56 protein-coding genes (2 of these 56 running past the window's edge) are annotated in these 57671 nt (G+C 45.6%); 41 read left to right on the forward strand and 15 right to left on the reverse strand.

Annotated features, from left to right (window positions below):
* Positions 1-459 carry the 5' portion of a 3-ketoacyl-ACP reductase gene (locus N6H06_RS01940; protein WP_263705493.1) on the reverse strand. Its footprint begins 258 nt before the window's first position, so 459 of the gene's 717 nt are visible here — the first part of the coding sequence; its start codon is at positions 457-459; its stop codon lies off the left edge, out of view.
* Positions 460-649: 190 nt separating this feature from the next.
* Here N6H06_RS01940 and N6H06_RS01945 point away from each other — a divergent pair, with 190 nt between their 5' ends.
* The 3 genes from N6H06_RS01945 (at position 650) to N6H06_RS01955 (ending at position 4086) form a co-directional block, all read left to right on the forward strand.
* Positions 650-823, forward strand: coding sequence for a response regulator transcription factor (locus N6H06_RS01945; RefSeq protein ID WP_404830330.1), 174 nt, complete (start codon positions 650-652; stop codon positions 821-823).
* Between the two features lie 85 nt (positions 824-908).
* Complete coding sequence (locus tag N6H06_RS01950; protein WP_062745210.1) at positions 909-1676, forward strand: SDR family NAD(P)-dependent oxidoreductase; 768 nt, start codon at positions 909-911, stop codon at positions 1674-1676.
* A gap of 658 nt (positions 1677-2334) precedes the next feature.
* The gene (locus N6H06_RS01955) at positions 2335-4086 is read left to right on the forward strand and encodes a glycoside hydrolase family 2 protein (protein WP_263705494.1); all 1752 of its coding nucleotides are present in this window, start codon (positions 2335-2337) and stop codon (positions 4084-4086) included.
* Positions 4087-4186: 100 nt separating this feature from the next.
* On the opposite strand, the gene N6H06_RS01960 is transcribed toward N6H06_RS01955, so the two are convergent.
* Positions 4187-4645: an ASCH domain-containing protein gene (locus N6H06_RS01960; RefSeq protein ID WP_263705495.1), complete on the reverse strand. Its 459-nt coding sequence runs from the start codon at positions 4643-4645 to the stop codon at positions 4187-4189.
* Positions 4646-4975: 330 nt separating this feature from the next.
* On the opposite strand from N6H06_RS01960, the gene N6H06_RS01965 reads away from it, so the two are divergent.
* Together N6H06_RS01965 and fhuB are read left to right on the forward strand one after the other, a co-directional pair.
* A complete protein-coding gene (locus N6H06_RS01965) occupies positions 4976-5968 on the forward strand; it encodes an ABC transporter substrate-binding protein (protein WP_062745217.1) in 993 nt (330 codons plus the stop codon).
* A 3-nt stretch (positions 5969-5971) separates the two neighbouring features.
* Complete coding sequence (gene fhuB, locus N6H06_RS01970) at positions 5972-7960, forward strand: Fe(3+)-hydroxamate ABC transporter permease FhuB (RefSeq protein WP_263705496.1); 1989 nt, start codon at positions 5972-5974, stop codon at positions 7958-7960.
* Between the two features lie 93 nt (positions 7961-8053).
* Here the strand turns inward: fhuB and N6H06_RS01975 are convergent, their stop codons facing one another.
* The 3 genes from N6H06_RS01975 to N6H06_RS01985 form a co-directional block, all read right to left on the reverse strand.
* A complete protein-coding gene (locus N6H06_RS01975; RefSeq protein WP_263705497.1) occupies positions 8054-9229 on the reverse strand; it encodes an MFS transporter in 1176 nt (391 codons plus the stop codon).
* Positions 9230-9456: 227 nt separating this feature from the next.
* A complete protein-coding gene (locus tag N6H06_RS01980; protein ID WP_263705498.1) occupies positions 9457-10701 on the reverse strand; it encodes a pyridoxal-phosphate-dependent aminotransferase family protein in 1245 nt (414 codons plus the stop codon).
* 40 nt (positions 10702-10741) lie between these two features.
* Positions 10742-11980: a hydantoinase/carbamoylase family amidase gene (locus tag N6H06_RS01985; RefSeq protein ID WP_212954526.1), complete on the reverse strand. Its 1239-nt coding sequence runs from the start codon at positions 11978-11980 to the stop codon at positions 10742-10744.
* Positions 11981-12144: 164 nt separating this feature from the next.
* Here N6H06_RS01985 and N6H06_RS01990 point away from each other — a divergent pair, with 164 nt between their 5' ends.
* The 5 genes from N6H06_RS01990 (at position 12145) to N6H06_RS02010 (ending at position 19100) form a co-directional block, all read left to right on the forward strand.
* Positions 12145-13785, forward strand: coding sequence for a PucR family transcriptional regulator (locus tag N6H06_RS01990; protein WP_212954525.1), 1641 nt, complete (start codon positions 12145-12147; stop codon positions 13783-13785).
* A 327-nt stretch (positions 13786-14112) separates the two neighbouring features.
* Positions 14113-15564 carry a YfcC family protein gene (locus tag N6H06_RS01995; protein ID WP_263705499.1) on the forward strand — a complete coding sequence of 484 codons (1452 nt, stop codon included), beginning with the start codon at positions 14113-14115 and terminating at the stop codon, positions 15562-15564.
* Positions 15565-15586: 22 nt separating this feature from the next.
* A complete protein-coding gene (gene allB / locus N6H06_RS02000; protein WP_263705500.1) occupies positions 15587-16933 on the forward strand; it encodes an allantoinase AllB in 1347 nt (448 codons plus the stop codon).
* Between the two features lie 15 nt (positions 16934-16948).
* Complete coding sequence (locus N6H06_RS02005; protein WP_263705501.1) at positions 16949-18109, forward strand: amidase; 1161 nt, start codon at positions 16949-16951, stop codon at positions 18107-18109.
* A 244-nt stretch (positions 18110-18353) separates the two neighbouring features.
* A complete protein-coding gene (locus N6H06_RS02010) occupies positions 18354-19100 on the forward strand; it encodes a YqjF family protein (protein ID WP_212954521.1) in 747 nt (248 codons plus the stop codon).
* A gap of 25 nt (positions 19101-19125) precedes the next feature.
* On the opposite strand, the gene N6H06_RS02015 is transcribed toward N6H06_RS02010, so the two are convergent.
* Both N6H06_RS02015 and N6H06_RS02020 read right to left on the reverse strand, forming a co-directional pair.
* A complete protein-coding gene (locus N6H06_RS02015) occupies positions 19126-19503 on the reverse strand; it encodes a DUF2512 family protein (protein ID WP_062745228.1) in 378 nt (125 codons plus the stop codon).
* 54 nt (positions 19504-19557) lie between these two features.
* Positions 19558-20073: a DUF3231 family protein gene (locus N6H06_RS02020; RefSeq protein ID WP_212954520.1), complete on the reverse strand. Its 516-nt coding sequence runs from the start codon at positions 20071-20073 to the stop codon at positions 19558-19560.
* 337 nt (positions 20074-20410) lie between these two features.
* On the opposite strand from N6H06_RS02020, the gene N6H06_RS02025 reads away from it, so the two are divergent.
* The 9 genes from N6H06_RS02025 (at position 20411) to alsE (ending at position 32060) form a co-directional block, all read left to right on the forward strand.
* Positions 20411-21616, forward strand: coding sequence for a prolyl oligopeptidase family serine peptidase (locus N6H06_RS02025; protein WP_263705502.1), 1206 nt, complete (start codon positions 20411-20413; stop codon positions 21614-21616).
* A 184-nt stretch (positions 21617-21800) separates the two neighbouring features.
* Positions 21801-23744: an elongation factor G gene (locus tag N6H06_RS02030; protein ID WP_263705503.1), complete on the forward strand. Its 1944-nt coding sequence runs from the start codon at positions 21801-21803 to the stop codon at positions 23742-23744.
* Positions 23745-24864: 1120 nt separating this feature from the next.
* Positions 24865-25638, forward strand: a complete 774-nt coding sequence (locus tag N6H06_RS02035) for an alpha/beta fold hydrolase (protein WP_263705504.1) — start codon at positions 24865-24867, stop codon at positions 25636-25638.
* A gap of 137 nt (positions 25639-25775) precedes the next feature.
* A complete protein-coding gene (locus tag N6H06_RS02040) occupies positions 25776-26288 on the forward strand; it encodes a GNAT family N-acetyltransferase (RefSeq protein WP_062745238.1) in 513 nt (170 codons plus the stop codon).
* 207 nt (positions 26289-26495) lie between these two features.
* On the forward strand, positions 26496-27323 hold the full coding sequence (locus tag N6H06_RS02045; protein ID WP_263705505.1) for a purine-nucleoside phosphorylase: 828 nt from the start codon (positions 26496-26498) through the stop codon (positions 27321-27323).
* A gap of 373 nt (positions 27324-27696) precedes the next feature.
* Positions 27697-29772, forward strand: a complete 2076-nt coding sequence (locus tag N6H06_RS02050; RefSeq protein WP_263705506.1) for a BglG family transcription antiterminator — start codon at positions 27697-27699, stop codon at positions 29770-29772.
* Between the two features lie 15 nt (positions 29773-29787).
* The gene (locus tag N6H06_RS02055) at positions 29788-30054 is read left to right on the forward strand and encodes a PTS sugar transporter subunit IIB (RefSeq protein ID WP_094424899.1); all 267 of its coding nucleotides are present in this window, start codon (positions 29788-29790) and stop codon (positions 30052-30054) included.
* Between the two features lie 18 nt (positions 30055-30072).
* Complete coding sequence (locus N6H06_RS02060) at positions 30073-31332, forward strand: PTS ascorbate transporter subunit IIC (protein ID WP_263705507.1); 1260 nt, start codon at positions 30073-30075, stop codon at positions 31330-31332.
* Positions 31333-31370: 38 nt separating this feature from the next.
* Positions 31371-32060 carry a D-allulose 6-phosphate 3-epimerase gene (gene alsE, locus N6H06_RS02065; RefSeq protein ID WP_263705508.1) on the forward strand — a complete coding sequence of 230 codons (690 nt, stop codon included), beginning with the start codon at positions 31371-31373 and terminating at the stop codon, positions 32058-32060.
* 78 nt (positions 32061-32138) lie between these two features.
* Here alsE and N6H06_RS02070 read toward each other — a convergent pair whose 3' ends face one another.
* From N6H06_RS02070 to N6H06_RS02085, 4 genes are read right to left on the reverse strand one after another with little or no spacing between them, the layout of a single operon-like run.
* On the reverse strand, positions 32139-32882 hold the full coding sequence (locus tag N6H06_RS02070) for an ATP-binding cassette domain-containing protein (protein ID WP_212954515.1): 744 nt from the start codon (positions 32880-32882) through the stop codon (positions 32139-32141).
* A gap of 12 nt (positions 32883-32894) precedes the next feature.
* Positions 32895-33662: an ABC transporter permease subunit gene (locus tag N6H06_RS02075; RefSeq protein WP_263705509.1), complete on the reverse strand. Its 768-nt coding sequence runs from the start codon at positions 33660-33662 to the stop codon at positions 32895-32897.
* 15 nt (positions 33663-33677) lie between these two features.
* On the reverse strand, positions 33678-34676 hold the full coding sequence (locus tag N6H06_RS02080; RefSeq protein ID WP_062745251.1) for an aliphatic sulfonate ABC transporter substrate-binding protein: 999 nt from the start codon (positions 34674-34676) through the stop codon (positions 33678-33680).
* A complete protein-coding gene (locus N6H06_RS02085) occupies positions 34669-35502 on the reverse strand; it encodes a VOC family protein (RefSeq protein WP_212954513.1) in 834 nt (277 codons plus the stop codon). Before N6H06_RS02085 ends, N6H06_RS02080 begins: the two co-directional genes overlap by 8 nt.
* Positions 35503-35650: 148 nt before the next feature.
* Here N6H06_RS02085 and N6H06_RS02090 point away from each other — a divergent pair, with 148 nt between their 5' ends.
* Positions 35651-35878 carry a hypothetical protein gene (locus N6H06_RS02090; RefSeq protein WP_263705510.1) on the forward strand — a complete coding sequence of 76 codons (228 nt, stop codon included), beginning with the start codon at positions 35651-35653 and terminating at the stop codon, positions 35876-35878.
* Between the two features lie 47 nt (positions 35879-35925).
* Positions 35926-36747: an isocitrate lyase/PEP mutase family protein gene (locus tag N6H06_RS02095; protein WP_263705511.1), complete on the forward strand. Its 822-nt coding sequence runs from the start codon at positions 35926-35928 to the stop codon at positions 36745-36747.
* A gap of 23 nt (positions 36748-36770) precedes the next feature.
* On the opposite strand, the gene N6H06_RS02100 is transcribed toward N6H06_RS02095, so the two are convergent.
* From N6H06_RS02100 to N6H06_RS02110, 3 genes are all read right to left on the reverse strand, one after another.
* Complete coding sequence (locus N6H06_RS02100) at positions 36771-37409, reverse strand: SdpI family protein (RefSeq protein WP_062745257.1); 639 nt, start codon at positions 37407-37409, stop codon at positions 36771-36773.
* Complete coding sequence (locus tag N6H06_RS02105) at positions 37406-37678, reverse strand: autorepressor SdpR family transcription factor (protein WP_062745258.1); 273 nt, start codon at positions 37676-37678, stop codon at positions 37406-37408. The genes N6H06_RS02100 and N6H06_RS02105 overlap by 4 nt, the downstream gene beginning before the upstream one ends.
* Before the next feature lie 157 nt (positions 37679-37835).
* Complete coding sequence (locus tag N6H06_RS02110) at positions 37836-38738, reverse strand: LysR family transcriptional regulator (protein ID WP_263705512.1); 903 nt, start codon at positions 38736-38738, stop codon at positions 37836-37838.
* A 119-nt stretch (positions 38739-38857) separates the two neighbouring features.
* Here N6H06_RS02110 and N6H06_RS02115 point away from each other — a divergent pair, with 119 nt between their 5' ends.
* The 9 genes from N6H06_RS02115 to N6H06_RS23140 all read left to right on the forward strand — a co-directional run bounded on the left by N6H06_RS02115 (position 38858) and on the right by N6H06_RS23140 (position 47034).
* A complete protein-coding gene (locus tag N6H06_RS02115) occupies positions 38858-39520 on the forward strand; it encodes an O-methyltransferase (protein WP_404830323.1) in 663 nt (220 codons plus the stop codon).
* A 296-nt stretch (positions 39521-39816) separates the two neighbouring features.
* Positions 39817-40488 (forward strand): helix-turn-helix transcriptional regulator, encoded by a 672-nt coding sequence (locus N6H06_RS02120; protein WP_062745260.1) that lies wholly within the window; start codon positions 39817-39819, stop codon positions 40486-40488.
* Positions 40485-40862: a RidA family protein gene (locus N6H06_RS02125; RefSeq protein WP_062745262.1), complete on the forward strand. Its 378-nt coding sequence runs from the start codon at positions 40485-40487 to the stop codon at positions 40860-40862. The genes N6H06_RS02120 and N6H06_RS02125 overlap by 4 nt, the downstream gene beginning before the upstream one ends.
* A gap of 40 nt (positions 40863-40902) precedes the next feature.
* On the forward strand, positions 40903-41658 hold the full coding sequence (locus N6H06_RS02130; RefSeq protein WP_062745263.1) for a 3-oxoacyl-ACP reductase family protein: 756 nt from the start codon (positions 40903-40905) through the stop codon (positions 41656-41658).
* Positions 41659-41723: 65 nt separating this feature from the next.
* A complete protein-coding gene (locus tag N6H06_RS02135) occupies positions 41724-43190 on the forward strand; it encodes an NCS1 family nucleobase:cation symporter-1 (protein WP_263705513.1) in 1467 nt (488 codons plus the stop codon).
* A complete protein-coding gene (locus N6H06_RS02140) occupies positions 43180-44409 on the forward strand; it encodes a M20 family metallo-hydrolase (protein ID WP_263705514.1) in 1230 nt (409 codons plus the stop codon). The genes N6H06_RS02135 and N6H06_RS02140 overlap by 11 nt, the downstream gene beginning before the upstream one ends.
* A 13-nt stretch (positions 44410-44422) precedes the next feature.
* The gene (gene hydA / locus N6H06_RS02145; RefSeq protein ID WP_062745268.1) at positions 44423-45808 is read left to right on the forward strand and encodes a dihydropyrimidinase; all 1386 of its coding nucleotides are present in this window, start codon (positions 44423-44425) and stop codon (positions 45806-45808) included.
* A gap of 5 nt (positions 45809-45813) precedes the next feature.
* A complete protein-coding gene (locus N6H06_RS02150) occupies positions 45814-46713 on the forward strand; it encodes an NAD-dependent epimerase/dehydratase family protein (RefSeq protein WP_212954508.1) in 900 nt (299 codons plus the stop codon).
* A gap of 63 nt (positions 46714-46776) precedes the next feature.
* Positions 46777-47034, forward strand: coding sequence for a PTS glucose transporter subunit IIA (locus N6H06_RS23140; protein ID WP_082808176.1), 258 nt, complete (start codon positions 46777-46779; stop codon positions 47032-47034).
* A gap of 178 nt (positions 47035-47212) precedes the next feature.
* Here the strand turns inward: N6H06_RS23140 and N6H06_RS02155 are convergent, their stop codons facing one another.
* Entirely contained in the window at positions 47213-48676 is a 1464-nt protein-coding gene (locus tag N6H06_RS02155; RefSeq protein WP_263705515.1) for an alanine/glycine:cation symporter family protein, read from the reverse strand.
* 249 nt (positions 48677-48925) lie between these two features.
* On the opposite strand from N6H06_RS02155, the gene N6H06_RS02160 reads away from it, so the two are divergent.
* The 11 genes from N6H06_RS02160 to N6H06_RS02210 form a co-directional block, all read left to right on the forward strand.
* Positions 48926-49657, forward strand: a complete 732-nt coding sequence (locus N6H06_RS02160) for an SDR family NAD(P)-dependent oxidoreductase (protein ID WP_263705516.1) — start codon at positions 48926-48928, stop codon at positions 49655-49657.
* A 332-nt stretch (positions 49658-49989) separates the two neighbouring features.
* Complete coding sequence (locus N6H06_RS02165) at positions 49990-50460, forward strand: PH domain-containing protein (protein WP_212954505.1); 471 nt, start codon at positions 49990-49992, stop codon at positions 50458-50460.
* Positions 50457-50735: a YwqI/YxiC family protein gene (locus N6H06_RS02170; RefSeq protein WP_263705517.1), complete on the forward strand. Its 279-nt coding sequence runs from the start codon at positions 50457-50459 to the stop codon at positions 50733-50735. Before N6H06_RS02165 ends, N6H06_RS02170 begins: the two co-directional genes overlap by 4 nt.
* 4 nt (positions 50736-50739) lie before the next feature.
* Complete coding sequence (locus tag N6H06_RS02175) at positions 50740-52305, forward strand: LXG domain-containing protein (RefSeq protein ID WP_263705518.1); 1566 nt, start codon at positions 50740-50742, stop codon at positions 52303-52305.
* Positions 52306-52376: 71 nt separating this feature from the next.
* On the forward strand, positions 52377-52709 hold the full coding sequence (locus N6H06_RS02180) for a hypothetical protein (RefSeq protein ID WP_251179678.1): 333 nt from the start codon (positions 52377-52379) through the stop codon (positions 52707-52709).
* Between the two features lie 144 nt (positions 52710-52853).
* Entirely contained in the window at positions 52854-53663 is an 810-nt protein-coding gene (locus N6H06_RS02185) for a hypothetical protein (RefSeq protein WP_263705519.1), read from the forward strand.
* Positions 53664-53779: 116 nt separating this feature from the next.
* Entirely contained in the window at positions 53780-54166 is a 387-nt protein-coding gene (locus N6H06_RS02190) for a YwqH-like family protein (RefSeq protein ID WP_212954499.1), read from the forward strand.
* 246 nt (positions 54167-54412) lie between these two features.
* A complete protein-coding gene (locus N6H06_RS02195) occupies positions 54413-55021 on the forward strand; it encodes a TetR/AcrR family transcriptional regulator (protein ID WP_263705520.1) in 609 nt (202 codons plus the stop codon).
* 185 nt (positions 55022-55206) lie between these two features.
* The gene (locus N6H06_RS02200) at positions 55207-56247 is read left to right on the forward strand and encodes an NADH:flavin oxidoreductase (RefSeq protein ID WP_062745275.1); all 1041 of its coding nucleotides are present in this window, start codon (positions 55207-55209) and stop codon (positions 56245-56247) included.
* Between the two features lie 12 nt (positions 56248-56259).
* Positions 56260-56493, forward strand: a complete 234-nt coding sequence (locus N6H06_RS02205) for a nucleotidyltransferase domain-containing protein (RefSeq protein WP_263705521.1) — start codon at positions 56260-56262, stop codon at positions 56491-56493.
* Between the two features lie 204 nt (positions 56494-56697).
* On the forward strand, positions 56698-57671 hold the 5' portion of the coding sequence (locus tag N6H06_RS02210) for a spore germination protein (protein WP_062745277.1). 451 nt of this gene lie beyond the right edge of the window; 974 of the gene's 1425 nt are visible here — the first part of the coding sequence; the start codon lies at positions 56698-56700; its stop codon lies beyond the right edge, outside the window.

Here is a 57671-nt window from a genome sequence, read left to right on the forward strand (position 1 = left end):
ACTCGTAACCGGTGCACCTTTTTGCCCTGCGGTTGAGGAAATGTTAATGATGTCACCTGAATGTCGCTCGATCATTTCAGGCAATACTGCACGGGTTGTGTAATACACCCCTTTAATATTCACATCAATAATATGGGTCCATTCTTCTGGGGTTAAATCCATAAACCCACCAAACTTTGAAATACCCGCATTATTCACAAGGATATCGATGGCTCCAAGCTCCTCACGAATCGCTGCCACTGCTGCAGAAATAGAAGATAAATTGGCAACATCTGCTGTTGCGAGCGCCGTTTTCACCTCGTATTGTTCCAAATCCTTTTGAGCCTTCTGAAGGTTTTCTAGCGTACGGCCAACGAGACCAACATGGACCCCTTCTTTCGCAAAAGCCTCGGCTGTAGCTCGTCCGATTCCACGTCCTGCGCCTGTAATAAGCGCCACTTTTCCTTTAATTGATTGCATCCTGCCACTTCCTTTTTATTATGATCAATCTGTATTTTATCGAAAAGCAAAGTCGGATGCGAGCTATCCGTTTCGAGTGCAGATAAATGAAACACCCCAAGATCTATCACTTCAAGAAAAAAATTATTTGGGTCTTGACATCGTTTATTGATGATAAAGACCCCGATTTTCGCCAGCAAAAAATAAAAATATAGCAGAAGGTCTAACAAACAAAGACATTGGGGAGAAATTAAACATTAGTGAAAAGACTGTTAAAAACCACGTCAGCAATTTAATGAAAAAATTGAATGTAAATGATCGTACTCAAGGGGTTATTCTACAAGGTAGTAATAATAAAAGCTGGATTGGGGATACTACTTTATAATCATTAAACAAGTCAGATTGGTTATTATAAATAATTAAATTACTTATAATAAGCAGTGTGTAATATATGAGGGGGCTTATCGGAGATGGATTTCAAAGACAAAGTAGTACTTATAACAGGAGCAGCAGGCGGAATCGGAATCGCAGCTGCTAAGAAGTTTGCAGCAGAGGGAGCCAAACTCGCTCTAGTTGACCTTTCCCAGGAAGCACTAGAGGAAGCTACAGCATCCATTGATGCAGAGAAAATCTTGCTGGCAGCAAATGTTGCGAAAGAAGAAGACGTAATTGATTATGTGCAAAAAACTAAGGAAAAGTTTGGTCGCATTGATGTCTTCATTAATAATGCTGGTATCAACGGAGAATTTGCAAATATTGTTGATTCAACTGTTGAAAACTTAGAAAAGGTTTTGGCTGTCAATGTAGTAGGTGCCTTCCTTGGATTAAAACATGTATTGAAAGTAATGACAGAGCAGAAGAGCGGTGCTGTCGTGAATACAGCTTCTAACGGAGGTTTGCTTGGTGCTCCAGGCATGAGCGCTTATATTGCTTCAAAACATGCACTTATCGGAATCAATAAAACGGCTGCTTTGGAAGTAGCGGACTATGGGGTACGTGTCAATGCGGTTGCTCCATCTGCCGTAGATACAGCGATGATGCGCTCTATAGAAACAAATGCTGCTAAAGGGCATGAAGAAGAAGCTAGAAAAGGCTTTGAAGCGAGTGTACCGATGAATCGTTATGCTACAGCAGAAGAAATCGCTGATCTGATGCTATTCCTTTCTTCTGAAAAGGCATCCTTTATCACAGGTTCTTATTACCGAATCGATGGCGGACAAGGAACTACTTCTGCTTAATTCTATATTTTTAAATATTTAAGAATAAATGAGTAAATAATTTAAGTCTGGGATATACTCATTGATTATAAAGGAGAATTATTTTGAAAGCACTAGTTTACTACGGTTCTAAATGTGAAGGTTGCGCAAACACCCGAGCCAAAGGCCGCTAAAGGAACCGTAGTTAATGATTGTCAGTCTGTTTGCAAATCCAATTGAATATTATCATCCCACAGTGCAAGTAGTTGGTGAGAAAAATATTAATTCTTCTCTCGGTTATAATAATTATCTTTGCTAAAGCAATTGATTTATTATCAAAAGGATCACTTAAAAGTTGAGCCACTCATAACAAGTGTGATTTCCTTGGATAATATTGTAGAAGACGGATTTGGGAAACTTATAAACGACAAAAATGAGTGCAAGATTTTAGTTCGTCCAAATTAAACGATAGTGAAGCGACCTAAAAAATTAGATATGTTATTTTCCAGAATCATACGGAAGCCGCCCATTATCAGGGCGGCTTTCTTTAACAAAAAATATTGACAATGAAGATAGGGAAGCGTATGATCGACCTAAACGAAAAATGTGTTTATAAACATATTTTTTGTGACCAATTACTGCGATTATTTGAAAGCGCTTTATTTAATGGGAAATCAAAAACCGAGAGGAGTGCTGGCAAATGGCATTGGCAGACAAAGCATTTCCACGTCCAAAACTTGTGCGCACACACTGGATGGATTTAAATGGGCCATGGCATTTTAAATTTGATGATCAAAACAAGGGGGTCATGGAAAAGTGGCAGTTGAAGAGCGCATTTCCACAGACGATTCGTGTGCCTTTCTCCTATGAATCGCCAGAAAGCGGGATTGGCGAGAATGCCTTTCATCCTGTGCTATGGTACAGCCGAGACGTGGATATTCCAGCTGAACAAAAAGGCAAACGTGTTCTCCTTCATTTCCAAGCAGTCGATTATCGAGCAACGGTATGGGTCAATGGGCAAGTTGTAGGCGAACATGTTGGCGGAAATACCGCGTTTTCTTTTGATATAACACCGTATGTGAAACAAGGGGAAACACAACAGATTGTCGTCAGGGCAGAAGACAGCAAAAGCACATCCCAGCCACGAGGGAAGCAACGGTGGACCGATGAAAATTTCGGCTGCTGGTATGTGCAAACGACTGGGATATGGAAAAGCGTATGGCTAGAGTTTGTCGCCGATACTTATTTAAAACACGTCACGGTTACACCGAATTTTGACGAACATGCCGTTCAGTTTGATTATGAACTGAATACGAACAAGGTTGAGGGGGTGCAAATCGAAACAGTTGTTTCTTTCCGAGGAAAAGAAGTGCGCCGCCTTTCGTTTTCTCCCGAAAGCCGCTACATGAAACTAACGGTTGATTTAGAGGCTGACATCCATGAATGGAAAGTGGCCCATTGGACACCAGAACATCCCCACTTATATGATGTGGCGTTCACTGTCTACCAAGACGGAAAAGCGGTAGATGAAACATTTTCTTACTTCGGTTTGCGAAAAATTTCGACGAAAAATGGCCAAGTGCTTTTAAACAATCGCCCTATCTATCAGAAATTGATTTTAGACCAAGGCTATTGGCCACATACGCACTTGACGGCGCCATCACTGGAAGCGCTCGAACAAGATATTGATGCCATCATCGCAATGGGTTTTAACGGCGTGCGCAAACACCAAAAAATTGAGGATGAACGGTTTTATGCTTTATGTGACCAGAAAGGCTTACTCGTATGGGCAGAGATGCCGTCCGCTTATACGTTCTCACGAGAAGCAGTGGGCGCCTTTACGAGCGAATGGCAGGAAGTGGTATGTCAGCTTGCCCATTACCCGTCCATTATCGCCTGGGTGCCTTTTAATGAATCGTGGGGTATCAAAGACGTGTTAAAAAGCAAACAACAACAAGCATTGACTGAAGCAATTTACCATTTGACAAAGTCGATAGATGAGACGCGCCTTGTTATTGCAAATGACGGTTGGGAGCATACCATTTCTGATTTAATCACGCTTCATGACTATGAGGAGTTTGCCGAATCGTTTCTGGCAAGATATGAGGACAAAGAGGCGCTTTTAAGCAACCAATACCCTCATAATCATGACAAATACCCATTCGCCGAAGGCTACCACTATAATGGCCAGCCTGTTTTAATCAGTGAATATGGCGGCATTGCTTTCAAGTCCGAAGACGGCTGGGGGTACGGCAACCAAGTCGCAACCAAGCAAGCTTTTTTGCAGCGCTATGAAGCGATTACCGATGCGATTAAAGCACTTCCTTATGTATCCGGTTTTTGCTATACGCAAATTACGGACGTTCAGCAAGAAATTAACGGTTTGCTTGATGAAAAACGAAAACCCAAATTGGATCTAGCAGACATAAAAGCGGTGAATGACAAAGTATAGACACATCTAGCAATGAGGAAGGAAGACGAATGATACCAACATGGCGAGCTTAGATAAGGAATCTTCAGGAGCTGGTTTTTCTATTAAGAAAGCCAGCTCTTTAGCGCCTATACACGACTTTGAACTGTTCGCATAAAACGGGAATATCATGGTGGAAGGCCAGCCCATGAGATTCAAGCTCCCATGTAAAAAACGGTTCGTGCATGTGTTGCCAATAAGCAAGGGAACGGTCTCCTTCTCCTTCCAAAAAAGCATGTTCTTCTGTCACTTGATTGTAGGGAATGACAGTAACAGCCGTTGTCATAATCACAGCGACCGCTTCCCCTTTGCCATTGAGCAGCACATGATGCTGACCAACTTTTGGCAGCGGTTCTTGCTCCAATTCATATAGTGTGTAATTGGAAGAAGTGGCTGTTTTCTTCCCAGCTAGTACGAGTTCGGCCAGCTCATCGGCCATTTCTTCCGTATTGCCGAATGCCCAAGCTTCATAGTGATCTGGCGCGTTTCGAGAACAGTTTTTAAAGGACTGCCACAATGCAGCAGCTGAACGATTTTCCATTACGATACCTGCTTTCTCCTATCTAGGTGTGAATGCTGACTAAGATGCGTGAGTCGTTGAATCACGCTCATTCTCCTTTTCACACACTATTAGAATAGCATAATTCTATAAGAGCGCAGCACTTTTCAAGAGTTAACGTCAAGCAAGTATCTCGACAAAAGCATGGCCGTTGCGAAGGAAGAAGAGCTTATAGCGATGAAACAGCTGCTAGCTATGAACAAATAGGAAGTTCTCGCCGGATTTGATTGGAAAAAGGCTTGCCGATTTCAGTCGAAGCCGTTATATTGTTATTGAGAATGAAAATTGTTATCAACAAAAGGGGCAAAATAGATGAAAAAGAGGCATTTAATTGTTGCCGCCAGCGCGTTTATGTTATTAGCGGCATGCAATAGCAGTGGCGATGAGAATGGACAAGAAAATACGTCAGAAGCTGGCAATGGCGACACGGGTTCAATTACGGTTACAGACATACAAGGAGAGCAAACGTTTACAGAACCGCCTAAACGTGTTGTCGCCCTTGACTGGACGTATGTGGAAAATTTGTTGGCCCTTGGTGTCCAGCCAGTTGGAGTGGCTGACGTCGAAAATTACCACAAATGGGTAGATATCCGCGAAGAGCTTTCAGACGATGTCGTCGATGTAGGCTTACGAACTGAGCCGAATTTGGAAGCCATTGCCCAATTAGAGCCAGACCTTATTATATCAGCAAATTATCGTTCTGAAAACATTGAACAGGAACTGAAAGACATTGCGCCAATGCTCATCTTTGATCCTTATCCTGAAGAAAGCAAAGGCATTACCCATTATGAAGAAATGGAAACGACATTCCGCGAAATGGCAAAAGTGTTAGACAAAGAGGCGGAAGGGGAAGCCGTACTGGCTGAACTTGATGAAAAATATGAAGAAGGCAAGGAAAAAATCGAGTCTATGGACCTGGAGACGAGAGATTTCGTGTTGACGATGGCCTATACCGATAACCAGGCGCCTGTGTTCCGCTTATTTAATCCGAATGGAATGGCGCCAGCGATTTTAGAAAAAATTGGTTTGAACAATGCCTATGATTCAGGAAGCTTTGAGTTGTACGGGTACGCTACGACGGGGGTAGAGGAGCTGCTCTCAGTCGAAGACGCAAACTTCCTCCATATCGTCCAAGACGATGATGGCTTGTTTGAGGAAGGGCTGGCAAACAATGCGGTTTGGAATGACTTGGATTTTGTAAAGGAGGGCCGGGTTTATGCCCTTGGCGGTGACACGTGGCCGTACGGTGGTCCTCTGTCGGCAATGACGTTGATTGACCGCACCGTTGAAGCATTAGACCAGTAAGCGATGAATGAACAAGGCAAGAGCGTTTTTTATTCCTTTTTTCTTTTAATAGTAGGCCTTTCCTTGTTGTTGGTTATTTCCGGCCTTCATTTAACACAAGGGCAAGCACAGTTTACACTAAAGGAGCTTGTGCTTGGTTTATGGGAAGGAGATGGCCGCATTCAAAGCGTCATTTTTGGCGTCCGTATGCCAAGGGTCGCTGTCGGTTTATTAGCTGGCGGCGCTTTGGCAATGACAGGCCTCGTGCTGCAAACGCTGACGAAAAACCCACTTGCTTCGGCGGGGACGCTTGGAATTAATGCAGGGGCCTATTTTATGGTCGTAGCTGCAGCTGTTTTCTTGCCAGGCATAAATAGTTCGTACCCATTTATTGTGTCTTTTCTCGGCTCTGCATTAGCGGCGCTTCTTGTCTTCTCACTTGCTGGACGAGCAATGGATCCCGTTCGCGTTGCTTTGACGGGAATGATTGTCTCTCTTTTGTTTGCGGCAGTGACGAGCGGTTTGCAGCTTATGTTTGAGCAAGAGACGAACGGCTTGTTTTTATGGGGGGCAGGCACATTGATCCAGAATGATTGGTCTGGATTCCGGTTTGCACTTCCGTTCATTGTTTGTGCCGGCCTGCTTTTGCTTTTATTAGGGAAACAACTTGACTTGCTGCTTTTAGGGGAAGAGGCTGCTGCTGGCCTTGGCGCGTCTATTCAGCGAATTAAAGCAGCTGGGTGGTTGTTGGCCATCGTGTTGGCAGCTGCGACAGTAAGCGTCGCTGGACCAATTGGCTTCATTGGCTTAATGGCGCCACACATTGTGCGGATGCTCGGCATTCGCGGCCATAGGCAGCAGCTTATCCATGCCTTTGTGTGGGGCGCCTTTTTGCTCATCGCTGCAGATGTACTGGCTCGGTTCATTCAGCCGGGAAGTGAAATCCCCGTTGGCGCGATCACTGCTTTGATAGGCGGGCCATGGCTGATGTATTTAGCTTACCGGACGGGAAAACGCTATAAAGGGCAGAATCAGACGCTGCGTGGGAATCGGAGCAAGCTGTCGTTTCCTTGGTTGATTGCAAGTATGGTGGCGGTTTTGCTCGTAGTAGCGACATGTGCGCTAGCGTTCGGCGGCGGTAGCTTTTACGGTTTTTCGGAAATGGCATCAGGGGCCCTTTTCGATACAGTCACGGTACAATTCCGCTGGCCGCGGGTGCTTGTTGCCTTTCTCGTTGGTGCGTTGTTAGCCCTTTGCGGTGTTTTGCTGCAAAGTGTGCTCCGCAATCCACTTGGCGACCCATCGATTTTGGGAATTACTTCTGGCGGTGGCGTCGGCGCTTTGTCTGTTTTAGTGCTGTTTCCGTCACTATCGTTTGCCTGGGTGCCTATAGGGGCAGCCACCGGCGCGGGATTGGCAATCGCTGTTATTCTGTTAGCGACGAAACGATCGAATTGGGAACCGATTTCTTTGGCGTTAATGGGCGTCGCCGTCTCAGCGATGGGGTCAGGCATCATTCAAATTTTAACTGTAAAGGCAGGGGTCGGCGTTGCGCCTGTCCTCCTCTGGTTGGCAGGAAGCACCTATGGGATGAATTGGCAGGATGTCTGGTTTCTCGCTTTCGTGCTGATCGCGCTCGTTCCTATTTCTTACTCGTTTTCCCGTCAACTTGACGTTCTTGCCTTAAATCAAGAAGTATCGGTTACACTTGGCTTGCGTATTCAGCTTGTCCGCGTCCTCGTCTTGCTTTTGGCGGTTGGCGCTGGAGCGGCCGCGGTGGCCGTGGCAGGGGCGATTAGTTTTATCGGCCTTCTTGCTCCCCACGCTGCTAGGGGAATCGTTGGCGTCAAAACCCGTTTCGTTGTCCCTGTTTCCATGTTGCTAGGCGGAATTCTACTTGTGACAGCTGATTTGCTAGGCAGGCTGGTCCTTTATCCAAAAGACATTCCGTCTGGCTTGCTCGTTGCGATCATTGGCGCCCCTTATCTGTTATATATTATGAAAAAATTGTAGGCGCCGAAATATAGTTGATTCAAAATCGGTGAATGATTACGCTAACAAGGGATCATCCCGTACTGGCAACCAGGCGGGATGATCCCTTGTTGTTTACTGAAAGACTTCTTTATCCTCAACTCGGCTTGCCATGATCGTTAATAACAAGCCGAACAATACAATCGCAGCTGCGGCTAAAGTAATCATCCTGTAGCTCAATGCAGCATCCAAAAATACGGTTCCAAGTGTGGCACCTAGTGCATTCGCGACATTAAAAACAGAGGCAGCTACTGTTCCAGCAAGCATCGGTGCTTCCCGGGCAGCCAAAATCACTTTTGCATTTAACAGCGGCGTCGTCCCGAACGTACCTACTCCAAACAGGAAGCAAATGAAAAAGGCCAGGCTGGGAATTTGCAACATAAATGAAAACGAGGCTAACACGGCGGATAAGCAGACAAGAGAAACCATTAAGCTTTTTGTAAGAGCTCTAGGAACGATGCGTCCTGATGAAAAGTTGCCAATTACCGCGCCAAGCCCAAAGGCAAACAGCCCGAATGTGACGCCAGTAACGCCAAACCCAGCAATTTCCCGTAACATCGGCTCTTTAAAGGTATAGGCAGTAAATACGCCGGAATACCCAAACACGATGATTGCTAGCACCATGAGCACGTTTTTGCTCTTTAGTGCCCCGAGTTCCTTTTTGAGTTGTGGTAGTTGCCGGTGTTGCTCATTTGGCACAACGGATATTAAGCCTAGAAGCACAATAGTCCCGAGCATAACTAAAAACCAAAATACAAGACGCCAACTAAGCATCCCGCCGAGAAAGGAGCCGAACGGCACGCCAATCATCACGGCAATTGTTAAGCCGCCTTGGACGATGGCGATAGCGCCCGTTCGCTCATTCGGGTCTGACAGTTGGATTGCCATAGACATGCAGAGACCAAAAAAGGGAGCGTGCATGGTTGCAGACAGTAGGCGTGAAATTAACAACACTTCAAAATTCGGCGCTGTGGCTGCGACCACATTGCTTATAATGAACAAAGCGACAAGCCCGATTAACAAAGGCTTGGGCGGAATTTTAATCGTCAATACTCTAAGAACAGGTCCAAATATTGCCACGCTTATTGCATAAACGCTTAGCAAAAGCCCTGTTAGCGAAACAGCGACATTTAAATCTTCAGCAAACTGGGTGAGCAAGCCAGTGACTACATACTCAGTCATCCCAACGGCAAACGTCCCTAACATAAAAACAAACAAAATCATCGCTTTTTTATTTGCCAAGCGAGCCATCTTTAACCCCTTTCTTTGAAAATCCCTTAACTTTTATGCAAACGAATGTAAACGATACAGCAATATGGGGTTTGTGTCTAGTGGTATGTACTGCGTCTAGATAATGACTATGCCTCTTTAAAAAAGCAAGCGAGAAAATTTGACGCTGACCGATAGGATCCAAAAACCATGAAAAAACCGAGCGAATCGCTTTAAGCCATTTACTCGGTTTTTTTATTTCGACTGATTTAGAAAGTGGAGCAGGCATTTTTCTTTTGTTCATAGTAAACAAGAGCCGCTTGCACTCCTTTGCCTGCTTCCACTTTAGCGCCATTGTAGATGAGCGCTGCCTCAAGTGCCGCGAGCACGAACAAAATATTTTCCTTGCGGCAGCTAGAGCCCATTGTGCCAATCCGCCAGATTTTTCCGTGGAGCGGTCCGAACGAGCTAGCGATTTCTACGCCAAAGTGGCGCAACATAAAGGCACGCACGTGATCAGCGTCAAGCCCCTCAGGCACACAGACGCAAGTCACCATCGGCAATTTATGTTCATGGGTGACAAACAACTCAAGGCCCATGGCTGTTAGCCCGGCAATCAGCGCTTTTTCATGGTAGGCATGCCGCGCAAACCGGTGGGGAAGCCCTTCTTCAAGGAGGAGTGTTAAACCCTCATGGAGAGCATACAACATAGATGTTGCTTCCGTATGATGATTCAACCGCCTTGGGCTCCAGTAATCTTGCAGCATCGCCAAATCAAAATAGTTGCTGGCGATCGGCGCGCCTTGTGTTGGTGTGTTCTGGTCATCGGCAGTAGCAATGCCACGCTCGACTTTTTTGCGGCGCCCAAGGATCGCTTCTACACGTTTGTTGTATGTGATTGGCGCCATGCCAGCAGGAATGGACAAGCATTTTTGCGTGCCGCCGATGGCCGCATCGATGCACCATTCATCAACGAACACATCTGTCCCGCCAATCGTTGCGACCGCATCGACAACAAACAAGCAGTCTTGTTCGCGGCAAGCTTTGCCAATTTGGGCAAGGGGCTGCATACATCCCGTTGACGTTTCCCCGTGGACACAAGCGATCATTTTTGGCTGGATTGCATGCATTTGGGCGATGACCTCTTCTTCATTAAAAACGGTGCCCCATTCGCACTCGATTTTCCACACATCAGCTCGATAACGCTCGCAAATTTCTACAAGCAAGTGGCCGAATCGCCCATAGACAGGGACGAGCACGCGGTCCCCAGGTTCAATTAGGCTGGCGAGGACAGCCTCAATGCCAGATCGCGACGTGCCGTTGATTGGAAAAGCCCATTCGTTTGTTGTTTGAAACAGCTTGCGCAATTGGTCCATTGTTTGATTCATCATGTCTGTAAAAGCCGGATCGAATTGCCCTAAAATCGGTGCACTCATTGCACGCAAGACACGGTGATCCACTTCGACTGGCCCTGGCGTCATAATCGTCCGTTTCGGCGAGAGGGATGCGTCCATATCGGTATTCTCCTATCTTTTGCGGTTTTTCTATCCATGTCTAGTAAGCAAGCTTATATAACAGCGCGGCAAGTGCGGAAACGCCAGCTTCAAGCTGTTCATCGGTTGTATATTCTAACGGAGAATGGCTAATCCCCCCTTTGCTAGGCACAAAAAGCAATGTCGCCGGGCAAAAGCTCCCGAAAATTTGGGCATCGTGGCCAGCGCCGCTATACATATATTGTACAGGCAAGCTCGTTTGTTGTGCTATTTCGAAGGCGGACGTGCTCAAGTTTGTGTCCATTGCTACCGGAGCGACATCGGCCCACTGGCTCACAGAAATTACAAGGCCGCTCTGTTGTTCGTGGGCGCGGAAATCCTTATCCATTGCAGCGCAAAAACGGTCAAGCATGGCGGTATCGTGGTGGCGAATATCGAGGGAAAAAACCACCTTGCCAGGAATGACATTCGCTGTATTTGGAAGGGCTTCGATTTGCCCGACAGTGGCAACGAAATCTGAATCCAACTCTCTCGCATTTTGCAATAAACGGGGAATCAACATGGAAGTGAGCTCCAATGCATCTTTGCGCAACCCCATCGGGGTCGTACCCGCATGGTTCGCGGAACCTGTTACCGTTATGGTGAACCTCCGTTGGCCGACAATCGCTTGGGCAATGCCAATTGTGTTGCCACTTGACTCTAGCACTTGTCCTTGTTCAATATGCAATTCAATAAAACAGCCAATGTCTGAACGATCAGGCGGCTGGTAATGGCCACGGCCAAATCCATTTTCACGCATCGCCTCGCCTAAGCAAATGCCTGAGGCATCGACAATTGTATCAGGGTTTGTCTTGCTGTAACGGCCTGTAATGTTGCCAGAGCCCCAAAAAGCAAGAGGGAAGCGGCTGCCTTCTTCTTCGCATAAAGACAAGACGTCAATGGTTGTTTTCGGGCGCCCGAAGCGGGCAACTAGACGTGAAACGGCAAGCAAGCTGCCGATAATGCCATAAACGCCGTCAAAACGGCCACCGTTGATAACAGTATCTATATGGGAACCGGTGACAATCGTTTTATTGGTTGTCTCAGTCCCTTCCATACGTCCATAAGCATTCCCGACGTCATCATAAAACGGTGCAAGCCCTTTTTCCTGAAAGAGGCCGAATATCGCTTGTTGGGCATCGAGCCAAGCCGGTGTATAAAGTAGGCGTGTATTGCCGCCGTCGCTTGTTTGCCCAAACTGAGCAAAATAATCAATATAGGAACGGACTTGTTCGATGTTTGAGCTGTGTTTAATCGCCATTGTATCCCTCGCTTTATTTTTTATGTCAGAAATGCTGCGAATGATTCTGTGTGAGACTGATTTTACTGGTAAGCTACCGATAAATCATTGGCATATCTATTAATTATTTTCGTTATGATTGTGCAATCTGACTAATTCACGGAAAAACAGAAGGGGGATTACAAATGGACATTTCCCAATTACTAACGTTGCCTGTCTTTGCAGGGGCGCATTTGGCCGCAGGGCAAGCAGGAGCTGACCGCAACATTGAGCATGTCAACATGATGGATGCCCCTGATATTGCTGGCTTTTTAAAGGGAAACGATTTGCTTGTTACAACCGGTTACCACTTCAAAGAGGACGCGAGCAAGCTGACTAGTTTAATTGAAACAATGATAGAAAAGCGCTGTGCGGGCCTTGGCATCAAAACAAAGCGGTTTCTTGGCAAGATTCCAAAAGAAGCGATTGAACTCGCTGACACTTACGGATTTCCGCTTATTGAACTTTCGGAAGAGGTTGGACTTGGAACAATTGTCAATCAAACATTGAGTGCGATTCTTGATTTGCGCACCAATGAACTAAAATCTGCGCTTGAAGCGCACCAAACATTTTCAGCCCATCTTATGACTGGAAAAGGGCTTGATGAATTGTTAGAAAATGTGGCAAACATGATTGGCAGCCCGACGATGCTTCTTGACGAACGTTGCCAGCTTGTTGGCACTTCCCAATCATCGAGCGCTGTTCTAGCTGGTATGCAATATTTATACCGCATGGGCTTTTCATTATTTTTGCCACAAAGTGTTTGTACGTGTTTTTCGATAGTGACTGGAAAAGGGCAGGTCGAGGTGTTGACCGCTTTTCCGGTCAGGACGGACAAACAAAAAAACGGCGCGCTACTCGTGTTTGCTGAGAGAACAGCTTTAGATAACGGCGATTTGCTGACAATTGAACAAGCAGCCAACGTCATAGCGTTTGAATTGATGAAAAACAATGCACTGAACCAGTATACAAGAAGAGCAAAAAACGAGTTTTTCCTAAATTTCATTAAAAAAAGGTATTCATCGAAGAAAGAAACGTTGAACCGGGCGCTTGAATTCGATTTGTCGACTGAGCAGAAGTATAAATGCATAGCTGGCAGGCTAGATAGCGAGGAAAAGCAGCTTGGTTTTAAGCAGCAGCAAATTGAAGTTGAAAAAGTCTTCGATTTTATGGAGGGAGAGTTGGCGATTTTTCCGTTTGTTTCCCACTTGTTTATTATGAACGATATGTGCTTGATTTTGATTGCGGTAGAGTCTGATGACCTTGCGAGCGATGAATGGTCGCCGACGTTAATCGCGATCGAAATTATTCAGGAACGGGTAGCAGTACAGTTTGGCCGCACGATCTCATTTGGCGTTAGCAATGTCTGCCACGAACTTTGGGATGTGATCGAAGGCCATAGCGAAGCAGTTAATGCCTTACATTCTGGTCATTTGTCAGGAAACAAACAATTTATTCAAACGTATCAAGCGAAAGACATCTCCAAGCTGTTGCGGATGATTCCAGCTGAGGACCTCGCCGAGTTTTGCTCGCATACGTTGCAAAAATTATCAGACCCCCGTGTAAACGATTTAAGTCTCATGCAAACACTTGCGGTTTATTTAGAAACCCATTGTCAGATTTCGGAAACAGCCAAGCGTCTTTATGTCCACCGCAATACGATCATTTACCGCCTCGAAAAGGTGGAGGAATTGCTAGGGAAAGACTTAAAAGATCCAGAAACGACGCTGCATTTGCGCCTGGCCCTCCGCATACAGCAGACGTTATCGGAGCAAGCCCACTTGTAAGTAAGGAAGGAAGTATTCACGCTACTGTTTGGCATGGCATCTTTCATGAAAAGGCGTTTGACTAGCGCTTTGGCGGAACATAGGGCTAGGGCTGGCAAACGTCTAGAAGGCGTTAAAAGGGATCGGCGTTTCTTGCTGTAGAAATCATTTTTATTGTGAGCATTCCTTACAAACAAAGGGGAGCTTTTTCCAACAACTGCTCGATTCAGTTAGCAACCACTCGTCATTTCCTCCAACATCGTGTTCATTGTTTAGCTGTTTTGCACAAAGATTTTTCTGATTTGTTGCGCTACAATGTGGAGCAACATTTGAGTAAAGGAGAGAGCGATGGAAAAGCATATCCGACAGTCCGTTACGCCGGAACCGATGCCACAGCCAAAACTGCAGAAAGCGAAGGGACGAATGCCCCATATTTATGTGTTGTTGTTTTTGATTAGCGGCATGTCCGCGCTTCTTACCTATGTCATTCCGGCTGGCTCGTTTGAGCGGATGCCTGGCCCAAATGGGCGAGAGACGATTGACCCTGACAGCTTTACGCAAATAGACGGGTCGCCTTTATCTTTTATGGACTTTATGCTTGCTATTCCTAGAGGGATGTCCGATGCAAGCGAGATTATCTTTTTTACCTTTATCATTGGCGGTATGTTTATGGTGATGCGCCGGACAGAAATCATTGAAATTGGCGTCGACAGGCTTGCTCGTAAATTTAAACACAATAGTGTGTTGATGGTGCCTGTGCTGCTCACTTTGTTTGCGGCAGTGGCGACGACGATTGGCACGCCAGAACTATCGCTTGTCTACATTCCTGTGTTGATTCCGCTCTTTATTTCCCTCGGCTATGATTCGATGACCGCTACGGCGATTGCCCTTGTTTCTACAGCCCTTGGGTTTACGGCTGGAATTATGAACCCTGGGACAGTAGGGATTTCTCAACAAATTGCCGGCCTTGATACGTATTCGGGCTTTGGTTTGCGCTTGCTTGTATTTGTTGTCATTGTCGCGATCGGCAGTTTGTACATTATGCGGTATGCAGCAAAAGTAAAGGCTCGTCCCAAAGAGAGCTTGACTTATACAGAAGACAAACCGAAACGACTCGTATACAAAGACGCGCTCAATCAGCCAATGAAGCCGATTCATCGCCGGCAAATGGCCGCGATTGCGACGTTGCCGATTTTCTTTGCGATCCTCATTTACGGGGTGACACAGCTTGGCTGGTTTATGCTTGAGATGTCAGGGCTGTTTATTTTCATGGCCATTGTTGTAGGGCTGCTTGCCGGACTTTCGCTCACAAAGATTTGCGAGGCTTTTACGGAAGGATTTCGCGAAGTGTTGATGGGGGCGATCATTATTGGCATTGCCCGGTCCGTTGCGATCGTTTTAGAAGACGGGCAAATTATGGACTCGATTGTTTATGGGCTCGGCATCGCCGTTGGCCAGCTTCCAAGCACACTTAGTGCCATTGGCATGATGGTTGTCCAACTGTTGATCAATTTCTTTATTCCTTCAGGGAGCGGACAGGCGTTAGTAACGATGCCAATCATGGCGCCTTTGTCTGATATTTTGGGCGTCACTCGGCAAACGGCGATTCTCGCGTTCCAATTTGGCGATGGCTTTGCCCACGTGCTTTTTCCGACTTCCGGTTACTTTATGGCAGCCCTTGTTGTTGCTGGCGTTAGCTGGAACAAATGGGTCCGATTCTTTTTACCACTGTTTTTGATTTATATGGCCGTCGGCATGGCATTTTTAATTTATGCACAGGCGGTCGGCTGGACAGGCTAAGCAAACGAGAGGAGAAAGGCAAATGCTCGATTTGTGCATTACTGGGGGACGAGTTGTGTTACCATCAGGAGTAGAGGAGACCGATGTTGGCATTCAAGCTGGCAAAATTGCCCGAATCGGCCCAATTGATAAAAAAGAAGCGCGCTGTATAATAAACGCAAACGGGCAATACGTTTTTCCAGGAGCTGTTGATACGCATGTCCATTTTTCTGAACCAGGAAGAACCGAGTGGGAAGGGCTTTTTACAGGCAGCCGTTCGTTAGCCGCCGGTGGAACAACGACATATGTAGAAATGCCGTTGAACGCGCTGCCGGCAACGACAAATCGTGCCAATTTGCAACGAAAGCTCAAGGCAGCCAAAGGGCAAAATTATGTCGATTACAGTTTTTATGGCGGGCTTGTGCCGACGAATCTCCATGAGTTGGCAGGCTTGTCCGCCAACGGCGTTGTCGCGTTTAAGTGTTTTCTCTCTCCATGTGGATCCGATGTTCCAGGGGACTTTTGCAATGTCGATGTAAACGACCTTCGCGCAGGCATGCGTCTATTAGCGGAAGAAGGACAGCTTCTTTGTGTCCATGCTGAAGACTCAAGCATCATCAGTAAGCTGGGGGCAAAGCTCCTTAGCCCAGTTGGCGCTGACGCTTATGTCGCTTCGCGTCCGATCGACGCAGAAGTAAAAGCGGTGTGCGACACGATTGCCGCGGCCCAGGAAACTGGTTGCCGAATCCATTTTGTCCATATCAGTTCCGCCGCAGCGATTGAAGCGATTGAGCGGGCCAAAGAGGAAGGAGTCGATGTTACAGTAGAATCGTGTCCCCATTATTTCTTACTGTCTGCTGAGGAGTTAGCGGAGCTCGGCCCATTGGCAAAATGCCAACCGCCACTTCGCCCGAAGCAGGAACAGGGGAAATTGTGGGCTTGTTTGCTTGATGGTAAAATCGACTGGCTTGCTTCTGACCACTCGCCGTGTACGCCTGACTTGAAAGACGGCGATTTCCTTACAGCTTGGGGCGGCATATCCGGCTGCCAAAACAACATCGATATCATGTTTGATGCCGCAGTTAAGGAGCACGGCATGCCTCCTGAGCAATTGGCGCGGCTCATTGCGACAAACCCAGCTAAACGAATGAACTTGGGAAAAAAAGGGGAAATCGCCGTTGGAAAAGATGCAGATATCGCGTTTGTGGATGATCGGCAAAGCTACACGCTCACAAAAGAGCAGCTTTACTATAAAAATAAGCATAGCCCGTATGTTGGCCGAACAATTGGCTGCAAAGTGACGAGAGTATTTCTTCGTGGGCAAATGATTTATACAGAGGAAAAAGGCATCATTGGAAAACCGAGCGGCAAGCTGCTCCACATTCATTAAACAGGGGGAAAGCAGATGAATTGGAACGCGTTTATAGACAAAGACGTGAAACGAAAGGGAGCAAAAGCGGGCATCCTTGCAGGAAAGACATTTGCGGTGAAAGACGTGTTTGCTGTGAAGGGTCACACAAACAGTGCCGGCAATCCTGATTGGCTCAAGACAGCGCAACAGGCAACGTCAGACAGCCCGAGCATCGCCAGACTTTTGGCAGCAGGCGCTGATTTGCACGGCATGGCGGTCACCGATGAGCTCATGTACAGTTTGAATGGCAAGAACGTCCATTATGGGACGCCTGTAAACCCATACGGCGCCGACTGCGTGCCAGGTGGCTCTTCAAGCGGCTCAGCCGTAGCGGTAGCTGCTGAACTGACCGATTTTGCGATTGGGACGGACACAGGTGGATCGATCCGCATACCGTCATCCTATTGCGGCATTTATGGTTTTCGCCCAAGCCATGGCGTTGTCGACATAAGCGGGGTGATCCCACTTGCAGAAAGCTTCGATACGGTTGGTTGGATGGCCCGTGATGTCGGGTTGCTAAAGGACATAGGGACTGTCTTGCTCGGCAATCAGGCAGTAGAAAAAGAGGTGGACGAGCAACTTTTGATTGATGAGACGCTTGTATGCATCGCAGAACCTGACGTTCAAGCGCTTGTCTTGCAGGCGGCGGATCGCCTCGGGGCTAAACAAATTTCCCGATGGACGCCCGACAGGATCGACGAAGGGTTTGAAACGTTTCGCCACCTTCAAGCACGGGAAATTTGGCGGGAACACGGCGAGTGGGTGCAAGCAGCCAATCCTGCCTTTGCAGCTGACATTGGCGCCCGATTCCAGTGGGCCAGCACCCTTCCACAACAGGAACTGCCGCTCTACAAGGACAAACAAACTGCCATGAAGCGCGCCTTTGCAGCTAACTTTGCGCCAAACGAAATCGTGCTTTTGCCAACTGCCGCTGGTCCTGCCCCGCAAATAGGCGGTTCTGGGCAGGAGCTAGAAGCAATACGTGCCCAGACGATGAAGTTAACGTCTATTGCTGGGCTCGCAGGTTGTCCGCAAATCACCATTCCGTTTGCTTCAGTTGAAGGGCTGCCTATTGGGCTTTCGGCCATTGGCTATCCAGGCCAGGACCTTTTTTTGCTCTCTTGGGCCAATCGTTTATTTGGGATCAATACATAATGGAAGCGGACCGATTTTTAAGTTTTTAAATGTGAAGTTGTTCATATGAGATGAGCTTCCGTCCAGTGTTTCATGCTTTTGCTACAGGGGTATTCACTGAAGGGGTTTTGTAATGTTGAACTCCTTGTAAGTGAATGCTTTTTTGATGTGAACGTTTGAAAAGGGCCAAACTACATAAGGAACAAACTAGCTAAAGAAGTGGCAAGAATGGAGACACTTTCGGTTGTACAAAGGAGATTGGACGATGAACAACATAGCGGACAGACTGCATTCTTTTGTTAGAAAGCAATGGGTCATGGCGCAAACGTGGGAGCACGTCCTGTTTGCTCATTGGCAAGTATCGAAAACGCAACTCACGCCGCTGCTTCCTGCTGGGCTTAGCTTGGATTTGTATAAAGGGACTGCCTGGGTCAGTGTGTTGCCTTTTTATTTGAGCACATTACGACCTCGGTTTTTGCCTCCCTTTCCAGGGGCGAAAGCATTCCCTGAATTAAACGTTCGGACATATGTGATACACGAAGGAAGGCCAGGCATTTATTTTTTCAGTTTAGACGCAAGCCATTTTCTTGCTGTGCAGATGGCACGGACATTTTTTCACTTGCCTTATGTCCACGCAACGATGACGTTTACAAAACAACAGGAGTCGATCCAGTTTTGGAGCCGCAGAAACACGGGAAGCCATGCTGAATGTACAGCGTCGTATTTCCCGATTTCACAGCCAACGCCCGCCGTTCCTGGATCATTGGCGCATTGGCTCGTGGAAAGGTACAGGCTTTATGCCTCGTCCTCAAGGCATCTGTATTATCAAGATATCGACCATGAGCCATGGCAATTGCAAAAAACGGCTGCCAACGTGAAGGCGAACGAAGTAGCGCTCGCTGCCAACATCGATTTGCCAGTGCAAGAGCCGCTTTTCCATTATGCCAGAAAGCAGGATGTGCGGTTTTACCCAATGGGGAAATGCCAAACTATAAAGGAGTTGCCTAAATAGAACAACTCCTTTTGGTGCTGTGCTTTTATGAAGAGGAAGTGCTTAATCGGTCTGAACCAATACCTAATTTGGCCAAATAAATGTGGAAGAAGTATTCGCCAACAGCAATTGCAATTGCTGAAATGGCCGCAGCTCCTGCCATGGTGCCTGGTGCAATGGGGGCAAGCGCGATTCCTAGCAACCAAATGAGGAAAAAGGCAACGCCCAAATCAGCCACAGTGGCCATTATGTTCGTGATTTTAGGCAAGATGAGAATGTCACCTAACCAATAGGTGATCCCTCCGAGGATGATTGTGATTACAAAGACATCCCAAAAGGACAGCCCAAAACCAAAACCTAGGATTACGTAAAGGAACACAAGCGTCATAATGCCTTTAACCGCTAATGCTTTTACATGTTTCATGGTGATTCCTCCTTCGTTCGTTTTGGAAATGTGTATACCCAAAAAATGGTCTTATTACACGTCCTCATCAGCTGGTTGTTGGTGAAGAGGGGGAGGGACTAACCAGCCTTTTTCCTTTAACAGCCGTAAAAACTTTCCTGCCAATGTCGCTTTTGAGATATGAAATTGGCCAAACATGGCGGCAATGTCTTCACGAATCGACTGGCCCATAATTTTACTGCATGCCACGAGGCCTGCTGCAGTCGTAGCAGAAGCAGAGGCTGCTATGTCAGCGTCCATAAAACGGGCGCCTGGTGGAATGTCATCAAGGTTTGCTTTTGGCGCATCTGGTGCTGCTGGAGGGAGGGCGACGCCATTTTCCTTCAACAGTTCAGAAACTTGTTTGACTTCCTCCTTGCATTGCTCCATACAGGTATGAAGCAGTTTTTTTAAGTCGTTGTCGCCGACATGGTTTAATAAGACCCCATATTCGGCAATCATTTTGTTACCTGCTAATACAAAGCTCCAGGCGCTGTACACTTCGCCGTAGTGCATAGGTTCTTCTTTAGGATTTCCACTTAAAATACCCATTGTTTCTCTCCTTTCTAAGCCGTTTGGCTCTAACTTGTTTCATTTTCCACGATAGAATGCCCAACAGATAGGGGAGATATGTATACGAATATCGATTGTGGCGGTGAAGACGATTCGGAAAGCTTTGCATCAAAAGGCGATAGTACATCCTCACTAAATCGCATTACGACTTGATCGCGATTTGTGTTTGCGTTTTGGAAATGCTCTCAGGAAAAAGCGGGATGATAAGCAAACGCCTATGAACACATCTTATCGAATAAGACAAAAAGACAAGTGATTCATCGGTGGTTTTGCGATTACGAATAGGGGAAACTGAAGGAAAAGGAGGAACAGCCCCATGCGCTTTAAAAAATCAATGTTGGCCACGGTGATTGTTGCGGCAAGTGCAGTGGTTGCTGTGCTTTTTCTTATAAATAAGACGGACGAAAGCGAGTCTTCCATTGCCGGAGTCGATTTGCTGACGGAAGTAACGCCAACAGGAGAGCAAGTAGTTGGAGCAGCAATTGAATATACTGATCCGATTACGTCGACTAGCTTATCTAAAACAAGCTATTCCGTACAAGCGATTAAAGGTGGCCATCATATTTCAAGAAACGTCGAACATGTTTACGTTGGCCAAGCGCCTGAACTTGGCAATCCTGTAAGTGAAGGCCATTATGTCATTATTGAATTTAGCGGAAACGACTTACATGGAGGCACGCTTAGTTGGAATGGCAGCAAGTATCAAAGCAGTCGCCCTACGCCAATGTATCGGATTAAACAGGTTGAAGCGATCACCACCAACGAAGGGCAACAGTTGCCGCCAACGAGCGACGAAGTCGTCTCAACTGGCGTACGCTCGCCTGCGGTCGAGTCCTTCTCTTACGGCTATTACAAAAATAAAGCGGGAGCAACGTTGCCATACCGATTATTTGAGCCGAATCAAGAAGAGGGAGAACGCTATCCGCTCGTGCTTTTTCTTCATGGCGGCGGTGAGCGAGGCAACGACAACCAGATCCACTTGCTTGGCAACGAAGGGGGAGTCGCCTTTGCCCGCCCAGAGGTGCAAGAACAACATCCTTCGTTTGTTTTAGCGCCACAAGCCCCTTACGATCCTTCTGTACCTTTGCTTGAAGGATGGACAACAGAACCAACGTATAGCATGGTGCTTGAGTTAGTCGAGTCGATGAAAGACCGCTATCCAATTGATCCTGACCGCGTATATATCCATGGCATGTCCATGGGCGGGATTGGAACGTGGCATTTCATTGAAAACAACCCTGACTTATTTGCAGGCGCGATTGCCATTTGTGGATACGGCCACCCTGAAAGGGCAGGGACGATAAAAGATGTTCCCATTTGGGCATTCCATGGCGAAGATGACGAAATTATTGATGTGTCAGGGTCTCGCCTAATGGTGGAGGCTCTCGAAAAGGTAGGGGGCAATATTCGCTACACCGAATTTAAAACAGGAGAGCTGCGTTCCCCTCATTCCGCTTGGGGGCCGGTATACGAAGACAAACGGGTAATCGAGTGGCTATATTCGCAAACGCGATCCAACTAAACGAGATGAAAAGCCCTTTACTGCAACTTTCCCGCAGTAAGGGGCTTTCGGTGTTTCGAGCAATCCCTACGCATGTTATAATCGGACTATTCTAATAACAGGAGGCGTTTAAGTATGCGCAAAATGAACATGAAAAACCAATGGAAAGGAAAGAAACAAATGAATAGGAGCTGTTACAACTACTATGAAAACAATCAACATTGGGGTGTTGGCCCATGTTGATGCCGGCAAGACGACATTAACCGAGCAAATGTTATACCAAGCTGGCGTCATCAAGGAAGCTGGTTCAGTCGATAAGGGCAGCACAACCACCGATACACTTGCGATTGAAAGAGAACGAGGCATTACAGTCAAAGCGGCAGCCGTCTCTTTTTTCTGGAACGATGTAAAGGTGAATATCATTGATACGCCAGGCCACGCTGACTTTATATCTGAAGTCGAGCATGCGCTAACGATTTTGGATGGCGCCGTTTTAATCGTATCCGCCGTCGAAGGCGTCCAAGCACAAACGCGTGTTTTGATGCAGTCGCTAAAGGCTTACCGTATCCCGACCGTCTTTTTTATAAATAAAATCGACCGTGTTGGCGCTGACTACAAACGTGTCATGAAACAAATCAAATGGTTGCTTGACGACCGCATTTGCCCGATGTGCGAACAAACACAGGACGACACGGCTTATTCTATTAAAGCCACTTGTCCGCAAACAGCTGGCTGGCTAGACGTTCTCGCGCTTCACAACGACGAATTGTTGGCCGCTTATGTTGAAGATGAACCTGTAAGTGAAATAAAATTGCGGAACGAGTTGTCGCGGCAAACCAAAAAAGCAGTGGCTTACCCCCTTTTTATTGGTTCAGCAGCAAAGGGAGTTGGCATTGATGCCTTGCTTCACTCGCTTTCCCATTGGTTTAGCCACACAAAAGAGGAAGCGTCGGAGCGGGATCTTTCTGGCATCGTATTTAAAGTGACCGAGTTGCCTAACGGCGAACGGGAAGCGCTTGTCCGCCTTTACGAAGGAAGGCTATTCGCTAGAAAAATCGTTTCAGTTATCCGTGCTGACCACCCTTCCTTTTCGGTAAAAGTCAAGCATCTACAACAGTTAGAGAACGGCGGGCGGACTGGCGCTTCTGCCGTCAGTGCTGGCGACGTTGCTGTGTTGCGTGAGAAGTCTCTACAAGTCGGCGATATCCTCGGTAAGCGTGTGCCACAAATGAAACCATTTGCGTTTAAAAAACCGCCGTTTCAAGTACAAGTGCACACTGACCGCAAAGAGGAAGCAATCGCCCTTCACCGGGCATTGTCCCGTTTAGCAGCAGAAGACCCGTTTTTGCAATATACACAAGACGTGGCTACAGGCGACCACTTTATCGGCGTATTTGGCAACGTCCAGCAGGAAGTGCTTTTGTCGGCGCTCAAAAACGAACATGGCCTTTCCGCTTCCATGAGCGAGCCCCTTGTCGTTTGTATGGAAAAACCTTCAGGCGTTGGGGCTGCTGTCGAATGGATTGGTGAAAAAGGCAATCCTTTTTACGCCACTTTAGGCTTTCGAGTCGAGCCTGGGCCAGAAGGGAGCGGGCTCTCTTATCAACTCGAAGCAGAGCTTGGTTCGCTGCCACCTGCTTTTCAGCGAGCAGTCCGTGACACATGCCGAGTTGTATTACAAGAAGGGTTAAAAGGCTGGGCAGTAGAGGATATCATCGTAACGCTCACCCATACAGGTTATTGGAGCCCTGTTTCGACAGCAAGGGATTTCCGCGGCCTGGCGCCATTGGTTCTAATGGAGGCGCTCCGGCAAGCAGGCACATACGTCTATGAACCATTAGAGAGAATCGAAGTGATTGTGCCAGAGCGTTTTTTAAGCACTCTCCTATCACGAATCGTCCAGCTAGGAGGAAGCGTGTTAGAGCCAGCCTTCCACCAAGCCGGTGTCCTCATAGAAGGAACCATTCCTGTACGAACGGCAGCCCAATTAAAATCGTCGATACACGCCCTTTCCGGCGGAGAAGGAATCTTAATCTCTAAGCCAGGTGGGTACGAGCGGGTGACAGGAAAGGCACCCCACAAGGTACGGAGGCAGTTGAACCCATTAGAGCGGACGAATTACTTGTTGCGTTTTAGCCATACCATGTAGGTGCCATGAGTTAAACCGGCAAGGACAGCGAAAAACCCTTTCAGACGAAAGGGTTTTTCGCATATTGCTTTTATACATTAAAGATGGTAAAGGCTAGCGTTCCACAAATCACTTTGTATATCCTCTCTGTGTTTTAGGAATTTCCTATTTCCGTTGAACAATTTCAGCTTATTGTTTTTTTATAAAGTATTTTATAGCGAAATACATAAAAACAGCTATCCAAATAATGATTAAAAGATAGTAGTAATCCTGGCTTACTAGAAGGATGCCTGCCCCTGCAATGAGTAAAATCACCATATCTATTTTATTGGGTATTTTTTTCTGCTTGCTTATAAACGCTATAAGGAAAACAACGATGATGATCACCAAATAGAGAAAAGATAGATACTTCGATGTTATTCATCCTTTCCGATATTGTAGAAATTGAATGGTAGTATTCAATATAAGTAATGAATCGTTCCGATTACAGACTGTATGGGTTTAATCAACAGTGCATTGATTAGAATAAGTTCTTTGTGGTGTACGTACTTGACCATCTAGTTAACGATCCACCAAGTTCTGGAGAGTCTGATTATAGTTATTGAATAGATCCTGCATGCCATCTAGAAACTCTCGATCAATACCTTCCAACGCATCCTGCTTTTTAAATGATCGTGTGCCATCTTTCCTAAGCTGTAGCTTGATTTCATCGCCTTGTTTTACTTGAAGGTGATCAAGCACTTCTTGAGGCTATGTAATACCAAGGCTATTGCCAATACGTGTGTTTTTACATTCCATATTAGTCACCGCCATTTTGTGTTTTTCTAGGTATATCGATTCATTTCATTAAATTGTCCTGCCCATAACTAAAACTTGTTTCAAACAGGCCACCTCAATTTAGTATTCGTAAAATTTATGTTCATTATATGATTGAAGGGAACTAAACACAATTTATATCCCCAAAAAACCTAAAGGAAGCCTTTTCAACGTTTCCCTATCTTCCTCCTACACGAAACACCTGATACACACCTACGTTTATCTATAATTCCCCATATTCTCTAGAACTCGGCCCCAGTCGATCATGATATTCCTGTCCGAACGGAAACAGTTTACAGTATAATAGTAGCAAGGAGGGCAATAGATGAGTGTATTTGTTGAGGAATCTGGCGACAAGCAGGCGCCAATGATGTTGTTTTTGCATGGCGGCGGATTAGCAGGATGGATGTGGGAGGAGCAAATCGACTACTTTTCCCGTTATCATTGTGTCGTTGTCGACTTGCCTGGCCATGGAAAGAGCGCCCATTTGCCCTTTTCGATCAAAAGTTGCGCCAAGCAGTTAATTGAATTAATCGAAACGTATGCTCCAGGCAAGGAGACGGTGCTGGTAGGTTTATCTTTAGGCGCGCAAATTGCCCTTGAAATGGTAAGCAGCCGTCCAGATTTAGTACAGGCGGCGATTATAAACAGTGCGAATGTTCGACCGTCTCCAGCATTGAAAAAATGGATTCGTCCTGCGATCCATATGACCCATCCACTTGTAAAAAACAAATACTTTTCAAAGCTCCAGGCAAAAACACAATATATTAATGAAAAAGACTATGAGCGCTACTACGAGGAAAGCTGCCAAATGAAAGCAGGTACGCTTGCGAACATTGTAGAAGAGAGCGTGACCTACCAGTTGCCTTCTTCTTTCAAGGACGTGGAAGCGAACGTGCTTATCGCGATTGGCGGGAAAGAAAAAGCGGTCATTGCCAAATCAGCCCGGCAAATACTGGAGAGCAACAAGCGTTGCATCGGCATTGAAGTACCAGGTGTAGGGCATGGCCTTTCTTTAGCGAAACCAGCCCTTTTTAATGAAATGGTTGACTGTTTTCTGGATGGATCATCCTTGCCGAAAGGGTGTGTCCCGTTATAAACATTTCCGTCTCGTTTAAAAAGAGCTGCCAATGGGCATCCATGTATATAAAACTGTGAAACCGCTTAAACTAAATAGAAGACGTTCATGCAAGAAAAGAGTATGCGTGAATTTCTAGCGCATGGAGGGACATAGCTATGGAGATTACGATTAAGCATCTAACAAACGAGGCGTTAGCGCAAGAGGCGCAAGAGCAATTTGCGGCAAACGGGATCATGAGGAGAGAAGGTTATTTTCGGACATGCCTTGACGAAAACTACAATGGCGATCGCGTCACTGTTCTTGCTTTTTATCAAGGAGCGCTGGCCGGGTGCGGTCATCTCTTGAAAAAATCGCCGTATGCCCATTTCCGCAATCAACGCATTCCCGAAGTAAATGATCTTGTTGTTTTTCCGCCATATCGGCGCCGGGGCGTCGGCCAAGCTCTTATTCACGCACTCGAACAGCTTAGCCGTGATTTAGGCTATCAAACGGTTGGCCTTGGCGTTGGCTTGTATAAAGATTACGGAAGCGCTCAACGGCTCTATGCCCGGCTTGGTTACATCCCAGACGGTCATGGCATTTGTGCTGGGGGGGAGCCAATCGACGCTGGCAGCCATGCTGTCGTGGATGATGAGCTGTTAATGTATTGGACAAAAAAGCTAAAGTAAGCTTTTCTACTATTCATCTATCAAGAACAATTGATACACGTACGGAGCGTTTTTCTCCCGTCTGGGAAGCCTAGGCGGGCTTCTTTTTGTATGAGCCTCATTTTTAAACGGGAAATCATGCTTCCATCTTGTTCGCTGATCGATTATGTTATACATAGTGTAGGCCATGGCAGCCATAGCAAATTATCAATCCTGGGAGGAACCATAATGGCATTATTAGAACAAATGAAGGAAGCAGCTGAATATATTCAAAGCAAGAGCAGCTTATCGCCGAATGTCGGAATCATTCTCGGTTCGGGGCTTGGAAATGTAGCAGACGAAATTGAAAACAAAGTTTCGATTGCCTACGAAGAGATTCCCCACTTTGCCACCTCTTCGGCCATTGGCCATGCGAACCAATTGGTGATTGGCACTTTAAAAGGCCAGACGGTTGTGGCGATGAAAGGGCGTTACCATTTTTACGAAGGGTATCATTTGCAGCAAGTCACTTTTCCAGTACGTGTCATGAAAGCACTTGGCGTGAAAACGCTGTTGATTACGAACTCCTGTGGAGCTGTGAATACCGACTTTTCGCCAGGGGAGTTGATGCTTATCAGCGACCACTTAAACCTAGTTGGCACCAATGCGCTCATTGGCGAAAATGAAGATGCGCTAGGACCAAGGTTTCCTGATCTTTCGGAAGTTTATAGTTCCCGTTTGCGGCAAATCGCCAAAAGCGTGGCAGCTGAACAAGGCACCACATTGCAAGAGGGCGTTTATAGCTGGTGGAGCGGCCCTGCCTACGAAACGCCTGCAGAAGTGCGGATGATTCGCATTCTAGGTGGTGACGCGGTCGGCATGTCTACCGTTCCCGAAGCGACTGTTGCGGCACATGCTGGCATGGAAGTACTGGGAATTTCCTGTTTAACAAACATGGCGTGTGGCATTTTAAAAGAACCGTTGAGCCATGATGATGTGATCGAAGTTGCTGGCAAGGCAAATGCCGCTTTTACCAAGCTTGTTAAAGGCGTTTTAGACCGTTTGCCGGCCTCGTAAAATAACAATTTACCACCGTTTGTCGGTCATGGCGGCAAAATTTCCCGGATAGGAGAAAACGCGGCAGTCGAAGCGGCGAGCGTTTTTCTTCAGCCTGAACTAGCTATCATCTGATGGCTAGTTTTTTTTGGCCTTCTCGTTGCTGGATTTTCTTCCTCCGCATTAGTGTCCAACTCTTTTAAACTCTCTTTTCGCCTATGGTTGCCTTTTTCTTTATACTAGTTTCACGCCTACACTAAATTTGCAAACGACGATCGTGCAAAAACCAGGCCGCTTAGCCCAATCGCTGCACACTTTCCGGTGCATAGATTTGGGCTTCTTTGTGGGCAAAGGGGCGACTACACTATAACTAAGCCAGAGAGAGGGTGATGGCATGTTCTTAACGCAGAGAGGTTTACGCTTGCTGGTCAAACTTCTGTATGCGGCAGATCATGTGCCCATGGATGAATTAAAAAGCGAGCTCGGCGTTTCGGCGCGAACGATTTATTACGAGCTTAAGCGGGTGAATGATTGGCTGGCCTTCCATCAATTCGATTGTGTTCGCCATGTCCGCAGCAGCGGTTTTTATATCGTTAGCGAACAACAAAACCGCATCAAAGAAATGTTGCCTCAACTCGGTGATTCAGAATATGGCTATACGCCGCTTGAGCGGAGGGCGCTCGATCTGCTTTTTATTTTAAGCCAGCCCGCACCGGTATTCGTCGAGGATTTAATGGAGCTGACCGATGTAAGTCGGAACACAGTCCTTGAGGACATACGCCTGTTGAAAAACGAGTTGGCTAAGCAAGGTTTGACGCTTGATTTTAAACTTTCGGCTGGCTATTTCGTTGCTGGCGCAGAAACGGCGATCCGCCAGGAAATCCATCAATGGTTAAACCGAATTGAACGGTTGGCAGAAGTCAATAAGTTGCCGATTGAAATCGGCCAAGCCTATTTTCCCTTAAGTGTCGCTTGCCTGAAGGAGCTGTTGCACACGTGTGAAACAGAACTTCATATTGAGTTTGCCGACCACACGCTCGAGTCGTTTTCAATGGAGTTATGCTTTTACTTTAATCGGATCCAACGAGGTAAATACGTAAACGTAACGACAGAAGAGATGCGGACATTGCAAGAAACCGATGAGTTTACGGCGGCGCTCCGGTTTATGACGAGAGCGAGCAAAGAGGCAGGCATTTCTATACCAGACGAAGAGGCCTATTTTTTAAGCACCTTGTTTTTAAGCGCCAAACGGCAAAAGCAAGCAGATGCGAAACAATCCCAAGAACATTGCTTGATTCACTCAATCGCCAGAAACATGATTTTTGAATTTCAACGTTATGCATGCATTGTTTTTCAAGATCGTGACAAATTGGAAGCGAACTTAGTAGTCCATTTGAAACCAGCCTACTACCGGATGAAATACCATGTCGATGCGGTGAACGAATTGGCCGATTCTGTTAAACAAGCCCATCCAGAAGTGTATGAAATCACGAAAAAGGTCGTTCACCATTTAGAAAAAGCAGCTTGTGCCCCGGCAAGCGAAAACGAGATCGCTTTTTTGGCCATGCATTTTGGCGGTTGGATGAAGCGTGAAGGGCTTCAGCCTGTCAGCCGCTGCTCTGTACTCATTGTTTGTGCGGAAGGTGTTGGCACATCGGCGATCGTGAAACAACAACTGATCGACTTGCTTGGATACGTCAACGTTGCAGGCATTCTGACAAAACGGGAATACAGCAAGCTTGACTCGGTTGCCGTAGACTTTGTTGTGGCAACAACGCCCGTTGAGCCAAAAGGAAAGCCAGTCCACGTCGTTCATCCAATTTTTTCGAATTATCATAAAAAAACATTGCTTAAATACGGAGAGGCGAGCAACGGCCATCAGGAACATATCACGCTTGCCAAGGTGGTTGCTGCAGTCCGCAAGCATGCTACTGTCCATAACGAGCAAGCACTTCTCTCTGAGTTAAAAACGATTTTGCAAGCACCCCACCGACAATGGAAGGAAGAGTGGAAACCAGTGTTAAACGAGTTGCTGACGGAAAAGACCATTTTTTTGCACCAGACCGCCCAGGATTGGAAGGAAGCGATAAAAAAAGCGGCTGCGCCTTTATTGGCAGACGGGGCGATTGAGGGTCGCTACGTCGATGCAATGATCCAGTCTGTTGAAGACAATGGCCCTTATATTGTCATTACACCTGGTGTGGCGATCCCCCATTCACGGCCAGAGGCAGGGGTCAAGCGTCTTGGCATGTCGCTCGCTACCTATAAAGAAGGCGTCCGCTTTTCAAATAAAGACACGAAACCAGTTAAAATCGTCATCGTTCTTGCCGCTATAGACAGCGTTACCCATTTGCGGGCTTTGTCGCAATTGACGTCACTGCTCGGCGAGCCAGGAGCAATTGACCGTTTGGCTGAAATGACGAGCACGAAAGAAGTGGTTTCACTCATTCAACAATTTTCGACCATTTAACAGGAGGAGATCGACATGAAAAAAGTATTAGTCGTTTGTGGAAATGGGTTAGGGAGCAGTTTTATTGTCGAGATGAATGTTAAAAAAATACTAGCAGAGCTAGGGATTGACGCGGAGGTGAACCACACGGACCTAGCCTCAAGCAAAAGTGAGCAAGCCGATCTCTACATAGGCGCAGCTGACATTGTCGAGCAGCTTAACGACGGAACGCGCAACGTTGTCGGTTTAAACAATTTGCTAGACAACGAAGCGATAAAAGACGTGCTACGTAGCAATTTATAACAGCTAGGAGGGGTTTTCATGTTTGAGCTGATTATGAATGACATTTTAGGGACGCCAGCCATCCTCATTGGCCTGTTCGCCCTAATCGGACTACTGCTACAAAAGAAATCGGCGACAGACACCGTGTCAGGTACATTAAAAACAACGATGGGCTTTCTGTTGCTCGGAGTGGGGGCTGCGGTTGTCTCTGATTCACTTGGCACGTTTCGCTCCATGTTTGAAGCCGCTTTTCAAATTCAAGGCGTTGTGCCAAATACAGATGCGATGGCGGCGATTGCCCAGGAGAATTACGGGACGGAAACCGCTCTGATTATGATCTTTGGCATGGTTGTCAATTTGCTGCTTGCCCGGTTTACGCCGTTTAAATATGTGTTTCTTACTGGCCACCATACACTCTATATGGCGGCGATGCTTGCCGTTGTCCTTGTTACAGGAGGTATGAGCGGCGTGCCTCTAGTCTTGATCGGTTCATTGATTTTAGGGGCAGCGATGGTGATTGCTCCAGCCGTCTTGCAACCGTTTACCCGAAAAATTATCGGAAATGACGACTTGGCTCTTGGACACTTTGGCACATTTGGCTATTTTACAGCTGGTTTGGTTGGCAAACTGGTCGGCAATCCAGAAAAATCGACTGAAACGATTCAAATTCCGAAATCACTAGGTTTTCTCCGCGACACATCTGTGGCTGTCTCTTTAACAATGGCGTTATTGTTTTTTGCGATTACCCCTTTTGCTGGCATTGCCGTCATTGAAGAGTTAAGCGGAGGCACGAATTATGCCGTCTTTATCTTGATTCAAGCGATTACATTTGCGGCAGGCGTCTACATCATCTTAGCTGGTGTGCGCATGGCCATCGGCGAGATTGTCCCAGCCTTTAAAGGCATTGCCGATAAATTTGTAAAAGGGGCGAAACCAGCCCTTGACGCACCCACTGTTTTCCCGTTCGCGCCAAATGCGGTTATTATTGGTTTTCTTTGTAGTTTCGCTGGCGGGATTGCATCCATTTTCTTACTCCCGCTAGTTGGTTTAACGGTCATTGTTCCTGGGCTCGTTCCTCACTTTTTCTGTGGGGCAACCGCTGGTGTTTATGGGAATGCGACAGGAGGATTGCGTGGAGCAGTGGTAGGGTCGTTTGTGAACGGCATTCTAATCTCGTTCTTGCCAGCGCTATTATTGCCAGTGTTAGGTTCACTTGGCCTTGAGAGCACTACGTTTGGCGACACGGATTTCGGCATTATTGGCATTTTACTAGGCTATTTCATTCAGTTGTTTTCGTAAGAGGGGGTTAAAAGAAAGACCAAAAAAGGAGTGGTACGATGAAACCAGCATTTTCTCCCTCACTAATGTGTATGGATGTAACAAAGTTCCGCGAGCAAATTGAAACGTTAAATGGACGTGCTGACTTGTATCATGTCGATGTAATGGACGGCCACTATGTGAAAAACTTAACGTTGTCCCCATTTTTTATTGAACAACTAAGCAAAGTGGCAACCATTCCAATTGATGCCCATTTGATGGCAGAGAAGCCCAATGACTTTTTAGTGGATGCTTGTATCGACGCAGGCGCTTCGATCATTAGCATCCACCCAGAAGTCGTGCATGCAGAACTCTTTCGGACGATCGCCCACATTAAAAAACGCGGCTGCCAAGTAGGCATTGTCCTAAACCCGGCTACACCACTAGCGATCATTGAGCCTTTCGCTCACTTAATCGACAAGCTGACGATTATGACAATTGACCCTGGTTTTGCAGGCCAACCCTTTCTGACAGAAATGGTGGAGAAAATCGCAGACGCAAAACGTTTCCGCGCTGAGCAAGGGCTAGCTTTTACATTAGAAGTCGATGGATCATGCAACGAAAAGACGTTCAAGCAACTTGCGCAAGCAGGCAACGAAACGTTCATCGTCGGTACTTCAGGGCTGTTTGGCCTAGACCGCGACTTATCGACTGCTTGGGAAAAGATGGAGGCGATTTTCCGTAAACAAACAGAAGGGATGTATGTTTAGAGCTGAGCATCTTGCAATTACAATTACTTGAGAAACGAAAGAGGGGGCTGTTCAGATAAAGGAACACCCCCTCATAGACTACTCCTTCTCCAAAATCCGCGAAGTCACTTGCTTTTCAAGTTCAATCAATTGTTTGTTGGTGACATCCCTTGGCCTGCTCAAGGGATTTTTGACATCAAGGGCAATGACGCCTTCTTCAATTAAAATAATGCGGTCAGCAAGTTTAACAGCTTCTCGTACATCATGGGTGACAAGCAAGGCGGTAAACTGGTTTTCCTGCCAAATTGTTTCGATTAAGTCTTGCATCTCTGAGCGAGTCAGCGCGTCAAGGGCACTGAGTGGTTCATCGAGCATGAGCAAATCAGGTTCCCTGATCAAGGCACGTGCTAAAGCGACACGCTGCTGTTGCCCGCCTGACAGCGTGCTCGGCCATTCATTGGCAAAAGCTGATAAACCAACGGCATTGAGGACGGCCTCGCCTTTTTGCTGCCAGTTTCCTTTAAGGCCAAGCCCAACGTTATCGATGACTTTTTTCCAGGGCAGCAAGCGTGAGTCTTGATACATCATAGTGATGCTTGCAAGGGACTTTTTGAATGTTCCTCCATTGAATAAAAGGTCGCCGCTGCTTGGTTGTTCTAAACCAGCGACGAGGCGGAGCAGTGTGCTTTTTCCGCTTCCACTCTTGCCGACAATCGCGACAAATTGCCCTGCTTCAATCGTGAGTGTAATATCCTTTATCACATCTTGATCGCCAAACGTTTTTTGCAATTGTGTGATGCGGATTTCAACGCCGCGCTTTGTCGTTTGTTTTGCTATAGCCATAATCGTTCTCTCCTATTTCCGATAATTCGGATGCCAGCGAAGCGCTTTTTTCTCCCCGAATTGGGCGATAATGTCCGCCAGCTTGCCAAAAAGGGCATAGATGATAATGGTAACGATAATCACTTCTGTTTGCATAAACTGCCGTGCATTCATGGCCAAATAGCCGATGCCGTCGCTTGTGGCAATGGTTTCAGCGACAATTAATGTCAACCACATCACTCCAAGGGCATAGCGAATGCCGACAAAAATGGAAGGCAACGCCCCAGGGAGGTAGACATGGCGGAAAAGCCCCCAGCCTTGTAGCCCATACATTTTCCCCATTTCAATATAGCCTCGATTGACGCTGCGAATGCCATGCAATGTATTAATGTAGATCGGGAACATGACACCTAGGGCAACGAGAAAAATTTTCGACGCTTCCCCGATCCCGAGCCAGACGATCACAAGGGGCAGCAGGGCGAGGTGAGGAATGTTGCGGATCATTTGCACAAACGTATCAACCGTGTAAAAGGACCACGTCGACCAGCCGTTCAAAATGCCAAGCAGGAGCCCGACCGCGCCGCCAATGAGTAAGCCGATGAACGCTCGATATAAACTAATTTGAATATGCTCTAAAAGTGTGCCTGAAACGATCAGCTCATAGAAGGACTCGAGCACCGACGTCGGTGCTGGAAACAAACTAGGAGAGACGATTTCAAGTATCGATATGATTTGCCAGATAACAAGGAACAACAGCGGCAGCATCCAAGGAAGAATTTGTTTTTGAAATGTATTCGTCATGTTGGCACCTACTTGTTATTCAATGTTGTCTGTTGCCCATGCTGCATCAACAGGCATGATTTCGGAAACATCGACTTCGTTCTCGATGAGGCCGATGCGGTAATAATCATCCGCCTGTTTTTGCTGGGCAGCGATGATTTCTTCATCAATATTTTCAACGCCGTAGTCACGGCGATTCACGACAGTATCCAAAATCTCTTTCTCAATTCCAATCATGTTAGAGAGCATTTCCGCAACTTCATCTGGATTCTGATTGGCCCATTGATCGGAACGGTTCGTTTCTTCTAGCAAAATTTGAATCAGTTCTGGCGATTCCTCGGCAAATTGCGGTGTGGAAAAATAGAATGTCCGGTTCGGGTACCCCTCGACATTGTGATCGAGTGTTTTCACGTCAAGGGTATGCTCGACTCCGGCAAAAAATGGATCCCATGAAGCCAGTGCATCGACTTCACCCGTCTCAAGCGCGGAACGGCCTTGTGAGGCATCGCCCATATAATGAAAATCAACATCTTCGGCACTCAGCCCCTCAGCTTCAAGAGCAAGAATCGCCAAATAGTGGTGGTTGCCTCCTTTTAGGGCCGCAATGCTTTTGCCTTTTAAATCCGCTACTGTTTCAATGCCAGAATCAGACTTTACCATGATCCCCACGCCTTGTTCGTGAGGAAGGCTAGCACCGACATAAACGATGTCACGACCTTGGGCTTGTGCAAAAATGCCAGGACCGTCGGCCGCGTTTCCATAATCAATGTTGTTGGTTGACAAGGCCTCCATGACGGCATTCCCTTGGTCAAATTCAATCCATTCAACCGATACATCCAGTCCTTCCTCTTCAATTCGCTCTTCTAAATAGCCACTTTCTTTCAGTACATTTAGCGTATTTCCAGTTTGAAAGCCGACGCGGATTGTTTGTTCAGCGTTTGCTTCTGATGGGGACGTTGACTGGCTTCCGCACGCCGTCAAGATTCCGCCACCTAGTAAAACGAAAGCTAGAGTCGGTATTGTTGATTTACGCATGTGTCTCTCCTCCGTTGAAAACATAATGCCCCCCATGAAGCGTAAACTGTTCCGTACGACCAGAGCCTGTTAACATAAGCTGAAACGGCCGTTCGCCTCGTTGTTCTAAAAACTCTTTCACCGGCCCTTCTCCTTTTGGTTGGGCAAATTTCAAACTCCCTCCAACAAGCTGCAATGTGTAGATGTCGGCGTTTAAGCGTCGATCATAAATCGAGCCTTTGTGTTCTAAGTCAAACCACTCAGCCCATTTAAAAGCGGTTTGCTTTGCATCGTTGACAGCCATTAATAGGCTATCGATTTTCCACTGACCAGCAGAATGAGGGGCAATCACTTGGGCTTCCTTTAATTCGTTTAATCGCTCTTGGTCGGTTTCGTGCCAGTCAATAAAGAAAGGAAGGGGTAATTCTGACCCTTCTTCACCGACGAATAGGAGTGACCATTCCAACAGTTTGCCGTCGGGCCGTTTCCGGCTTAGAGGCACTGGGCCGTTCACGGTTAAGCCTTTTTGTTTGAATGTTTGTGCAAGCTTATTTAAATCCCGAGTGCGCAAACAAATTTTAGCGAAACCTTCAGTAAATTTATCACGTACAATGGTAGAAAAAGGACTGTAGGCTACATCCTGTGCTCCTACTTTGTCAAATAGGGGACGGTCATCAATGCTTAAAAACTCAATATACTCCATGCCGAAATGAAGCAACGTATTGTATGAGCCTCGTTGTTCGTGGCGTCCTCCATAAACCGTGTGAAAGCCTTTATCAATAAAGCGCTCCTTTATCGTGTGTGCATTATCCACATAGTGAATCACATGATCAAAGGCAAGGACCATCTCCTTCACTCCTTCATTTATTTATTAATCCTATTAATTTTATATGATTTATAAATTTAATAAATAAAGTTTAGGGGAAGGTCCTCAATGTGTCAACCACTTTTGTTTTACAGTTTTGCAAAGAACTGTTTAGAAAAAAAGGGTGTTGATGGTACAAGTTGGTGAATACGGAGAAGCGAAACGAGTGTGTGAGAAACAACGTACGGGTAGGTTAAAGGAGGAAACGGGCGCGTCTGTATTAAGAGTGCTTGCCCATCGAAACGAGAAGCCCTTGCCGTTTTTAGTCAACAGCGGTCATTTCATTCTTCTGGCAAACATAGGCTGCAGGCTCGTTTTTCAACGACATCGATTGTTCGATGCCGATGGAATTCTCTAGCATGTACAATAGCAGTGGATATCAAAATAGGAAAAGGGGATCTGTAAATGAAACTACATGCGAAGAAACTAAAAACATTTCGACGTTTACACCAACAACCGTCAACGTTTGTACTCCCTAATGCGTGGGATGCGATGAGCGCAAAAATGTTTGAAGCTGGCGGTTTTAAAGCGATTGGAACAACGAGTGCCGGCATTGCTGCTTCCTTAGGTTACCCCGATGGCCAACATCTGCCTCGCGCTAAAATGGTTGATGCTGTAAGGAATATCGCCAATTCAGTAGCGATTCCCGTTAGTGCCGATATTGAAGCAGGATACGGGCAATCCGTTGCCAAGATTGTGCAAACCGTAAAAGCAGTCGCAGCGGCTGGGGCAGTCGGCATTAACATTGAAGATGGAACAGGCGACCCTAGTAAACCTGTCTTCTCCATTTCCGAACAAACAGAAAAAATCGCGGCCATTAAAGCCAACCATACGTCGCTATTTGTGAATGCCCGTACAGACATCTATTGGCTAAATATCGGCGATCCTTTATCCCGTTTCCAGGAAGCTACAAAGCGTGCAAAAGCTTACCAAGAAGCAGGCGCAGATTGCCTGTTTATTCCTGGGCTTACGGACAGGGGAGAAATACAAAAAATGAGGGCGGCCATTTCTTGCCCGATCAATTTGTTGGTTGATCCGGAAATGCCCTCCCTCACGGAGTTGTCTGCAATAGGAATTGAAAGGCTAAGTTGCGGCTCTGCCCCATTTCGGGCAACCGCTACATTGCTTGCTGCCATTTGCGAACAGATCGTCAACGACCAAACGTTTTCCCATTTGACCAAGGATGTGCTTTCCTATAGCAGCATAACGAAAATCATGAGTCAGTAGACGAGCTGATTGCTTTCAAGCGCCTAATGGCCGACGATTCGTTTATGAAGAATGTACGAGTAAGCCATCGGTACGCCTACGAGTACAACAATCAGTCCAACGGACAAAACCGCACTGACGCTTCTCGGCAAAAACGGTTCGATGATAAGAAGCAAGCCCCCGCCTATAAACAGGCGGCCGCCAAGACGGTGTGTTTTTCGCCAAACCTCGTCATTGCTGATGGTCCACGGAGTTTTTATGCCAACAAACCAGTTAGGCTTAATCGTCTGCATGTAGTTTCCTAGAATAATAAAGAGGATTCCTATTGCAACGGGCACGACGCGATTGATTGAAACGGGGGCGCCTATGCCTGTGAGGACCGTCACAATGCTAATGGCGAGAGAAAGGGCGATGAGCACGTTGCACATAATCGAATAGGTCCGTGTAAATTTGTTGTAGTTGTCTTTTTTCGGGTCTAGGCGGGGCAAGAATAGCAACATCGCATAAATGGCAATCAAGATTCCATTAAGAAGCAAGAAGGCAGAGAACGTTGGAGCATAGCGGTCCACTTCTCCATTCACTCCCCAATGTACTGGCATTTCTGCAGGCAAGTGTTTATAAGCAAAAAGCCATACAAGCAGAGAAATCGTGATCGCTAAAAGCGGAAAGAGATGTTTTTTCATGATTGTTTTCCTCCTTTTTCAAAAAAGCCCATTGTCCAGGACAGCAGTTCCTGAAATACGGTTAAGTTGAGCGAGTAATAGACGAACTGACCTTTTTTCTCGTCCTGGACGAGATGAGCGGCCTTTAACAGTTTTAAATGCTGGGAAATGCTTGGCTTTGACATTTGAAAATGGTTCGCAATCTCGCCAGCGGTTAAATCTTGTTCTTTAAGCAAATCAAGGATTTTTCGCCTCGTTGGATCGGCTAACGCTTTAAATGCTTCGTGCATCAGGAGCCTCCTTTCAAACACGATACATTTAAGTAATTAAGAAATTACTTAAATACTTAACTAATGTAAGCATACAGGAATACCGTCTAATTTTCAAGTGCCCTGTTGGCAAGCTGGAAGAAGAAACGTTAATTAAACGTTTGTTTAATGGACAAGATCACTTGCCGTACTTGAAACGAGTTTGTTTACAATGGGAAATAAACCGTTGGACGAGTTCATTTTGCCGCTCCTGTTTTCTCGTGCAGATGGCAATGTTGTTGATGATGTGGACATGTTCGACATAGACGCGCGCTAAATCGCCCCGTTTAATATGTTCCTTCGCTACTAAAGAGGAAACGAAATTGACGCCAAAACCAGCCATAACAGCAGAAAGGGCTTCGTTCAATCCACTGAATTGCAAAGCAATCGTTGGCGGTTTTACTTGGTTGGCCTGGCATAATGCAAATAATTGCGCCCTTGTCGAGCTGCCTTTTTCCCGCATGACAAATGGCTCAACGACCACTTCCGCCAACGTAACTCGTTGATTGGCCAATCGATGGGAGGGAGCGGCCACAAACCAAAGCTCATCTTCTAACCATTTATCCCAAACAAATTCTTCCACACGTTTGTCGATGCTGCCTGCATACATCGCTACATCCACTTTGTAACGGGCCAGTTTTTCAAATGCCTGTTGGGAATTGACCGTTTCAATTTGCAAATCGATTGTAGGATGCTGTACTTTGAATGCTCCTGCTAACTGTGGCAATAAGAAGTTTGCAGGAAGATAAGTGGCAGCGACATGAATGTGCCCCGCGCCTACATCGCGAAATTCTTGAACAAATGCTTCAATATGGGCTTCAACCGCGAATAACGTTTCCGCTTTGTCAGCAAGCTGTTTTCCAAATGGCGTAGGCACAATCCCCCTGCCGTCCTTTTGCAGCAAAGGCATGTCTAATTCGGCTTCAAACGCTTTTAGTTGGCTAGAAACAGCTGGCTGGCTAATGTGCAAAGCTTGTGCTGCTTTGGTGATGGTTCCTGTGCGCACCACCGTATAAAACAACCGAAGTCCATGAAGATTCATTCCGTCACCCCCAATATATAAACCATTGTTATAGATACCTAAAAAAGATCGATTATTTTTATAGTTATGTCGAGTATACACTAGAATTGTAAGCAAAATAACGAAAAGGGGTTGGGAATGTGGAAAAGCAAACTTGGCAGTTCGTTGATTCGTATATGACGGAACGTTTGCGGATAGGGGATGAAGGTCTGGACGCAGCTTTAGCGAATAACCGCCAAAAGGGGTTGCCAGCTATTGATGTTTCGCCAACACAGGGGAAGCTTTTGACGCTGTTAGCAAGAATGAAAGGGGCCAAGCGCGTTCTTGAAATTGGTACGCTCGGCGGCTACAGCACGATTTGCTTGGCGCAAGGGCTGTCAGACACGGGAAAAATCGTTACGTTGGAATATGAACCAAAACATGCTGCTTGTGCAAAGGAGAACATTGCTTTTGCCGGATATGCCGATCAGGTCGATATCATGGTGGGCCCCGCTCTTGAAAGCTTGCCTATCCTTCACCAGCAGCAGCAATCGTTTGACTTCATTTTTATCGATGCCGATAAGCCTAACAATCCCCATTACTTAAAGTGGGCATTGAAATTGGCTGTTCCAGGCGCTGTCCTGATTGCTGATAACGTCATTCGCGACGGGGAAGTATTAAACGGCCATAGCACGGATCCACGTGTCCAAGGCATCCGCACATTTGTAGAATTATTGGAGCAAGAGGAACGGATTGAGGCGACTGCGATCCAGACAGTAGGCGAAAAAGGCTATGATGGCTTTATTTTAGGGATCGTTCACTAATATAAAACACACGATGAAGAGAGGGCGACACCAATTTTAGGCAAGGGGAAGCGGGCTTCAAAAAAGAGCCTGCTTTTTTCGTGCATTTTTCAGTTAACCGCAAAGGTGATCCATTGATTTGGATGACACTAGTATGACTAATGTTGTGGGGGTAAGGGTTTCTGAATGATTTGACTTAAATGAAAGATTGTGGAAAGAGATGAAATAAAAAGTTTGAGCGCTCCCAAAAAAAGTGTTTGACATACTTAAAAAAATTTTTTAGTATATCTAATATAAAGTTAGTAGGAGGATAGGTTGTGGAAAGGATCGAAGATGAGTTGCCTTTTCTGACTTCACTAATGAAAGGCATTGCCAATCAATTTGGCGACTCATGTGAAGTTGTTCTTCTGGATCTTATTCAGTACGAGGAATATGGAAGCGGTTTAATTGTACACATTGAAAATGGCCATGTGACCGGAAGAAAAGTGGGCGACAGTGGAACAAACATAGGACTAGAGGTATTAAGGGGGAGTGTCGTTGAAGGAGACAAGTACAATTATTTAACGAAAACGAAGAGTGGTCGAATGCTTAAATCGACAACCATGTATTTTCGCAATATGGAAAAGGTACCAATCGGCTGTATTTGTATTAATGTTGATATTACCGATTTAATGATGTCTGAATCAGCCATTCATCAATTTATTGAATTAGAAGGCTTGCGAACAGATGTAAATGAGGTTTTTGTTAACAATGTGAATGATGTGTTGGATGTGTTGATTCAAGAAGCTCAAGACCACGTGGGCAAGCCTGTTGCTTTAATGGGCAAGGACGACAAGATAAAAGGGGTGGAATACTTAGATAAAAAAGGCGCGTTTCTGATAAAGAAATCAGGCGATAAAATTTGTGAATACTATGCAATTTCGAAGTTCACTCTTTATAACTATTTAGATACAATTCGAGCTGCTGAAAAGAAAGGGAGATTAGGATGAAAGAAGAAATTAAAACAGCCTTAGCACCGATGCCTGGAGGGCATTTTTCTCAAGGAATTAAAGTCAATAACAGAATATACGTAGCAGGGCAAGTTCCGATAAATGCAGAGACAGGCAAAATGCCAAATACAATTGAGGAGCAAACAAGGCAAGCATTAATAAATATTAAACATGTACTGGCTGCGGCTGGCGCAAGCTTAGAGCATGTCGTTAAGGTGAATACCTATTTAACCGATTTGGATGACTTCGATAAATACAACGAAGTTTACAAAGAGTTTTTTAAGGAGCCGCTGCCAGTAAGAACAACTTGTGGCTGCCAATTAAAAGGCATTCCGATTGAAATTGACGCAATTGCCGAATTGGATGATGAATAATCTTATTTGGCTTTCAAAAATCAAACGGCGGTGATAGAAGATGAAATTAGAAGGAAAGGTAGCTATTATCACGGGAGCTGGACCGGGAAATGGAATAGGCAGAGAAATCGCCCGTGCTTTTTCGAAGGAAGGGGCAACATTATCGCTTCATTACTTAGCAAGGAATGAGCAAGTAAAAGAGGCCTTTTTTGAAGAAGTAAAGGATTATGGATCGGATGTTTGTGTAGTTGAGGGGGATATTTCCAAAGAAGAAACAGCAAGAAGCTTAATCACAAAAACGCTAGATAAATATGGGAAAATTGACATTTTAATAAATAATGCCGGAATTTCTACACCGGCATTATTAAAAGATATGTCCGTATCCAATTGGGATCGGATGATCGAAGTCAATTTAAGAAGTGTGTTCTTAACAACGAGATTGGCGATTCCTTCCATGATTGCCCAACGTTTTGGGAGAGTCATTAATATTTCCTCACAAGTAGGACAAAAGGGAAGCATAGAGCATTGCCATTATGCGGCTGCAAAAGCAGGGGTGATTGGCTTTACGAAATCACTCGCCATGGAAGTAGGGCCATATGGGATTACAGCAAATTGTATTGCTCCTGGTCCGATTGAAACTCAGTTAATGAGTGAGGTGAGCGAAGAATGGAGAAATAAGAAGTTGAAAGAGTTGGTCATTCCAAGGTTTGGCAAAGCAAATGAAGTTGCGCCTACAGCAGTATTTTTAGCTAGTCCTGATGGCAACCTTTATACCGGACAAACATTAGGACCGAATTGTGGCGATGTGATGCTTTAAATATGCTTCAACCAAAAAATGTATACGTTTACAAAATCCGATTTTTTATTGAAGGGGGAAGATGAATGGAATTCAACAAAGGTATTTTAAAAGTGAAGCCAGATCCTTCTTTGCATAATGCCGATTTAGCTCCAGTATCAGGAGCTAAAAAAGGCTGGACATGGTGGTCCTATTCAGCCATTTGGATGGGAATCGTGCATAATTTAGTTGCTTGGCAAGTAGCGGCGCATTTAATGGCCGTTGGCTTAAGTTTTTGGCAAGCGTTGTTGTGTATTTTAGTAGCGTATGCCGTTGCTTTTATCGCGATCCTTTTCAATAGCTACTCGGGGGCCAAATACGGCGTACCGTTTCCAGTGCTAATTCGAGCTGCTTTTGGGACTAAAGGGGCCCATCTTCCCGTCTTCATTCGGGCTGTTTTAGGCGTGTTTTGGTTTGGCGTCCATATGTATTTAGGAAGTATGGCGGTTAATGCGATATTAGGTGCTTCGTTTTCCTTCTGGGAAAGTTTAGGGGAGTACAGATTGTTAGGAATGGGTTTAAATAGTTTTATTGCCTATGTCATTACTTGGATCCTCCATGCTTATATTATTACACACGATATTGAACGCGTAAGGAAATTTGAGAACTGGGCTGGACCATTGGTCATGATCGTAGGGTTAGGGCTTGTCTGGTGGGCAATAGAGCAAGCCAATGGTTTAGGAAACCTAGTGTCTATCCCCAGTACCGTTTCGGGAACAGAGTTTTGGATTACATTCTTCTTAGGAATGTCAGCGTTGCTCGGTACGGTCGCGACTTTAATTTTAAACATATCGGATTTAACAAGATTTTCAAGAAGCCAGAAAGATCATATGGTCGGACAAGGGATTGGCATGCCGTTAATGTTTGTGTTGTTTTCGGTCATGGCTCTCCTGACAACCGCTGGTACCATGATTGCGTTTGGTGAAGCAATTACGAATCCGATCGACGTCTTAACACGTTTCGACCACCCCCTTATTGTGATTCTCGGCGCTGTTTCCATATTAGTGTCTACGCTTTCTGTTAATGTGGCAACGAACGGAGTCGCAGTAGGTTACGATCTAACTAGTTTGATGCCCACTAGACTGAATTTTGGAAAATCAGCCCTTATTGCCATCATTATTGGGGCGATTTCAGCTCCTTGGTTATGGTATCAAGAAGGAGGATCGTTTGACCTTGTCATGGGGGCAGTTGGTGCTACAATGGGTCCTGTTCTTGGCGTTATGCTTGTAGACTTTTTCATCATCCGCAAAATGAATTATGATGTTGATAGTTTGTTCATACACACTGGCCAATATGGTGGGTGGAATAAAAGTGCAATCGCATCCTTTGTAATTGGCATTGTTGCAGCCTTTATTGGTCTGATTATTCCGTCACTGAGCATTCTCTATAGTTTTAACTGGTTTATAGGCGTAGGAATTGCTGGGGTGACTTACCTATTACTTATGTGGTCGAAACGGAGTTCGAGTGTGATGAATACCAATCTTACTGAGGAGGAGATTGCGAATGATAAGTAAACAAAGGCTTTATGATCGAATAGAGTCTCTCGCCGAGATTGGGAAAACGGCAGATGGAGGGGTAACCCGGATCGCTTTTACAGAAGAGTACAAAAAAGGGTTGGATCTAATCACCTCTTGGATGGAACAAGCTGGGATGAATGTAAGGATGGATCAAGCAGGGAATTTAATTGGGAGATTAGAAGCCGGTAGTTCGAATCTCCCAGCGGTAGCGATAGGATCGCATATCGATTCCGTTGGCAACGGTGGTAAATTTGATGGAACCGTAGGTGTCATCGCGGGAATAGAAGTCGCTCAACATCTATATGAAGAAAATATCTCAATCAATCGGCCGCTGGAAGTCATCGCTTTTTGCGAAGAAGAAGGTTCTCGTTTCCAATCTGGCGGAGTCTATGGAAGTCGAGCAATGGCTGGGAAGATTACCGCTGATGATTTAGCTGTCCGTGATAAAAATGGGGTAACTAGATATGAGGTGCTCAAACAGTCAGGTTTAGACCCCGATCGTATTCAAGAAGCCGTCCGAGATCGCAATGACATTGGCCTTTACTTAGAAATGCATATCGAGCAAGGCCCGATTTTAGCTGATAAAAAGATCCCTGTCGGAATTATTACTGGAATAACAGGATTGTCGCTAACAGAAATCGTGTTTGAAGGGGAGTCAAACCATGTTGGTGCCACCCCTATGAATATGCGGAATGATGCACTGTTAGGCGCTTGTGAAGCAGCTCTCGCTGTCGAAAAAATCGTCAACCACTATGGGGGAACGGCAGTAGGAACCGCCGCGACAATGGATGTCTATCCAAGCCAGGTTAACATTATACCAGGAAAAGTTTCTACTATAGTAGATGTTCGCGATGTAGATGTGGAAAGAAGAGAAAAGATCCTCCATGATTTAGAAAAGAAAGTGCAAGATATATGCAAAAACAGAGGACTGCACTATCAATTCATCACAAAACTAAAAGCAAATCCAGCGATGGCGGCAACCCACGTATTCTCGCGAATGAAGTTGGAAAGCGAGCGATTGAATCTTAATACGTATGAGATGCCAAGTGGCGGGGGACATGATGCCCAGTTAATAGCTGAATTTACCGACATGGGAATGATCTTTGTTCGCTCTGAAAACGGCAGTCATAATCCAAAGGAGTATGCGGCTCCCGAAGACATTGCAAGTGGGACAGAGTTGCTATCCAACGTTGCTATGCATTACCTTAAAGGTTAATGGAGATGATCGTATGGCTACAGTCATTAAAAATGGAATCATTGTTACACCTACTGATACATTTAAGTCAGATATGGCAATCGAAAAAGGAATCATTGCAAAACTATCGGACTGTATTGTTCCAACGAGTCAAGACAGCGTCATTGATGCGGAGGGAAAATACGTACTGCCAGGCGGTATAGATCCCCATGCACACTTAGCGATTTCAGGGACAGTGGATGATTTTGAGAGCGGGACGAGGGCAGCAGCATCAGGTGGCATCACATCGATCATTAATTTTACCGATCCAACACCTGACCAAGGCTCATTTTTAGACGATTTAAAGAAATGGAAACAAAAGGCAGAACATTCAATCATTGATTATGGCTTTCACTCGATTATTAATCGATGTGACGATGCCGTATTAGACGAAATCGCTCAATTGCCGGAAAATGGAGTCACCTCCATTAAGCTGTTTATGGCTTACAGAGGAACAAACATGGTCAATGATACGGACCTGTTCCATTTAATGAAAAAGGCTTCTGAAGCAGGAATGGTCACAAACGTCCATGCTGAGCACGGGGATATCATTGATTTGTTAATTGAAGAACAGCGACGAAAAGGGAATACCGCTCCAATCTACCATGCTTACACTCGCCCTGCCTTACTTGAGGCAGAAGCCGTCAATCGAGTCTTGACCATTGCAGAACTATTACAGGCTCCTGTCTATATCGTGCACGTATCCAGTAAAGAAGCATTGGTGGAAGTACAGAGGGCAAAGGAACGTGGTGTGAACGTATATGGAGAAACTTGCCCCCATTATTTATTGCTTGACGAAGACTATTTAAAACGGGATCGTCCAGAAGCGGTGAAATACATCTGTTCGCCACCTTTACGGACAAAAAAGGACCAGAGCGCATTATGGAAAGGGCTTCAAACAAGTGCCTTATCCGTGATTGGATCAGACCATGCTTCCCACCCGTATAAGAACGGGAAAACCCGAGGCATTGATGATTTCACAAAAGCGCCGAATGGATTGCCAAGCATCGAAAACATCTACCCATTGCTTTATCATTTTGGCGTCCATGAGAAAAGAATATCTCTACAAACGTTTGCTAAGGTGATTAGCTTAAATGCAGCAAAAATATTTGGGCTATACCCTAAAAAAGGAATCATCCAGGTGGGAAGTGACGCAGATTTAGTGCTACTAGACCCTAACAGGACAACGTTGATTTCCGAAAAAAGCCAGCATCAAAAAACAGAATACAACGTTTACGAAGGATTTGAAACAAAAGGGACAATCACGCACGTCTTGTCACGGGGAGACGTGATTGTAAAAGATCATCATATAGTAGGTGAGCCGGGACGTGGCGAATTTTTACATCGAAAAAAACATACCAGTTTCGATCCCAGAGGGTGATCAACATGAATGTTCTAATCACAGGAAGTTCTGGATTAATAGGCCAGCACTTGGCATCTTTACTCACTGAAAAAAAGATCCGTGCAGTTGGGTACGACAGAAATCCTCCAGAGGCAAAGGAAGGCAACTATCTATTTGAACAAGGCGAACTAGAAGACTTTCCTCGTTTAGCGGCGGTTATTAAAAAGCATCACATTGATGCGATTGTCCACGGAGGGGGCATTTCTCATCCGCTCGTAGGAAGCAGGTCGCCAAACCAAGTGGTGCAGACCAATATAGTTGGAACAAATTATATCTATGAGGCCGCGAACATATTTAAAGTGAAAACCGTGATCTATTTAAGTTCAGCGGCCGTTTATGGCGATAACAACACCGCTTCTTTACTGGAAGATATAAAGCCTACCCCTACGTCAATTTACGGGGTATCTAAAATAGCCGGGGAATATTTAGCGCAACTGTTTGCGAAGCAATTTGGGCTGGAAATCATCACATTAAGATTCCCTTTTGTTTATGGGCCCGGTCGGAGGATGCCAGATCCCATCAATGACCTCATTATCAAAGCGAAAAATGGGGAAAACATCACAGTAGATGGGATGGACCAGCAGCTAGAATTTATCTATGTGAAAGATGCGGTCAGGGCGATCTGGCTTGCATTAAAGGCTGAACACATTCGGGGAGAGGTAGTGAACATCGGGACGGGACAGCTGACGCCGATTAGAGAAATCGCTGCCAATGTCCACGAGATGTTTCCTAATGTGACCATGAAAGAAGGGCATGGAAAGTTGGAGTACGATGAAATGGGGGCGCTTGATTGCTCTAAAGCAAAGCGAATACTCGGGTTCGAACCTCTTTATTCTTTAAAAAGCGGAATGCTTGAATACGCAAAGTGGATAATTAATCAATAAAAAGCAAGGAAAAAGCTAGCGGCAAAGGCGGTCATATTATACAGCCTGAAGGCTCCTCCAATCATGTTGAGGAGCCTTTGTCGTTTTCACAATGTTCATCGTCCATACCTCGGAATCGATACAGTCCATCTTTCTGGTGAAGGCTTTGAGAGCTTCGTCAAAGTTGGAGAAAAGGTCACAGCTGGCCAAAAACGATTGTCTTTTGACTTAAACCTCATAAAGACTAAATCTGCGATCACGCCACTATCATTACAAATATGGACAAAGTGGCAGGCCTTCAGTACAATTACGGGATCGCTACGACAGACACGACTGTTTTAGTTGTACATGTAAAGTAACAGTATAGGAAGCGCTCAACGACTTGTGAGATCCAATGGAACTTAGTAACAACAGGAGGTAAATCGGGAGAACCGCTGCAAAGGGTCTCTCGATTTTATGTTTCAAGACGCTTTGAGGCACTTCCATTTCATTTTGCGAAAAGAACGAAAGGCGAGTGGGCTTAACTAGCATTTTTTTCTGGCCCTTTCTCAGGTTGGTACGTCTCCCAGAATGTCGCGTGTTTAATGCCCAACTTCCTAGGATCGAAAACAGGGTCAAGCCCTTGTTTTTTCTGAGTTTCGTAATCCTTTAGGGCGATCATCGCCGGCTTGGCGAGCAGGACGATGGCAATGACGTTGATCCATACCATTAAACCGAGGCCAATGTCGCCGAGTAGCCATGCATTTGCAGCTGTTCGGTTGGCGCCGTAATACGTAGTTCCAAGCAAAAGCAACTTAATGACAGCCATTGGCCAGGCGGCATTGCGTCCGCGCATTAAATAGGCAATGTTTGTTTCAGCAATATAGTAGTAGGCCATAATCGTTGTAAAAGCGAAAAATAGAAGGGCAATCGCGACAAATCCCGTTCCAAAAGCAGGGAAAACATAGTTGATCGCTTCCTGTGTAAATTGAGGCCCAGCCTCAACGCCAGGAATCGCTTCAAACAAATGCGTCCCCTCTTCAGGCCCTTGTGTATTGTACATACCTGTAAATAGGATCATGAATGCGGTTGCTGAACAAACAAGCAATGTGTCAATGTATACAGAGGCAGCTTGCACCAACCCTTGCTTAGCCGGATGTGAAACTTCGGCCGCCGCCGCAGGGTGTGGGCCGGTGCCTTGGCCAGCCTCATTGGAGTAAATGCCGCGCATGACGCCCCAAGAAATAGCGCTGCCAAGCAATCCACCAAAGAGAGAGTCCATTCCGAACGCGCTGCGAAAGATGAAGGCAATCGTTTCTGGTACAGCCGAAATGTTCATAAAAATAATGGTGGCGGCCATAATCATGTAGCCAATCGCCATAAACGGCACGATAAAGGCGGCGGTGGTCGCGATCCATTTAATCCCGCCAAAAATAATCAGCCCTAAAACCAAGACGAGAAACAGCCCTGTTGCCCAAGTTGGTATACTAAAGGCATTGTTGACAGCTGCGGCAATCGAATTGGACTGGACCCCAGGCATAAGCACAGACATCGCTACAAGGGCAGCGACTGCAAACAGAATCGCAAACCATTTTACGCCTAATCCTTTTTCAATATAGTAAGCAGGTCCACCTCGGTATTGGCCGTTTTGTTTGTCTTTATAAATTTGCGCAAGCGTCGATTCAATAAACGCGCTGGAAGCACCCAGAAAGGCAATGGCCCACATCCAAAATACAGCCCCTGGCCCGCCAAAATAAATCGCTGATGCGACGCCCGCAATGTTCCCCGTTCCAACACGGCCCGCCAAAGCGACTGATAATGCTTGGAAGGAGGAAACGCCGGCATCTGACTTTTTGCCAGTAAACATGAGTGTAAACATATTTTTTAGATGGCGGATTTGCAGGAATCTTGTTAGTAATGAAAAAATCAATCCAACTACTAATAATGTGTAAACGACTGGCGAGCTCCACAGAACATTATTAATAGACTCTAAGATTGCGCTCACTGCCCGTCCTCCTTAAATCATTATTTGAAATTCCACGAATTCATTGGATTTTAATCTGATGGTCGGCTCCTTTCTTGGTTCAACTAAGTTATTTTCTTATAATAAACGGTATTGGCAAAGATGAAAAGAAGATCATTGCAAATTTTGTGATTTTATTGGAAGATTTTCTGTCATTGTTAAAGCCGTTTACGCATCGTCCTTATTTGTTTTGGAAAGGATAAGAGTACTGATCCAAACAGGAGGTTGCTTATGGTTGAACTAACCAACAAGATTGTCATTATTACTGGAGGTGCGTCTGGCATTGGACGGGCAGCGGTCGATGCGTTTTTGGCAAAAGGCGCAAAAGTGGTGATTGCTGATTTTAATAAGGAGACGGGAGAGGCTGCTGTTAAGGAATTAACCAATGCAGGCAAACAAGTTCTATTTGTGCAAACCGATGTCTCAAGCGAACAATCGGTGCAAAACATGGTCGCTGAAACGGTGAACGCCTATGGGCGCGTCGATATTCTTATAAACAATGCTGGTTTCGGAACAATGAGCCCGTCTCATGAAAGGACATATGAAGATTACGAAAAGATTGTGAACGTATGCCAAGACGGCGTTTTTTTAGGAGCAAAGCATGCGATTAAAGAAATGATCCAAACAGGCGGTGGCTGTATCATCAACACGTCGTCGGTACTCGGATCAGTCGCTCAAGCTGAGGCGCTGCCTTACAACGCTGCAAAAGGGGCAGTCAATACAATGACAAAATCGTTGGCAGTTGAATATGCAGACAAACAGATACGCGTCAACGCCGTAGCTCCTGGGTTTGTAGAGACAGCCGCCGTAAATAAGGAAGCGCTTGGCGACTTTTATGATGGCCTTGTCGCCAAACATCCAATAGGGCGGTTAGGAAAACCGGAAGACATTGCCCATGGGATGGTTTTTCTTGCCGTCACAGGTACGATTCTAACCGTTGATGGCGGCTATACCGCTTTATAAGTATAAGAGAGAAACACCCTAAAGACAGCTTTAATGAGAGGCTACTTTAGGGTGTTTTTTTGGCGGTCAAAAAACTACGCCAGACTATTTCACATTAGCTCCTTATTATATAAGGTTAATTATTGTAATCATTTCAAGAGGGGAGAAATGAGACGCATACTAAAAATAAGTAAAATACTAGGTCTAATGACATGGTTTCTATTTTCCGATTGGTTTGCGCCCGGGAATATCGTACTGTTCAAAAGGCTACGCAAGTGCGTTAGACTAAAAGAAGGAAATGTTTAGCAAAATAGACGGTTGTTGATAGAAAAATGGGAAAAGGAGTTCAACCTATGCGCTACTACTCAAAACGGGATTGGGCAATGAAAGCCATTATTGCCGCTGTTTGGCTAATTGGGATTGCAGTGCTCTTTTTTATGTACACAGACGATTCAGCAACATTCTTAATGATTTATGTATTTGGCCCAATGTTGGTATTCGGCCTTGTCTTAGTAACCGCATCAATCACGAATATGTATTATGAACTGCAAGAAGAAGGCTTGTATGTGAAAGCCGGTTTTTACTCTTATTTCTTTCCATATGAAACAATGGAAAGCATTCATCCGGCAAAAGGATTTTCCATGGTCGGGGTCAAGGCAGCACTCGCTGTAACAACGGGCGTCGCCATCAAAGTCAACGACGGCAGAGAGTTCGTCCGAATTTCTCCAGACAACGAAGCTTCATTCCGCGCCGAGCTGATGGAAAAAGCGCCCCACGTAAAGGAAGTCGATGAAGCCATTTCGCAAAGGGAGGATAAAGCATGAGCGGAGAAATCTATTTAAATCCAACGCGTATGAAAGAGAATCTAACTGAAGTGCGAAATGCGATTCAAGCAGTGCAGCCGAGTACAAAAGGCTATGAAGCAGGAGACACAGTGCTAGAAAAGATTGAAAAAGCAAAAGAAAATATGGAACAAATTCAACAACTCCTTCGTGATTATCAAGCGCTCGTGCTTGATAATGCTAGCGATATTGAGGCATTGGTTGACCAATTTGTCGAAAGCGAAGCAAACGTGGCAAAGGCTATTAAAGGAGGGTAAGCAGTTGGCGAGAAAAGCATTAGAAGCAGAACAGGCATTGGCGATGTTAGAAGAGATGGCAAGCGAACTCACGGAACAGAGCAACCAGTTTGCTGATTTTGCAAGTTTTCTCTTCAAACAAAGAATGCTCAGCACATCTGGTTTTGGCAGCGGTGATACAGCGACAAGTATCGCCGACTTCTGGAGAGACGGCCATGGGCCTTTTGTAAAACTACTGCGGCGTGTTCTTGAAGACTTCGCAGAAAAGCTAGAAACGATCCGCAATGATTTGGCAAATGAGTTTTCCGAACAAGCGGTCATTAAAGAAGCTTATATAATGGACGAATTGTATGAACAATTAAATGAACTAAAAATCAAGGCAAGAACCCATGGTCAAACATTAGCAGATATTAAAAGCGAATACGCAGATATCGTTTCATTGCCTCATTTTAATTATGAACCTGTTGAGCAAGGATTGATCACAGCCCAACAGGAAGCAGAAGATACGGTCGCTCTTTTGCACGAAAAAGACGTAGTAGACTCAATGAACCAAATCGCTGATGACATCTCTATGTTATCTACATATGTTGATCATCTCCGTACAGTGATTACAAAAGGCGATGTATCGATCGCCACTTTCCATCCACTTGACTTACAAACAGATGAACAGTGGCGAACCATTCGCAATGAATTGGATAAACGCTACTATTTAGATATTGTGGCATTTGGAAACAATTGGCTGAACTTAGGCAATACCTTATTTGGTGCTGGACAAAATGTACTTGCTGGCGCTTCGATTGCAATCGGCCACTATGGCACCAAAAACTTTCAAGACTATGTAAAACGCATTAAAGCAGGAAAAGGTGGAACCCCGAGCACAAACAAATACGTAGCGATGGCCAAGAACGGCTTCCGTTATGCTTTAGGCAGCGGCAAATCAGCCGCCGCTACTGCCGCAAAACACATTCTGTCAGAAGAACAAATGCGCAAAGTTAGCAACCACGTCACAAATGCAAAAACCGGCTTCAAAAACGCAGTCGATAAAGGCAAAATCGCAGCGACAAAAGCAGCAATCAACATCGCTTCCAATGACCATGTCCGTAAATTCGGCGAGAAGTTTTCCAACTTTAAAGTCGACGAAAAAGCCAAACATATAGCGAAGTATGTAGAGACGCCTGCGACAAGGGCGTTGGGGCCGATTGGGATTGGGTTAACTGCAGTGAATCAGTTCAATGAGGAGTTTGTGAACCCAGATAATGAAGATAGGTCTGCTCTTGTTAAAAGTACGAGGGCTATTACTGGAATGGTAGTGGAAGGTGGGGCTTCAACTGTAGGGGCGTTTGTTGGTGGTGCGATTGGTACAGCAATCCCAATCCCGGGTATGACGTTTGTTGGTGCCGCTGTTGGCGGAGCTGTTGGCGGCTATGTCGGCGGAAAAATTGCTCCGGTAGCGAAAGACCTTGCCGAGTCAGCTATCAATGGTTTATCGACTGCGAAAGAGAAAGTATCTGAAGGGCTTAATAACATAGGTAGCGGATTAAAGCAAGGGGCTGGCAACTTAGTTGCAGGTGTAGCTGGATGGTTTAGTTAAAACTAAGCTAATAGGAGTTTATTATAGTAACTAGTTTAAAGGTGTTTTAAAGAGACAGAGGTGAAAGGGCTATGGTATTAGAGGCAATCTATTTTTTCATCCTAGCACTAGGCGCGATTCAATTTATGCACGGAGGGGTATTAATTATATTTGGGTACCCCTCCATCTATTCCAACTATCTAGAAGGGTTTTATACCAAAGAACCGAAACGACTGTCTGATAGTGTATTCAATATTATTTTCTGGGTAACGATCAGTATTGCTTATTATACGTTTAAAAAAGCTTCTTTAAAATATGGGTTCTGGAAAGTAAAGCTGTATTATGGCATTGGATGGGTCGTTGCGCTCTTTCTTTATATGTTTGTTTTTAATCCTATCTTTACGTACTTTTTTCCTGTTGATTAGTGGATGGAACTAGTTGGGAACTATACGATGGATTAGGAATAGCGTTTTCCTATTTCCTGCCGCTTTGTTTATTTGTCCTTTTGGCAAACGTTATTCCTGAGTAAAGACAATGTCTTAGAAATTAATTGAAAAGGAGCTTTTCTTATGCAACCGTTATTAACGTGCACGACAGAAGAATTGGTATGTTTATTGAGCATGTGCGGTTATCATGAAATGGCCAAGGGTTTAGGGGAGAGCATGTTAGGGGAGAAAACTCCTGAAGCTTGGGATGCGGTCATTGAAGGAGCGGCACACCAAATGATGCTTAAGGGCATTTGGGACACGGAAAAGGCTGAGCGGGATGAGATTCCACTTGGAGATGAGTGGCAACGGTTTACCGAACAGTATGCAGAATCAAGCTATTTGGTTCGTTTTGTTGATCGGGTGAAAGGACAATCGTTGCTTTTTCACCAGATAAGCGATGACCAGTGGTTTTATCATCATGTTATCAATGATGTCATCCACATTTTTGCAAAAATGGAATCAAAAAAAGCGTACAACGAAGTTGATCGTTTTTTTGATATCGCTGCAAGCGCTAAAACGGTTCGGCAAGAGTTTGTGTTAACGCCTGAGCAATTTGACCGTCTCACTGACGATGAACAAGTTAGTCCAATTCAAACAGAGTTCTCAGCAGTTGCTGAACCCCCATCGATCAGCGCATTTGAGGATTTCGTTAAAGACTTGGCGGAGCAGAACTGGACACTAAAGAACGGAAGTGCGTTCCAAATTGGCGATCAGCAGAATGACATGACCATCAGTGATTTGTTTTTCTTCCTGCCTGCTCAAAATGGCATCTGGCTCGTTGTTTATGAAATTGAAAATGGCAAACAGCAAGTGCGGCTAACGAAAACATCGAAACAAGAGTGGCTGAAAACAAACGAGGTATTGTTTCGCAATAAAGTATCTACTCGATAAATAGACATCGAGGGATTGCAGAATCAAAATGGGTTTAGCACTTAATCCGACTAAGTATTTTAATGGATGCAATACCATTATCTCGACAACAATTTACTTTAAGGAGGGCAAGCGCTGTGTCAGTGGAGTATTTTAGACAACAAATTCATTCAACAGAAGCGTTTATTGCGGAAGCGAATGAAAAGTTAAGACGTTTACGGGAATGCCGGTCAAAACTACTTAGCCAAGAAGGGACCATGGCAGATGACCGCGCCCAATTTAAAGAACCAGAGTTAACAAACGAGACATGGAACGGCAAGCATGCAGACCAATTTGAACAAACCCGCGAGTCTGAAGTGGTCAGCACTTATCAAGAGTTGATCGATACAACAGGAGACGCCATAGAGCGGACCGATCGGCAAATTAGCATGACGGTGGATGTCATCTCCCACCAAAATAGTTTGTTAAGCAATTATAAAATAGGCCTTGAAAATGCGATTGAGCGGGAGAGAGAAAAGAAGTAAAGGATATGAAGGAATCTTTAAACTTGAAAAGATGGAAATGAACTAGAAGTTCACTTGAAAACAACCTCCCCTTTATTTCAGGTAAAAACGAAACGTTTCCTAATCCTGCCATATTCGTTGTACTGTTATCAAAAAGAGCTTCTCACAAAGCTCTTTTTTCTTTGATCAACAACCAGGAGATAAATATAACTTACGGGAATAAGCACACTAATTGACTCCATAGTCAAGAATGGATATGATACCCCCATGAGCAGACCAAGAGAATTTGATGTTGATCGTGCGTTGCGCCAGTCCATGGAAGTATTTTGGACGAAAGGGTTTAAAGCGACTTCCTATGATGACTTGACTAGCACGACGCAAGTGAAGAAACAAAGTTTGTATTGTGTCTTTAAGAATAAGCGGGAGTTGTTTTTACGTGCATTGATGCTTTACCGGAAACAGAGCATAGCTATGCTGGAGGAATTGGCCTCCCAGGAGGGGTCTCCTTTAAAAAAATTGGAAGCCATATGCGAGGCTACGCTCTGTCTAAACGACGAAACGATGAGCCGAGGCTGCCTCATCGTCAATTCAGCCCTTGAATTTGGAACCGACGACGAGGAAGTCAACCGTGAGGTCGCATTGATGTTTAACCAGGTCGGACGTGTGCTCGAGAAGGTTATTCGCAGCGGCCAGGAACAGCATTTGATTACGTCCCGCCTTACAAGCAAAGAGCTTGCCCTTCACCTGAACAACGCTCTTAGCGGAGCAAAGATTATGGAAAAATCAGGCGCTCCCCGAGAGCAGATCGCAGTGGTATTGCGTACAGCTATTGCGCTTATGAGGCTAGAGAATGATGGGCTTGTGAGTGATAGATAACTACATGCATGTATGGTCCATTAAATGCGTGCATGTCTTTTTTTGAAAAATTGTTGACTGCATAGTCAAGAAAAGGGTGTATGGAAAAACCTGCAAGGGGGGTGATACTTAAAAGCATAGAGCGCATTAAATGTTTTAATGATTTTCTTGACTGTTCACATACAAAATGAAACCTGGAGGTTGTTATGACGAATTCAAAATCCGTTCAAGCTTTGTTCCAACCGTTTTCAATTAAGAATATGACGCTGTCCAGTCGCATTGTGATGGCGCCGATGACTCGCCAATTTTCACCTGAAGGCGTTCCAGGCCCTGATGTGGCTGCTTATTACCGCCGCAGAGCAGAAAACGGAGTCGGACTGATTGTGACCGAGGGTACGGTCATTAACCATCCGGATTCGTCGAATCAGGAAAATGTACCGCACATCTATGGCGAAAAGGCATTAAACGGCTGGGCAAACGTAGTAGCTGAGGTACACAAAGCCGGTGGGCGGATCATACCGCAGATTTGGCATATGGGGGCTCGCGGCCATGTCGGTGACTATACGGAAAAAGATGTCGCCGCCATAGTGGATGCTTTTGCGCAAGCGGCATCCGAAGCGAAGCGGATCGGCTTTGACGGAATCGAACTGCACGGCGCGCACCAATATTTGATTGACCAGTTTTTCTGGAATAAAACCAATCCACGCACAGATCGTTATGGCGGCGACATGGTGGAACGCACCCGCTTTGCGGTAGAAGTCATCGAAGCTTGCCGCCGCGCCGTCGGACCGGACTTTCCCATCGTGCTGCGCTTCTCGCAATGGAAGGCCAGTGACTATACGGCCAAATTGGCAACAACCCCGGCTGAACTGGAGCAGTTTCTGGCCCCGTTAACTGATGCAGGAGTCGATAGTTATCACTGCTCCACTCGTCGCTTCTGGGAGCCCGAATTTGAAGGATCTGACTTGAATCTTGCCGGTTGGACTAAAAAGCTGACAGGAAAACCAACAATCACCGTGGGTTCAGTTGGGTTGGACAGTGAATTTACGAGTCTCTTCGCCGAAGGAAAGGGAGCGGGTGTCTCTAACATTAACGGATTGATCGAGAAACTGGAACAGGGGGAATTTGATCTGGTAGCGATCGGTCGGGCATTATTAGCTGACCCTGCTTGGGCAAGCAAAATCCGCGATGGCCGTTTCGACGAACTGACGCCATTTTCGCCCGACGCGGTGAAAACACTCTACTAAATAAAAGAAGTTTTGCGAGAGGTGGAGGAAATCGATGATGTGTTAATTTTTGGCAGTGGAGCTGTGGGGCAGGAAAAGCGCGGATCGGATATTGACTTAGCCCTTATCGGCAAAAACTTGAGTTCAAAGTCACAAGACATTCCTTATTTTGTCGATGTGCTTCATTACAATCCATTCGAAAACGAACAATTGAAAGCTCATATAGATAAAGAAGGAAAGCCTTTGTTTTATCCTGTGAATCATTAAAGAAAAGCAGCCCCGGCTGCTTTTTTTGTTTTCCTGCATGGAAGTGTTAGAAGCAGCAGCCTTTGTTTCGCCTATGTAAGCCTTGGTACAAATTAGGGAGATCCTCGTAAAATTTCAAACATATGGATGGAAATCTAGGCTTGGCCTGTATAACAAGCAAACGACTTGGCACACTAACGATATGAATATCCGGAGGAGCCCTTTATGGATGTGTTTGGTGCCGATTATGAACAAAATAAGGAAAGGCTGATCAAGGAAATAGGCGATCAAGCCGATTTGACGATTAAATATGCGTACGCAACTTCATTGGAAAAGCAGTTGACCTTTTTTTATTTCGGCGAAGCGGACGCGCAAAGAATGGAGAACTGCCTTCGCTATCTGAATGGGCTACCAGCCGCTTATTTTAAAAAGATAGGCAGCGAAGAGGAGCGGGCAAAACCGTCGATTAGCTATACGGAGTCGGTAGAAGTTGATGTCAAAAAGGCGGCGAAGTCGCTGTATCTGGATCGGGTTGTCTTGCTGTTGGAGGGCGTTCCGTTTGCGTATGTGTTGCAGTTAAAAAAGGGAATGAACCGCAATGTGGAAAAGCCGACGATTGAGCCGGTTATCCGCGGCCCGAAAGTATCGTTTATTGAAGATCTGAACGCAAACATTGCCTTAGTACGCCAGTATGGCGATGACGAAAACCTCATTGTCGCTGAACATGTCGTCCATTATAAAAACAAACAAAAGACGATCCGTTACATTTACCATAAAGAAAAAACAGAGCCTGCTGTTGTCGACGAAGTGGCTGAGCGCCTGAAGGGCATTAAACACGCCAATATTGAGGATTCTGGCAAAGTTGAAAGTTTTTTGGACAACTCGCCTTTGTACTCGCCATTTCCGCAAATCCAGACAACGGAGCGTGTTGACCGGATTTTAGGAGGCATGGAAGAAGGGCGCGTCGCCATCTTCGTCGACGGCTCGCCGTTTGCGATTATGGTGCCAACCACATTTGAACAGCAACTGCAAGCGGCGGACGATTATTATGAGCGCTGGATGATCAGCTCCCTAATTCGCGTACTCCGTTACATAGCTCTATTCATTACGTTATTTGTCGCACCTGTTTACATCGCGCTTGTCTCTTTCCATCAAGGGCTCATACCGGACGAATTGTCGCTCACGATCATGAATACACG

Origin of the sequence: Shouchella tritolerans, assembly GCF_025770735.1 — a bacterium.
Classification (GTDB): domain Bacteria; phylum Bacillota; class Bacilli; order Bacillales; family Bacillaceae_D; genus Shouchella; species Shouchella tritolerans.

Coding starts and splice junctions, on each gene's coding strand:
- N6H06_RS01950 (WP_062745210.1), top strand. CDS start 909: ATGGATTTCAAAGACAAAGTAGTACTTATAACAGGAGCAGCAGGCGGA.
- N6H06_RS01955 (WP_263705494.1), top strand. CDS start 2,335: ATGGCATTGGCAGACAAAGCATTTCCACGTCCAAAACTTGTGCGCACA.
- N6H06_RS01960 (WP_263705495.1), bottom strand. CDS start 4,645: ATGGAAAATCGTTCAGCTGCTGCATTGTGGCAGTCCTTTAAAAACTGT.
- N6H06_RS01965 (WP_062745217.1), top strand. CDS start 4,976: ATGAAAAAGAGGCATTTAATTGTTGCCGCCAGCGCGTTTATGTTATTA.
- fhuB (WP_263705496.1), top strand. CDS start 5,972: ATGAATGAACAAGGCAAGAGCGTTTTTTATTCCTTTTTTCTTTTAATA.
- N6H06_RS01975 (WP_263705497.1), bottom strand. CDS start 9,229: ATGGCTCGCTTGGCAAATAAAAAAGCGATGATTTTGTTTGTTTTTATG.
- N6H06_RS01980 (WP_263705498.1), bottom strand. CDS start 10,701: ATGGACGCATCCCTCTCGCCGAAACGGACGATTATGACGCCAGGGCCA.
- N6H06_RS01985 (WP_212954526.1), bottom strand. CDS start 11,980: ATGGCGATTAAACACAGCTCAAACATCGAACAAGTCCGTTCCTATATT.
- N6H06_RS01990 (WP_212954525.1), top strand. CDS start 12,145: ATGGACATTTCCCAATTACTAACGTTGCCTGTCTTTGCAGGGGCGCAT.
- N6H06_RS01995 (WP_263705499.1), top strand. CDS start 14,113: ATGGAAAAGCATATCCGACAGTCCGTTACGCCGGAACCGATGCCACAG.
- allB (WP_263705500.1), top strand. CDS start 15,587: ATGCTCGATTTGTGCATTACTGGGGGACGAGTTGTGTTACCATCAGGA.
- N6H06_RS02005 (WP_263705501.1), top strand. CDS start 16,949: ATGAATTGGAACGCGTTTATAGACAAAGACGTGAAACGAAAGGGAGCA.
- N6H06_RS02010 (WP_212954521.1), top strand. CDS start 18,354: ATGAACAACATAGCGGACAGACTGCATTCTTTTGTTAGAAAGCAATGG.
- N6H06_RS02015 (WP_062745228.1), bottom strand. CDS start 19,503: ATGAAACATGTAAAAGCATTAGCGGTTAAAGGCATTATGACGCTTGTG.
- N6H06_RS02020 (WP_212954520.1), bottom strand. CDS start 20,073: ATGGGTATTTTAAGTGGAAATCCTAAAGAAGAACCTATGCACTACGGC.
- N6H06_RS02025 (WP_263705502.1), top strand. CDS start 20,411: ATGCGCTTTAAAAAATCAATGTTGGCCACGGTGATTGTTGCGGCAAGT.
- N6H06_RS02030 (WP_263705503.1), top strand. CDS start 21,801: ATGAAAACAATCAACATTGGGGTGTTGGCCCATGTTGATGCCGGCAAG.
- N6H06_RS02035 (WP_263705504.1), top strand. CDS start 24,865: ATGAGTGTATTTGTTGAGGAATCTGGCGACAAGCAGGCGCCAATGATG.
- N6H06_RS02040 (WP_062745238.1), top strand. CDS start 25,776: ATGGAGATTACGATTAAGCATCTAACAAACGAGGCGTTAGCGCAAGAG.
- N6H06_RS02045 (WP_263705505.1), top strand. CDS start 26,496: ATGGCATTATTAGAACAAATGAAGGAAGCAGCTGAATATATTCAAAGC.
- N6H06_RS02050 (WP_263705506.1), top strand. CDS start 27,697: ATGTTCTTAACGCAGAGAGGTTTACGCTTGCTGGTCAAACTTCTGTAT.
- N6H06_RS02055 (WP_094424899.1), top strand. CDS start 29,788: ATGAAAAAAGTATTAGTCGTTTGTGGAAATGGGTTAGGGAGCAGTTTT.
- N6H06_RS02060 (WP_263705507.1), top strand. CDS start 30,073: ATGTTTGAGCTGATTATGAATGACATTTTAGGGACGCCAGCCATCCTC.
- alsE (WP_263705508.1), top strand. CDS start 31,371: ATGAAACCAGCATTTTCTCCCTCACTAATGTGTATGGATGTAACAAAG.
- N6H06_RS02070 (WP_212954515.1), bottom strand. CDS start 32,882: ATGGCTATAGCAAAACAAACGACAAAGCGCGGCGTTGAAATCCGCATC.
- N6H06_RS02075 (WP_263705509.1), bottom strand. CDS start 33,662: ATGACGAATACATTTCAAAAACAAATTCTTCCTTGGATGCTGCCGCTG.
- N6H06_RS02080 (WP_062745251.1), bottom strand. CDS start 34,676: ATGCGTAAATCAACAATACCGACTCTAGCTTTCGTTTTACTAGGTGGC.
- N6H06_RS02085 (WP_212954513.1), bottom strand. CDS start 35,502: ATGGTCCTTGCCTTTGATCATGTGATTCACTATGTGGATAATGCACAC.
- N6H06_RS02090 (WP_263705510.1), top strand. CDS start 35,651: ATGGTACAAGTTGGTGAATACGGAGAAGCGAAACGAGTGTGTGAGAAA.
- N6H06_RS02095 (WP_263705511.1), top strand. CDS start 35,926: ATGAAACTACATGCGAAGAAACTAAAAACATTTCGACGTTTACACCAA.
- N6H06_RS02100 (WP_062745257.1), bottom strand. CDS start 37,409: ATGAAAAAACATCTCTTTCCGCTTTTAGCGATCACGATTTCTCTGCTT.
- N6H06_RS02105 (WP_062745258.1), bottom strand. CDS start 37,678: ATGCACGAAGCATTTAAAGCGTTAGCCGATCCAACGAGGCGAAAAATC.
- N6H06_RS02110 (WP_263705512.1), bottom strand. CDS start 38,738: ATGAATCTTCATGGACTTCGGTTGTTTTATACGGTGGTGCGCACAGGA.
- N6H06_RS02125 (WP_062745262.1), top strand. CDS start 40,485: ATGAAAGAAGAAATTAAAACAGCCTTAGCACCGATGCCTGGAGGGCAT.
- N6H06_RS02130 (WP_062745263.1), top strand. CDS start 40,903: ATGAAATTAGAAGGAAAGGTAGCTATTATCACGGGAGCTGGACCGGGA.
- N6H06_RS02135 (WP_263705513.1), top strand. CDS start 41,724: ATGGAATTCAACAAAGGTATTTTAAAAGTGAAGCCAGATCCTTCTTTG.
- N6H06_RS02140 (WP_263705514.1), top strand. CDS start 43,180: ATGATAAGTAAACAAAGGCTTTATGATCGAATAGAGTCTCTCGCCGAG.
- hydA (WP_062745268.1), top strand. CDS start 44,423: ATGGCTACAGTCATTAAAAATGGAATCATTGTTACACCTACTGATACA.
- N6H06_RS02150 (WP_212954508.1), top strand. CDS start 45,814: ATGAATGTTCTAATCACAGGAAGTTCTGGATTAATAGGCCAGCACTTG.
- N6H06_RS23140 (WP_082808176.1), top strand. CDS start 46,777: ATGTTGAGGAGCCTTTGTCGTTTTCACAATGTTCATCGTCCATACCTC.
- N6H06_RS02160 (WP_263705516.1), top strand. CDS start 48,926: ATGGTTGAACTAACCAACAAGATTGTCATTATTACTGGAGGTGCGTCT.
- N6H06_RS02165 (WP_212954505.1), top strand. CDS start 49,990: ATGCGCTACTACTCAAAACGGGATTGGGCAATGAAAGCCATTATTGCC.
- N6H06_RS02170 (WP_263705517.1), top strand. CDS start 50,457: ATGAGCGGAGAAATCTATTTAAATCCAACGCGTATGAAAGAGAATCTA.
- N6H06_RS02180 (WP_251179678.1), top strand. CDS start 52,377: ATGGTATTAGAGGCAATCTATTTTTTCATCCTAGCACTAGGCGCGATT.
- N6H06_RS02185 (WP_263705519.1), top strand. CDS start 52,854: ATGCAACCGTTATTAACGTGCACGACAGAAGAATTGGTATGTTTATTG.
- N6H06_RS02195 (WP_263705520.1), top strand. CDS start 54,413: ATGAGCAGACCAAGAGAATTTGATGTTGATCGTGCGTTGCGCCAGTCC.
- N6H06_RS02200 (WP_062745275.1), top strand. CDS start 55,207: ATGACGAATTCAAAATCCGTTCAAGCTTTGTTCCAACCGTTTTCAATT.